The organism is Streptomyces sp. NPDC048001, from assembly GCF_043203115.1.
GTDB lineage: Bacteria > Actinomycetota > Actinomycetes > Streptomycetales > Streptomycetaceae > Streptomyces > Streptomyces sanyensis.
Window position 1 is genome coordinate 225,356 of record NZ_JBIDBN010000004.1, and the last position, 52,098, is coordinate 277,453.

The 52,098-nt window shown below is 74.3% G+C and carries 53 protein-coding genes (1 of these 53 running past the window's edge); 15 read left to right on the forward strand and 38 right to left on the reverse strand.

Annotated features, from left to right (window positions below; all coding sequences use genetic code 11):
• The 4 genes from ACGF15_RS09595 to infC form a co-directional block, all read right to left on the reverse strand.
• Positions 1-190, reverse strand: the beginning of a protein-coding gene (locus tag ACGF15_RS09595; protein ID WP_256524475.1) for an RNA methyltransferase. 650 nt of this gene lie to the left of the window's left edge; the window shows 190 of its 840 coding nt (coding positions 1-190); the start codon lies at positions 188-190; its stop codon lies off the left edge, out of view.
• A 203-nt stretch (positions 191-393) separates the two neighbouring features.
• Positions 394-777, reverse strand: a complete 384-nt coding sequence (gene rplT / locus ACGF15_RS09600) for a 50S ribosomal protein L20 (RefSeq protein WP_016642495.1) — start codon at positions 775-777, stop codon at positions 394-396.
• A 104-nt stretch (positions 778-881) separates the two neighbouring features.
• The gene (gene rpmI / locus ACGF15_RS09605; protein ID WP_018848956.1) at positions 882-1,076 is read right to left on the reverse strand and encodes a 50S ribosomal protein L35; all 195 of its coding nucleotides are present in this window, start codon (positions 1,074-1,076) and stop codon (positions 882-884) included.
• Positions 1,077-1,197: 121 nt separating this feature from the next.
• On the reverse strand, positions 1,198-1,821 hold the full coding sequence (infC, locus tag ACGF15_RS09610; protein WP_256524569.1) for a translation initiation factor IF-3: 624 nt from the start codon (positions 1,819-1,821) through the stop codon (positions 1,198-1,200).
• Positions 1,822-2,196: 375 nt separating this feature from the next.
• Between infC and ACGF15_RS09615 the strand changes: the two genes are divergently transcribed.
• Complete coding sequence (locus ACGF15_RS09615; protein ID WP_345616408.1) at positions 2,197-2,577, forward strand: DUF1844 domain-containing protein; 381 nt, start codon at positions 2,197-2,199, stop codon at positions 2,575-2,577.
• Positions 2,578-2,617: 40 nt separating this feature from the next.
• On the opposite strand, the gene ACGF15_RS09620 is transcribed toward ACGF15_RS09615, so the two are convergent.
• The 3 genes from ACGF15_RS09620 to ACGF15_RS09630 all read right to left on the reverse strand — a co-directional run bounded on the left by ACGF15_RS09620 (position 2,618) and on the right by ACGF15_RS09630 (position 5,368).
• A complete protein-coding gene (locus ACGF15_RS09620) occupies positions 2,618-3,352 on the reverse strand; it encodes an SseB family protein (RefSeq protein ID WP_345616407.1) in 735 nt (244 codons plus the stop codon).
• A gap of 76 nt (positions 3,353-3,428) precedes the next feature.
• On the reverse strand, positions 3,429-4,604 hold the full coding sequence (gene mycP, locus ACGF15_RS09625) for a type VII secretion-associated serine protease mycosin (protein WP_392797530.1): 1,176 nt from the start codon (positions 4,602-4,604) through the stop codon (positions 3,429-3,431).
• Positions 4,601-5,368 (reverse strand): hypothetical protein, encoded by a 768-nt coding sequence (locus ACGF15_RS09630; RefSeq protein WP_362612748.1) that lies wholly within the window; start codon positions 5,366-5,368, stop codon positions 4,601-4,603. Before ACGF15_RS09630 ends, mycP begins: the two co-directional genes overlap by 4 nt.
• A 1,176-nt stretch (positions 5,369-6,544) precedes the next feature.
• On the opposite strand from ACGF15_RS09630, the gene ACGF15_RS09635 reads away from it, so the two are divergent.
• Complete coding sequence (locus tag ACGF15_RS09635; RefSeq protein ID WP_392797532.1) at positions 6,545-7,747, forward strand: amino acid deaminase/aldolase; 1,203 nt, start codon at positions 6,545-6,547, stop codon at positions 7,745-7,747.
• 126 nt (positions 7,748-7,873) lie between these two features.
• On the opposite strand, the gene ACGF15_RS09640 is transcribed toward ACGF15_RS09635, so the two are convergent.
• Genes ACGF15_RS09640 through ACGF15_RS09650 form a run of 3 tightly spaced genes read right to left on the reverse strand, consistent with a single transcriptional unit; the run spans position 7,874 to position 11,403 of the window.
• Positions 7,874-8,656: a 3-oxoacyl-ACP reductase gene (locus tag ACGF15_RS09640; RefSeq protein WP_362615475.1), complete on the reverse strand. Its 783-nt coding sequence runs from the start codon at positions 8,654-8,656 to the stop codon at positions 7,874-7,876.
• 3 nt (positions 8,657-8,659) lie between these two features.
• Positions 8,660-10,030, reverse strand: a complete 1,371-nt coding sequence (locus ACGF15_RS09645; RefSeq protein ID WP_392797534.1) for an aldehyde dehydrogenase family protein — start codon at positions 10,028-10,030, stop codon at positions 8,660-8,662.
• Between the two features lie 8 nt (positions 10,031-10,038).
• Positions 10,039-11,403 (reverse strand): glutamine synthetase family protein, encoded by a 1,365-nt coding sequence (locus ACGF15_RS09650; RefSeq protein ID WP_392797536.1) that lies wholly within the window; start codon positions 11,401-11,403, stop codon positions 10,039-10,041.
• A 78-nt stretch (positions 11,404-11,481) separates the two neighbouring features.
• Here ACGF15_RS09650 and ACGF15_RS09655 point away from each other — a divergent pair, with 78 nt between their 5' ends.
• From ACGF15_RS09655 to ACGF15_RS09665, 3 genes are all read left to right on the forward strand, one after another.
• On the forward strand, positions 11,482-12,267 hold the full coding sequence (locus tag ACGF15_RS09655; protein ID WP_376428682.1) for a FadR/GntR family transcriptional regulator: 786 nt from the start codon (positions 11,482-11,484) through the stop codon (positions 12,265-12,267).
• Positions 12,268-12,413: 146 nt separating this feature from the next.
• Positions 12,414-13,889 (forward strand): ethanolamine permease, encoded by a 1,476-nt coding sequence (gene eat / locus ACGF15_RS09660; protein ID WP_345615547.1) that lies wholly within the window; start codon positions 12,414-12,416, stop codon positions 13,887-13,889.
• Between the two features lie 22 nt (positions 13,890-13,911).
• Positions 13,912-14,667, forward strand: a complete 756-nt coding sequence (locus ACGF15_RS09665) for a gamma-glutamyl-gamma-aminobutyrate hydrolase family protein (protein WP_392797539.1) — start codon at positions 13,912-13,914, stop codon at positions 14,665-14,667.
• Between the two features lie 84 nt (positions 14,668-14,751).
• On the opposite strand, the gene ACGF15_RS09670 is transcribed toward ACGF15_RS09665, so the two are convergent.
• Complete coding sequence (locus ACGF15_RS09670; protein ID WP_345615545.1) at positions 14,752-15,672, reverse strand: LysR family transcriptional regulator; 921 nt, start codon at positions 15,670-15,672, stop codon at positions 14,752-14,754.
• Positions 15,673-15,742: 70 nt separating this feature from the next.
• Between ACGF15_RS09670 and ACGF15_RS09675 the strand changes: the two genes are divergently transcribed.
• Positions 15,743-16,933, forward strand: coding sequence for a C4-dicarboxylate ABC transporter (locus tag ACGF15_RS09675; protein ID WP_392797541.1), 1,191 nt, complete (start codon positions 15,743-15,745; stop codon positions 16,931-16,933).
• Here the strand turns inward: ACGF15_RS09675 and ACGF15_RS09680 are convergent.
• Both ACGF15_RS09680 and ACGF15_RS09685 read right to left on the reverse strand, forming a co-directional pair.
• Entirely contained in the window at positions 16,842-17,597 is a 756-nt protein-coding gene (locus ACGF15_RS09680; protein ID WP_345615543.1) for a helical backbone metal receptor, read from the reverse strand. The two genes, ACGF15_RS09675 and ACGF15_RS09680, sit on opposite strands and share 92 nt — an antisense overlap.
• Before the next feature lies 1 nt (position 17,598).
• Positions 17,599-18,189 carry a helix-turn-helix domain-containing protein gene (locus ACGF15_RS09685; RefSeq protein ID WP_256524461.1) on the reverse strand — a complete coding sequence of 197 codons (591 nt, stop codon included), beginning with the start codon at positions 18,187-18,189 and terminating at the stop codon, positions 17,599-17,601.
• 244 nt (positions 18,190-18,433) lie between these two features.
• Between ACGF15_RS09685 and ACGF15_RS09690 the strand changes: the two genes are divergently transcribed.
• The 4 genes from ACGF15_RS09690 to ACGF15_RS09705 all read left to right on the forward strand — a co-directional run bounded on the left by ACGF15_RS09690 (position 18,434) and on the right by ACGF15_RS09705 (position 21,775).
• Positions 18,434-19,339 (forward strand): 5'-3' exonuclease, encoded by a 906-nt coding sequence (locus ACGF15_RS09690; protein ID WP_345615554.1) that lies wholly within the window; start codon positions 18,434-18,436, stop codon positions 19,337-19,339.
• Between the two features lie 105 nt (positions 19,340-19,444).
• On the forward strand, positions 19,445-20,287 hold the full coding sequence (locus ACGF15_RS09695) for a siderophore-interacting protein (protein WP_345615542.1): 843 nt from the start codon (positions 19,445-19,447) through the stop codon (positions 20,285-20,287).
• A 157-nt stretch (positions 20,288-20,444) separates the two neighbouring features.
• Positions 20,445-21,029, forward strand: coding sequence for a sigma-70 family RNA polymerase sigma factor (locus tag ACGF15_RS09700; protein ID WP_256524459.1), 585 nt, complete (start codon positions 20,445-20,447; stop codon positions 21,027-21,029).
• Positions 21,026-21,775, forward strand: a complete 750-nt coding sequence (locus tag ACGF15_RS09705) for an anti-sigma factor domain-containing protein (RefSeq protein ID WP_392797544.1) — start codon at positions 21,026-21,028, stop codon at positions 21,773-21,775. Before ACGF15_RS09700 ends, ACGF15_RS09705 begins: the two co-directional genes overlap by 4 nt.
• 58 nt (positions 21,776-21,833) lie before the next feature.
• Here the strand turns inward: ACGF15_RS09705 and ACGF15_RS09710 are convergent, their stop codons facing one another.
• Genes ACGF15_RS09710 through ACGF15_RS09730 form a run of 5 tightly spaced genes read right to left on the reverse strand, consistent with a single transcriptional unit; the run spans position 21,834 to position 27,217 of the window.
• A complete protein-coding gene (locus ACGF15_RS09710) occupies positions 21,834-22,658 on the reverse strand; it encodes a DUF1295 domain-containing protein (protein WP_392797546.1) in 825 nt (274 codons plus the stop codon).
• Positions 22,655-23,965: a class I SAM-dependent methyltransferase gene (locus tag ACGF15_RS09715; RefSeq protein WP_392797548.1), complete on the reverse strand. Its 1,311-nt coding sequence runs from the start codon at positions 23,963-23,965 to the stop codon at positions 22,655-22,657. Before ACGF15_RS09715 ends, ACGF15_RS09710 begins: the two co-directional genes overlap by 4 nt.
• The gene (locus ACGF15_RS09720) at positions 23,962-25,224 is read right to left on the reverse strand and encodes a class I SAM-dependent methyltransferase (RefSeq protein ID WP_345615538.1); all 1,263 of its coding nucleotides are present in this window, start codon (positions 25,222-25,224) and stop codon (positions 23,962-23,964) included. The genes ACGF15_RS09715 and ACGF15_RS09720 overlap by 4 nt, the downstream gene beginning before the upstream one ends.
• Positions 25,221-25,946 carry a DUF1365 domain-containing protein gene (locus ACGF15_RS09725; RefSeq protein ID WP_345615537.1) on the reverse strand — a complete coding sequence of 242 codons (726 nt, stop codon included), beginning with the start codon at positions 25,944-25,946 and terminating at the stop codon, positions 25,221-25,223. Before ACGF15_RS09725 ends, ACGF15_RS09720 begins: the two co-directional genes overlap by 4 nt.
• The gene (locus ACGF15_RS09730; RefSeq protein WP_362613209.1) at positions 25,943-27,217 is read right to left on the reverse strand and encodes an FAD-dependent oxidoreductase; all 1,275 of its coding nucleotides are present in this window, start codon (positions 27,215-27,217) and stop codon (positions 25,943-25,945) included. Before ACGF15_RS09730 ends, ACGF15_RS09725 begins: the two co-directional genes overlap by 4 nt.
• 244 nt (positions 27,218-27,461) lie before the next feature.
• Between ACGF15_RS09730 and ACGF15_RS09735 the strand changes: the two genes are divergently transcribed.
• The gene (locus ACGF15_RS09735; protein WP_345615535.1) at positions 27,462-27,857 is read left to right on the forward strand and encodes a nuclear transport factor 2 family protein; all 396 of its coding nucleotides are present in this window, start codon (positions 27,462-27,464) and stop codon (positions 27,855-27,857) included.
• A 159-nt stretch (positions 27,858-28,016) separates the two neighbouring features.
• Here the strand turns inward: ACGF15_RS09735 and ACGF15_RS09740 are convergent, their stop codons facing one another.
• The 11 genes from ACGF15_RS09740 to ACGF15_RS09790 form a co-directional block, all read right to left on the reverse strand.
• Positions 28,017-30,845, reverse strand: a complete 2,829-nt coding sequence (locus tag ACGF15_RS09740; RefSeq protein WP_345615534.1) for a DEAD/DEAH box helicase — start codon at positions 30,843-30,845, stop codon at positions 28,017-28,019.
• Between the two features lie 87 nt (positions 30,846-30,932).
• Entirely contained in the window at positions 30,933-31,820 is an 888-nt protein-coding gene (gene tatC / locus ACGF15_RS09745; RefSeq protein WP_392797552.1) for a twin-arginine translocase subunit TatC, read from the reverse strand.
• Between the two features lie 102 nt (positions 31,821-31,922).
• The gene (gene tatA / locus ACGF15_RS09750) at positions 31,923-32,216 is read right to left on the reverse strand and encodes a Sec-independent protein translocase subunit TatA (RefSeq protein WP_345615532.1); all 294 of its coding nucleotides are present in this window, start codon (positions 32,214-32,216) and stop codon (positions 31,923-31,925) included.
• Positions 32,217-32,471: 255 nt separating this feature from the next.
• Positions 32,472-32,669 carry a hypothetical protein gene (locus ACGF15_RS09755; protein ID WP_256524447.1) on the reverse strand — a complete coding sequence of 66 codons (198 nt, stop codon included), beginning with the start codon at positions 32,667-32,669 and terminating at the stop codon, positions 32,472-32,474.
• A 76-nt stretch (positions 32,670-32,745) separates the two neighbouring features.
• Complete coding sequence (locus ACGF15_RS09760; protein WP_345615530.1) at positions 32,746-33,006, reverse strand: hypothetical protein; 261 nt, start codon at positions 33,004-33,006, stop codon at positions 32,746-32,748.
• 15 nt (positions 33,007-33,021) lie between these two features.
• The gene (locus ACGF15_RS09765) at positions 33,022-33,990 is read right to left on the reverse strand and encodes a WYL domain-containing protein (RefSeq protein ID WP_362613217.1); all 969 of its coding nucleotides are present in this window, start codon (positions 33,988-33,990) and stop codon (positions 33,022-33,024) included.
• Between the two features lie 16 nt (positions 33,991-34,006).
• The gene (locus tag ACGF15_RS09770) at positions 34,007-34,963 is read right to left on the reverse strand and encodes a WYL domain-containing protein (protein WP_345615528.1); all 957 of its coding nucleotides are present in this window, start codon (positions 34,961-34,963) and stop codon (positions 34,007-34,009) included.
• A 156-nt stretch (positions 34,964-35,119) separates the two neighbouring features.
• Positions 35,120-35,491 carry an FKBP-type peptidyl-prolyl cis-trans isomerase gene (locus ACGF15_RS09775; RefSeq protein WP_256524443.1) on the reverse strand — a complete coding sequence of 124 codons (372 nt, stop codon included), beginning with the start codon at positions 35,489-35,491 and terminating at the stop codon, positions 35,120-35,122.
• A 185-nt stretch (positions 35,492-35,676) separates the two neighbouring features.
• Complete coding sequence (locus tag ACGF15_RS09780; RefSeq protein WP_345615526.1) at positions 35,677-36,615, reverse strand: FKBP-type peptidyl-prolyl cis-trans isomerase; 939 nt, start codon at positions 36,613-36,615, stop codon at positions 35,677-35,679.
• Positions 36,616-36,727: 112 nt separating this feature from the next.
• On the reverse strand, positions 36,728-38,089 hold the full coding sequence (gene pafA, locus ACGF15_RS09785) for a Pup--protein ligase (RefSeq protein ID WP_256524441.1): 1,362 nt from the start codon (positions 38,087-38,089) through the stop codon (positions 36,728-36,730).
• 9 nt (positions 38,090-38,098) lie between these two features.
• Complete coding sequence (locus ACGF15_RS09790; RefSeq protein WP_345615525.1) at positions 38,099-39,382, reverse strand: MFS transporter; 1,284 nt, start codon at positions 39,380-39,382, stop codon at positions 38,099-38,101.
• Between the two features lie 140 nt (positions 39,383-39,522).
• On the opposite strand from ACGF15_RS09790, the gene ACGF15_RS09795 reads away from it, so the two are divergent.
• The gene (locus ACGF15_RS09795; RefSeq protein WP_345615523.1) at positions 39,523-40,566 is read left to right on the forward strand and encodes a LacI family DNA-binding transcriptional regulator; all 1,044 of its coding nucleotides are present in this window, start codon (positions 39,523-39,525) and stop codon (positions 40,564-40,566) included.
• A gap of 96 nt (positions 40,567-40,662) precedes the next feature.
• Here the strand turns inward: ACGF15_RS09795 and prcA are convergent, their stop codons facing one another.
• The 6 genes from prcA to arc all read right to left on the reverse strand — a co-directional run bounded on the left by prcA (position 40,663) and on the right by arc (position 46,575).
• Positions 40,663-41,427, reverse strand: a complete 765-nt coding sequence (gene prcA, locus ACGF15_RS09800) for a proteasome subunit alpha (RefSeq protein ID WP_345615521.1) — start codon at positions 41,425-41,427, stop codon at positions 40,663-40,665.
• 35 nt (positions 41,428-41,462) lie between these two features.
• On the reverse strand, positions 41,463-42,308 hold the full coding sequence (gene prcB / locus ACGF15_RS09805) for a proteasome subunit beta (protein ID WP_256524437.1): 846 nt from the start codon (positions 42,306-42,308) through the stop codon (positions 41,463-41,465).
• Positions 42,260-42,436: an endonuclease domain-containing protein gene (locus ACGF15_RS09810; protein WP_308315010.1), complete on the reverse strand. Its 177-nt coding sequence runs from the start codon at positions 42,434-42,436 to the stop codon at positions 42,260-42,262. The genes prcB and ACGF15_RS09810 overlap by 49 nt, the downstream gene beginning before the upstream one ends.
• 228 nt (positions 42,437-42,664) lie before the next feature.
• Entirely contained in the window at positions 42,665-42,883 is a 219-nt protein-coding gene (locus tag ACGF15_RS09815) for a ubiquitin-like protein Pup (RefSeq protein WP_256524436.1), read from the reverse strand.
• Between the two features lie 148 nt (positions 42,884-43,031).
• Positions 43,032-44,543: a depupylase/deamidase Dop gene (gene dop / locus ACGF15_RS09820; protein ID WP_345615520.1), complete on the reverse strand. Its 1,512-nt coding sequence runs from the start codon at positions 44,541-44,543 to the stop codon at positions 43,032-43,034.
• 265 nt (positions 44,544-44,808) lie between these two features.
• Positions 44,809-46,575: a proteasome ATPase gene (gene arc / locus ACGF15_RS09825; RefSeq protein WP_345615519.1), complete on the reverse strand. Its 1,767-nt coding sequence runs from the start codon at positions 46,573-46,575 to the stop codon at positions 44,809-44,811.
• A gap of 263 nt (positions 46,576-46,838) precedes the next feature.
• On the opposite strand from arc, the gene ACGF15_RS09830 reads away from it, so the two are divergent.
• Positions 46,839-47,150 carry a ferredoxin gene (locus ACGF15_RS09830; protein WP_345615518.1) on the forward strand — a complete coding sequence of 104 codons (312 nt, stop codon included), beginning with the start codon at positions 46,839-46,841 and terminating at the stop codon, positions 47,148-47,150.
• 63 nt (positions 47,151-47,213) lie between these two features.
• On the opposite strand, the gene ACGF15_RS09835 is transcribed toward ACGF15_RS09830, so the two are convergent.
• The 3 genes from ACGF15_RS09835 to ACGF15_RS09845 all read right to left on the reverse strand — a co-directional run bounded on the left by ACGF15_RS09835 (position 47,214) and on the right by ACGF15_RS09845 (position 50,183).
• On the reverse strand, positions 47,214-47,798 hold the full coding sequence (locus tag ACGF15_RS09835) for a hypothetical protein (RefSeq protein WP_345615517.1): 585 nt from the start codon (positions 47,796-47,798) through the stop codon (positions 47,214-47,216).
• A 219-nt stretch (positions 47,799-48,017) separates the two neighbouring features.
• Positions 48,018-48,905: a tRNA (adenine-N1)-methyltransferase gene (locus ACGF15_RS09840; protein ID WP_256524431.1), complete on the reverse strand. Its 888-nt coding sequence runs from the start codon at positions 48,903-48,905 to the stop codon at positions 48,018-48,020.
• An 18-nt stretch (positions 48,906-48,923) separates the two neighbouring features.
• Positions 48,924-50,183: a site-2 protease family protein gene (locus ACGF15_RS09845; protein ID WP_345615516.1), complete on the reverse strand. Its 1,260-nt coding sequence runs from the start codon at positions 50,181-50,183 to the stop codon at positions 48,924-48,926.
• Positions 50,184-50,343: 160 nt separating this feature from the next.
• Here ACGF15_RS09845 and ACGF15_RS09850 point away from each other — a divergent pair, with 160 nt between their 5' ends.
• Complete coding sequence (locus tag ACGF15_RS09850) at positions 50,344-51,324, forward strand: RecB family exonuclease (protein WP_376429188.1); 981 nt, start codon at positions 50,344-50,346, stop codon at positions 51,322-51,324.
• A gap of 13 nt (positions 51,325-51,337) precedes the next feature.
• Entirely contained in the window at positions 51,338-52,009 is a 672-nt protein-coding gene (locus tag ACGF15_RS09855) for a response regulator transcription factor (protein ID WP_256524429.1), read from the forward strand.
• The last annotated feature ends 89 nt before the right edge of the window (positions 52,010-52,098 follow it).

Genomic DNA, 52,098 nt, shown 5'->3' on the forward strand with positions numbered 1-52,098 from the left:
CCTCCGCGGTGGTGAAGAGCTCCACGAGGGTGGGCTCCCCGGTGGGGCCGCGGTGGGCGACGGCCTCGCGGACGGCCTGCGGCCCCTCGGCGATGAACAGCCGCTCCTTGGTGCGGAAGTTCCGCTTGGCGAGGCGCCGGGCGGCGGTGACGCGCGGGGACCGCGGGGAGATCGGCTCGGGAGTGGGCATGTGCGCCTGTGGCTCTCTGACTCGGTCGGCCGGGCGGGCGGCTGCCGGGGGCCCGGTGCGCCGTCCGGGCGGACGGGCGCTGCGCGGGGGGCGCGGGGCCGGCGCCGGGGGCCGTCGGCCGGGGCGGGCGGCGGGTGGCGGCGGTGAAACGCGGCGGACCCGCAGGCCGTCGGGGCCTGCGGGTCCGGTCGGCTCGACGAGCGTCAGGCGGCCTTGGGGGCGTTGACGTCGCTCGGGAGGGCCTTCTGGGCGACCTCGACCAGGGCGGCGAACGCGTTGGCGTCGTTGACCGCGAGCTCGGCCAGGATCTTGCGGTCCACCTCGATGTTGGCGGCCTTCAGACCCTGGATGAAGCGGTTGTAGGTGATGCCGTTGGCGCGGGCAGCGGCGTTGATGCGCTGGATCCACAGCTGACGGAAGTCGCCCTTGCGCTTCTTGCGGTCGTTGTAGTTGTAGACCAGGGAGTGGGTGACCTGCTCCTTGGCCTTGCGGTACAGGCGCGAACGCTGACCGCGGTAGCCGCTGGCCTGCTCGAGGATCGCCCGGCGCTTCTTGTGGGCGTTGACTGCCCGCTTGACGCGTGCCACTTGTTAACTCCTTGTAGCGGGGCCGTGGTCGGTTGTCACACGGCCCGGAAACGAATGGGTCCCGGTCCCGGCGTCCCGTCCCCCGGTGCGGGGGACGGAGGACGTCACTTGCCGAGAAGCTTCTTGATCTTCGCGGCGTCGCCCGGGGCCATCTCGGCGTTGCCGGTCAGGCGGCGCGTCAGACGGGACGACTTGTGCTCGAGCAGGTGGCGCTTGCCGGCGCGCTCGCGGAGCACCTTGCCGGAGCCGGTGATCTTGAAGCGCTTCTTGGCACCGCTGTGCGTCTTGTTCTTCGGCATCGCGCCGTTATCTCCTCATCAGTGGCGCTCCCCCGGTGCGTGCACCGGACGGCGGGAGCGTCAGATCGTCTATGGGGTTCCGGGGCGGAACCGCGGGGCCGCCGGGGGCGACCCCCTCGGGTCACGCCTCGGAGCTGGTGTCGTCCGGGGCGTCGGTGCTCTGGTCCTGCGAGCCCTGACGCTCCGCCTTGCGTGCGGCCTGGGCCTCACGCGCCTCGGCCATGGCCTCGGTCTTCTTCTTGTGGGGGCCCAGAACCATGATCATGTTCCGGCCGTCCTGCTTCGGGTTCGACTCGATGAAGCCGAGGTCCTCGACGTCTGCCGCGAGACGCTGGAGCAGACGGAAGCCGAGTTCGGGGCGGGACTGCTCACGACCACGGAACATGATCGTGATCTTGACCTTGTCGCCCTGCTTGAGGAACCGGACGACGTGACCCTTCTTGGTGTCGTAGTCGTGCGGATCGATCTTGGGCCGGAGCTTCATCTCCTTGATGACCGTGTGCGCCTGGTTCTTGCGCGCCTCACGGGCCTTCATGGCCGACTCGTACTTGAACTTCCCGTAGTCCATGAGCTTGCACACGGGCGGGCGGGCGTTCGCCGCGACCTCGACGAGGTCGAGGTCGTACTCCTGCGCAAGCTCCAGGGCCTTGGCAAGCGGAACAATCCCGACCTGCTCGCCGCTGGGACCGACAAGTCGCACCTCGGGAACGCGAATCCGGTCGTTGATGCGGGGCTCGGCGCTGATGGATCCTCCTCAGTAGCACCACACGACAGCCTGGCAGACAGCCGCGTACGTCTGTTTCGTCAGACCAACCGCGCCGGAACACGAAAAATGCCCCGGACGGGACACAGGCGAATGCTCCGTCGGTACCGGAACACCGCCGCGGTCGCCGCGGGGCGTGCATCGGGCGGCGATCCATCGTCCGTACGGAACGATGGGCACCACCTGACCGGTGACCCGCCGCCCGGAGGGCGGCCAGGTGGGAGATCGGAGCCTCCACTTGTGGGCCGGACATGCAGATGTCCAGCCGGTCGTCACCCCAGGCTAGCAGCTCCCCGGGGAAGCTCCCAACCGGCGGCCGGGGGCGGCCGCCGGACCGCGGGGCCATATCGTGGCCCCATGAGCGACGCGACCTCCCCCAACGAATCCGCCGGATCCCCCGGGTCCCCCGACTTCGAGGCCATGGCCCGCGACATCGCGGAGGTCCCGGCCGTCGAGGTGATCGTCACGGTGGCGGTCAACCTGATGAGCGCCGCCGCGGTGAAGCTGGGCCTGACCGACGACGCCGAGGACCACAAGGACCTCGACGAGGCCCGCAAGCTGGTGCACGCGCTGGCCGGACTGCTGGACGCCAGCACCACGGAGATCAGCTCCTTCCACGCGGCCCCGCTGCGGGACGGGCTGAAGTCCCTGCAGCTGGCCTTCCGCGAGGCCTCGATCGTGCCGGACGAGCCGGGCCAGGGACCGGGCGAGAAGTACACCGGCCCGGTCTACGGCTGAGGTCCGTCCGCGGCGCGGCCGGGGCGGCGCCCCGGCCGCGTCACGGGCGTGCGAACAGCGCGGTGCCCGGCGCGGGCGTCCCCGGCGGCAGCAGGGCCAGGTCCAGGCCGCGCACCAGCCGGGCCCGCAGCACCTCGTGGGCGGCCAGCGCCCCGGCCACCCGGCGGCCTGCCTCCTCGGGCGCCGCGCCGTCGGCCAGCACGAGGGCGAGGGTGCCGTCCGCCTCCCGCGCGGGCACCAGATGGGCCCGCACCACGTCGGGCTCGGCCGCAAGGACCTCGCGCACGGCCCCGGTGACGGCCGGGTCGGCCAGCGGGTCGGTGCTGGTGCGCCCCTCCGCGAGTGCCAGCAGTGCGGGCCCGGTGAGCTGGTAGGCCACCGGGCCCGCCAGGTCGAGGAGGAGCGTGTCGGCCTTCTCGTGGGCGGCGGCGGCCAGAGCCTGGTGCAGCGGCACCGCCACGGGGCGCGCGGACGGGTCCCAGCGGGCCAGGGAGGCGAGCGAGGTGAACGCGGGCAGGGCGCGGCGGCCCTGGGCCGTCAGCGTCGGCACCGCCATGTCGCTGGTCTTCTCGCGGCGCAGCCCCTTGTCGTCCACCTCGACCTCGCCGAGCACGGCGACGACCGGGACCAGGAGCCGGGCGCCGCGGAGCGCGGCCAGCAGCCGCGGTTCGGCCGCCGGGTCCTCGGCCCAGGCGGCCAGCGCCGCCTCCAGGGCCGGATCGGCGGTGCCGTCGTCGTCGGGGAAACCGGGGTCCGGGATGTTCTTCAGCGCCACGCCACGAGCCTATCCCCCGGCCCCGGGCGTCCCGCACGCGCCCGCCCGGCCCGACGCCACCGGTGGGACGGGCGCCTCAGCCCGTCCGGCCGCTCCGCCAGAGCACCACGGCCGCGGCGAGCACGAGCACCCCGAGGGCGCCGGCGGCCGGGGCCAGCAGACGGCCCGGGTGGGCGTCCTCGCCCTCGGGGTCGGGGCCCGGGCCGAAGTACCGCTCGCGGTAGCCGGAGGGGGCGGCGGCGTTCCGGTCCCCGGGGCGGAGCGCGGCACCGGCCTCCAGGGCCGCGGCCGGGTCCACGAGGCCGTAGCCGTGGGCGTCGTCGCGTCCGCCCTCGGGGGCGTTGCGGGCGGTGTCCCTCAGCAGCGTCTTCACCTGCGCCGGGCTGAGGTCCGGGTACGCGGAGCGGACCAGGGCCGCGGCGCCGGACACGAAGGCGGCGGCGGCGCTGGTCCCCCATCCCTCGTAGTACTTGCCGTCCGGGTCGGCGATCACCACGTCCACCCCCGGTGCGCTGACGGTGGCGTACCAGCGGCGCGTGGAGAAGGGGGCACGGGTGCCGAAGCGGTCGACCGCGGTGACGGCGATGACCCCCGGATAGGCGGCCGGGTAGGAGACGCGGTCGCCCTTCTCCCCTCCGTTGCCCGCGGAGGCCACGACGACGGCCCCCTTGGCGAGCGCGTACTGCACGGCGGCGTCCTCGGCGGCCTCGGGGTGCGCGGACTCGCTGTCGTCGCCGAGGGAGAGGTTGATGATGTCCGCCCCCTGGTCGGCGGCCCACCGTATGCCCTCGGCGAGGGCGCTGCCGCGCGAGCTGCGGGCCCGGTCGCGGGCGTCGTCGGCGCCCTCAAGGATCACCCGCACGGGGAGGATCCTCGCCTCGGGGGCGATCCCCATGACACCGGAGGCCCCGTCGGGTCCGTGCCCGTGGGCCGCGATGATCCCGGCCATGGCGGTGCCGTGCCGTGCCCAGGCCCGGTCGCCCCGCTCGGCGCCGAAGCCGACGAAGTCCCTGCCCGGCAGTACGGAGCCGGCCAGGTCGGGGTGCTCGTCGTCGACACCGGTGTCCAGGACGGCCACGGTGACGCCCTCGCCGCGGGTGGTCTGCCAGGCGCGCTCGGTGTGCAGGGCCTCCAGGCTCCACTGCTGGGCGCGGACGGTGTCGGCGTGGGCGGGGGGCGCGGCCGGGAGCAGGGCGAAGGCGGCGGCCGCGAGCACCGCCGTGAGGCGCCGGGTGCGGGGGGCGGGAGTCATCCGTCCTTCTCCGTGGCCGGGGCGGTGGTGGCGGTGCGCAGCCGGCCGCCGATGCGTTCGGCGATGCCCTGGGCGTCGTGGCCGAGTCCGGCCTGGGCGGCGGTGCTGGTCGCACCGGCCTCGGTGGCCTCGGTCGCGGGCCGGGGGTCCTCGACCGTCCGTCCGTCGGCGAAGCCCGAGACGGCGAAGACGACGACGGGGGCGTCGGTCTCGATCCGGACCGTCCAGCTGGCGCGCTGCCCGCTTCCGAAGCCCTCGGCGACGGTGCCCTCGGCGGGCAGCGTGCGGGGCATCAGGTCGCGCCGCTTGCCGAGCCCCTCGGTGGTGAAGCGGTTGTGGAGCGCGAGCATGGCCTCGCCGTCCGCCTCGGTGAAGACCATGCCGACGGTCGTCACGCTGCTCGCGGTGGCGTCGCTGTAGGTGGCGCGGACCACCCGCTCGCAGCCGACCGGCCGCAGCGCGGTGGCGAGCAGCGGGTCGAGCGCGGCGGCGCAGTCGGTGTCGGGGGCGACGGCGATGCGGTTCCAGACCCGGTCGGCCCCGCCCGGGCCCGCGTCGTCGCCCTTGAGGGTGGGCGGGAAGAGCGTGTCCACCGGCCGGTTGTGCCACAGCTCGCGCACCCCGGCGTAGGCGTCCCGGCGGGCGGCCTCCGGTCCGGACTCGCCGGTCAGCCAGGTGCCGGCGGCCGCGCCGCCGAGCAGGCCGAGCCCGAGGACGACGCAGGCGACGGCGGCGGCCGTGCGGCCGGGGCGCCGGGAGGGCACGGGCCGCAGCCGGGTGGTCTGCTCCGCCGGGGTCTCGGGGGGAGGCCAGGCGTAGGTGGGCGGACGGGGGGCGCCGGGCCAGGGGGCCGGGTCCGCGGCCCCGGCGGGCCGGGGGGCCGGCTGGGGGTGCCCGGCGGGCGGGGCCCAGGGGGCGGGCGGGGGGTCCGCGGGCCGGGGCGCCGGAACGGGGGCGTGTCCCGGGGCCGGCGCGGCGGCGGGCGGGGCCCAGGGGGCCGGCGGGGCGGTGGCCGCGGCGGGCGGCGTGGTGCGCCGGGGCGGGGCGGCGGGCGGGGGCGGCGGGGACGCGGGCGCCGGGCCGGGGGGTCGCGGGCCGCACGGGGCGGCGGGGGCGGCCGGGCGCGAGGCCCCTGGGGCGGCCGGGCGCGGGGCCTCGGCGGGCCCGGCGGGGCGCGGGGCCTCGGCGGCGGAGGTCGGCGCTGCGGGCGCGGGCGGCACGCGCGTGGCGCCCGGGGAGGGCGCGGAGGACACGGGCACGGGCGCGGATGGGGGCGGCGCCGGGCGCGCGGCCCCGGAGGCGCCCGGGCCCCCGCGCGGGGCGTCGGCGGGCCCGGCGGGCTCCCGGGAGGGGGCGGGGAGCGCCGCCGCAGCGGTGCGGCTCTGTGCCGGGAGAGGACGCGGCACCGCGGTGCGGCGGCGCAGCGGAGTGGTGGGGGCGGAGCGGACGTCCCCCGCGCCCCCGGCAGGAGGCGGCGCGGACGGGCGGGGCGGGAGCGGCGCGGCGTCGGTTGCGGGGGCCGGGGGCTGCTCGCCCGAAGGGCGCTGCGCCTCCGTGCTCATGCCGCCCCCGTAGTCCTTCGCGTGCTCCCCGCCGCCGGACGACCGGTCGGCGCAGGCCCGTTCGCCAGCTCGTGCGGGTCACTCTAACGGGCTGCACCAGGGCGGTCGTCCATCCGGCCTGGTCCGGGCCGATCTGCCCCGAACGTCCCCACCCCGCATCCCCCGGGGCCCGTCCCGCACTCCCCCGCCGGGGCGCGAGGGGCGCGGTCCGGTGCACCGCGCGGCGTGGACCGCCGCCGTACCGGGCGCGTGCGGGCGGGCCGCCGCCGCAACGGGCGCGTGCGGGCGGGCCGCCTGACTGCCGGGCCGCCGCCGTGCACCCGAGGGATCGCGGGAGAGGCCTTACCCCCCGGTAACGGCGTCTGGCAAGCTCGGCCCATGACTCCCCGCTCCGCAGACCGGGCCCGCTACGACACGGCCACGGCGCACCTCGACGCCCCGCTCGCCCTCGTCGACCTCGACGCCTTCGACGCCAACGCCGCCGACCTCGTCCGGCGTGCCGGGGGGAAGCCGGTCCGGGTGGCGAGCAAGTCGGTGCGGTGCCGGGCGCTGCTGGAGCGGGTGCTGGCCCGGGAGGGCTTCGCCGGGGTGATGGCCTTCACCCTCGGCGAGTCCCTGTGGCTGGCGCGCGCCGGGTTCCGCGACGTCCTGCTGGCCTACCCCTCCGCGGACCGGGCCGGCTTCGCCGAGCTCGCCGGGGACGCGGAACTCGCCGCCGAGGTGACCGTGGTCGTCGACGACCCGGCGCAGCTCGACCTGATCGACGCCTCCCGGCAGGGCGGGCGGGCGGAGGTCCGGGTGTGCCTGGAACTGGACACCTCCCTGCACCTGCTGGGCGGACGGCTGCGGGTGGGCGCCCGGCGCTCCCCGCTGCGCGGCCCGGCCGAACTGGCCGGACTCGCCCGCGCGGTGGCCCGCAGGCCGGGTTTCCGGCTGGTGGGCCTGATGGCGTACGAGGGCCATGTGGCGGGCGTCGGCGACGCGGTGCCGGGGGCGCCGCTGCGCTCCCGCGCCGTGCGTGCCCTGCAGCGGGCGGCCCGCAGGGAGCTGGCGGAGCGGAGGGCCGCCGTGGTGGCCGCGCTCAGGGCGGTGGAACCGGGGCTGGAGTTCGTCAACGGAGGCGGCACGGGCAGTGTGCAGCACACGGCCGCCGAGGCGTGCGTGACGGAGGTCGCGGCCGGTTCGGGGCTGTTCCTCCCCCGGCTCTTCGACCACTACACGTCCTTCCGGGGCCGCCCGGCGGCCCTGTTCGCGCAGCCGGTGGTGCGCCGGCCCGGGGTGGGCGCGGTGACGGTGCTGGGCGGGGGCTACCCGGCGTCCGGCCCGGCGGGCGCGGACCGCTCGCCCGTCCCCTGGCTGCCGGAGGGACTGCGCTACGACACCCGGGAGGGTGCGGGCGAGGTGCAGACGCCGCTGCTGGGCCCGGCCGCCGACGACCTGCTGATCGGCGACCGGGTGTGGTTCCGGCACGCCAAGGCCGGGGAGCTGTGCGAGCGCTTCGAGACGCTCCACCTGGTGGAGGGCGACCGGGTGACGGGCAGCGTCCCCACCTACCGGGGCGAGGGGCGGACCTTCCTGTAGCGCCGCGGCACCACGGGGCCCCGGCCGTGCCGCGGCGCCACCGGGCCGCCGGGCAGCCCGGTGCGGCCCGGCGGCCGGGGTGGGCCGCCGGGCCCGGAGCCGGGCTGCGGGCCCGGCGGGGCGGTCCTACAGCGGGGTGACGTAGGCCCCGGAGATCCCGCCGTCGACCAGGAAGTCCGTGGCGTTCACGAACGAGGAGTCGTCGCTCGCCAGGAAGGCGACCGCGGCCGCGATCTCCTCCGCCTCGGCGAAGCGCCCGAGGGGGATGTGGACCAGTCTGCGGGCGGCCCGCTCGGGGTCCTTGGCGAACAGCTCCCGGAGCAGGGGGGTGTTGACCGGGCCCGGGCACAGGGCGTTGACGCGGATCCCCTCGCGGGCGAACTGCACCCCCAGCTCCCGGGACATCGCGAGGACCCCGCCCTTGGAGGCGGTGTAGGAGATCTGGGAGGTGGCGGCGCCCATCCGGGCCACGAAGGAGGCGGTGTTGATGATGGATCCGCGTCCCTGCCGGCGCATGTAGGGGATGGCGGCCTTGCAGCACAGGTACACCGAGGTCAGGTTGACCTCCTGCACCCGCTTCCACGCCTCCAGCCCGGTCTCCAGGATCGAGTCGTCGTCCGGGGGCGAGATGCCGGCGTTGTTGAAGGCCACGTCGACACTGCCGTAGGTCTCGTGGGCGGTACGGAACAGCGCCTCGACCTGTTCCGCGTCGGTGACGTCCACACGGGCGAACGTCCCGCCGACCTCGTCGGCCGCGGCCTTTCCGGCGGTCTCGTCGATGTCGCCGCACACGAGGTGCGCGCCCTCGGAGGCGAGCCGGCGCGCGGCGGCCAGGCCGATGCCGCTGCCGGCTCCGGTGACGACGGCGGTGCGGCCGACCAGGCGGCGGCAGAGGGGTGTCTCGGTCAAGGGTCAGTCCTCCGTGCTGATGAAGACGTTCTTGGTCTCGGTGAACGCGGCGAGGGCGCCGGGGCCCAGTTCCCGGCCGATGCCGGACTGCTTGAAGCCGCCGAAGGGGGTCCAGTAGCGGACGCTGGCATGGGAGTTGACGGAGAGGTTCCCGGCGGCGACGGCCCCGCTGACGCGCAGTGCGCGGCCGACGTCCCGGGTCCAGATCGAGCCGGAGAGGCCGTAGTCGGTGGCGTTGGCCAGGCGGACGGCGTCGGCCTCGTCCTCGAAGGGCAGGACGGCGGCGACGGGTCCGAAGACCTCCTCGCGGGCGGCGGGGGCGTCCGGTGCGAGGCCGGTGAGCACGGTCGGGGGGAACCAGAAGCCGGGGCCCGCCGGGGCGGTGCCGCGGATGGCCTCGGCGTCCTCGGGCACGTAGGAGCGGACCCGCTCCAGCTGGCTCTTGGAGATCAGCGGGCCCATGTCCGTGCGCTCGTCCAGCGGGTCGCCCACGGTCACCGAGGCGACGGCGGGCGCCAGCAGGTCCAGGAAGCGCTCGTAGACGGAGCGCTGCACCAGGATGCGGGTGCGGGCGCAGCAGTCCTGGCCGCTGTTGTCGAGGAAGGACATCGGGGCGGCGGCCGCGGCCTTCTCCAGGTCCGCGTCGGCGAAGACGATGTTGGGGTTCTTGCCGCCGAGTTCGAGGGTGACCCGCTTGGTCCGCTCGGCGCACAGCGCCATGATCCTCCGCCCGACGGCGGTGGAGCCGGTGAACACGATCTTGGCCACGCCCGGGTGGCGGACCAGCGCGTCGCCCGCGATGTCGCCGCGGCCGGGCAGCACCTGGAAGAGGTGCTCGGGCAGTCCGGCCTGGAGGGCCAGTTCCGCGAGCCGCTGCGCGGTCAGCGGGGTGGTCTCGGCGGGTTTGAGCAGCACGGCGTTCCCGGCCGCGAGGGCGGGGGCGGTGCCCCAGGCGGCGACGGGCATGGGGAAGTTCCAGGGCGCGATGACGCCCACCACGCCCAGGGGTTCGAGGAAGGTGACGTCGAGGCCGCCGGGGACCGGGATCTGGTGTCCGGTCAGGCGCTCGACACCGCCCGCGGAGTAGTCGAGCAGGTCGCGGACGTTGCCGGCCTCCCAGCGGGCGTTGCCGAGGGTGTGGCCGGCCTCGGAGACCTCCAGGCGGGCCAGTTCCTCGGTGTGCCCGTCGACCACGGCGGCGAAGCGGCGCAGCAGCCGGGCGCGGTCGGCCGGTGCCGCCGCGGCCCAGGTGCGCTGCGCGGCCGCGGCGCGGGTGACGGCGGCGTCCACGTCGGCGGCGGTGGCGCCGGGGACGGTGGCCACGAGTTCCTCGGTGGCCGGGTTGAGGACGTCGAGGGTGTAGGGCTGGGACACGGGCTGCCTCACATGCGTTCGAAGGAGCGGCGGAGCTCCCAGTCGGTGACGGCGGCGTCGAAGGCGTCGAGTTCGACGCGGGCCATGTTGCGGTAGTGGGCGACGACCTCGTCGCCGAAGGCGGCCTTGGCGACGGCGCTGGTCTCCCAGAGTTCGGCCGCCTCGCGCAGGGTGGTGGGGACGTGGGCGTGGTCCTGCGCGTAGGCGTTGCCGGTGCAGGGCTCGGGGAGCTCCAGGCGCTGCTCCACCCCGTGCAGGCCGGCGGCGACGAGACCGGCCACGGCGAGGTAGGGGTTGACGTCGCCGCCGGGGAGGCGGTTCTCGAAGCGCATCGAGCGGCCGTGGCCGACCACGCGGAGCGCGCAGGTGCGGTTGTCGTGCCCCCAGGCGGCCGCGGTCGGGGCGAAGGAACCCGGCTGGAAGCGCTTGTAGGAGTTGACGTGGGGGGCGTAGAGGAGGGTGAACTCCCGCAGGGCGGCGAGCTGTCCGGCGAGGAAGTGGCGCATCAGGGGCGACATCCCGCCGGGGCCGTCGCCCGCCATGGCGTTGCGGCCGTCGGCGTCCTGGAGCGAGAGGTGGATGTGGCAGGAGTTGCCCTCGCGCTCGTTGTACTTGGCCATGAAGGTGAGGGAGTAGCCCTCCTGCGCGGCGATCTCCTTGGCGCCGGTCTTGTAGACGGCGTGCTGGTCACAGGTGACCAGGGCCTCGTCGTACTTGAAGGCGATCTCGTGCTGGCCGGGGTTGCACTCGCCCTTGGCCGACTCCACGGTCAGCCCGGCACCCGTCATCTCGTTGCGGATGCGGCGCAGCAGCGGCTCGATGCGGCCGGTGCCGAGGACGGAGTAGTCGATGTTGTACTGGTTGGCCGGGGTGAGGTCGCGGTAGCCGCGGTCCCAGGCCTGTTCGTAGGTGTCCCGGAAGACGATGAACTCCAGCTCGGTGCCCACCTGGGCGGTGAGCCCCCGCCCGGCCAGCCGCTCCAGCTGGCGGCGCAGGATCTGGCGGGGGGCGGCCGCGACCGGGGCGCCGTCGTGCCAGGCGAGGTCCGCGACGACCAGGGCGGTGCCCTCGTGCCAGGGGGTGGGGCGCAGCGTGCCGAGGTCGGCGTGCATGGCGAAGTCGCCGTAGCCGCGCTCCCAGGAGGACATCGCGTAGCCGTCGACGGTGTTCATCTCGGCGTCGACGGCGAGGAGGTAGTTGCAGCCCTCCGTGCCGTGGTCGACGACCTCGTCGAGGAAGAAGCGCGCGGCGAACCGCTTGCCCTGGAGTCGGCCCTGCATGTCGGGGAAGGCGAGGACGACGGTGTCGACCTCCCCTCTGTCGACCCGGGCGCGGAGGTCGGATAGTGAGAGCGGTGGTGTGCGGTCTGCCACGGGGTGACGCCTCCTAGGGTCAGCCGGAGGTCATAAGGTATTGCGGAAGACCATTGATTGGGAAGGGGAACCGGCGAGGTGACCGAGAGCAGCGGAGCGGGTGCACCCGGCACGGGCGCGGAGGCGGCGGGCGGCGGCGCGGACGCCGCGCCCGACCGGCTCACCCCCGTACTGAGGCCGGTGCGCGCGGGCAACGGCTTCGAGGAGGCACTGGAGCAGATCCTGCAGCTGCTGCGCCTCGGCCTGGTCTCCGGCGGCGAGCGGCTGCCGGCCGAGCGGGAGCTGGCCGAGCGGATGGGGATCAGCCGGGTGACGCTGCGCGAGGTGCTGAAGGTCCTGGCGGAGGAGGGGCTGGTCGAGAGCCGCCGGGGGCGCTACGGCGGGACGTTCGTCCGGGAGCGGCCGGTGCGCCCCGGGGAGCAGGAGCTCCAGCGCCGGATGGCGGGGGTGGACGTGGAGGACACCCTGCGCTTCCGCGAGGTGCTGGAGGTCGGCGCGGCGGGGCTGTGCGCCGCGCACGGGCTGACGGACGCGCAGGCCGGGCGGCTGCGCGCGGCGCTCGCGGCCACCCACGACGCCCCGCTGGCCGACTACCGCAAGCAGGACACCCTGCTGCACCTGACGCTGGCCGAGCTGTCCGGTTCGGCCTCCCTGACGGCCGGGTACGCGGCGGTCCGCGCCTCCCTGAACGACCTGCTGGACTGCATACCCCTGCTGGTGCGGAACCTGGAGCACTCCCAGCACCAGCACACCGCGCTCGTGGACGCCGTGCTGGAGGGGGACGCGGACGCGGCGCGCGAGGTGATGCGGGAGCACTGCGAGGGGACGGCGGCGCTGCTGCGCGGCTTCCTGGGGCGCAGCTGAGCCGCCGTGCGCCCGGCCCGCGGCGGGCGGCTCCGGGCCGTACGGGAGCCGATCCGTAACGCCTCTTTTACGCAGGGGTCTTGCGCGGCCGCACCACGACCGCAATGGTGTCCGCACGAACCTTTGAGTTGAGCCAGGAGCGTCCCATGGCGGAAGGCACCACCTCACCCAGCGCACCCCCCTCCCCCTCGCCCGCCGGAGCCCCCGGACCGGAGGGGGACTCCTACCTCCGGCGGCGCGCCCTGCGCCGCGGCAGCGCCGGCTGGCTGCTGCTGACCGGTCTCGGCGTCGCCTACGTCGTCTCCGGCGACTTCTCCGGCTGGAACATCGGCCTGTCCAAGGGGGGCTTCGGCGGACTCGCCGTCGCGGCCCTGCTGATGGGCGCCATGTACGCCTGCCTCGTCTTCGCCCTCGCCGAGCTCTCGGCGATCCTGCCCACCGCGGGCGGCGGCTACGGCTTCGCCCGGCGCGCGCTCGGCCCCTGGGGCGGATTCCTCACGGGCACCGCGATCCTCATCGAGTACATCCTCGCGCCCGCCGCGATCTCCATCTTCATCGGCGACTACGTCGAGTCGCTGGGGCTGTTCGGGCTGGAGTCCGGCTGGCCGGTCTACCTGGCCTGCTTCGCGGTCTTCATCGGCATCCACCTGTGGGGCGTCGGCGAGGCCCTGCGCTTCAGCCTCGTGGTGACGGCCGTGGCCGTGGCGGCGCTGCTGATCTTCGCGGTGGGGGCCTTCACCGAGTTCGACGCCTCCGGCCTGAACGACATCCCCGCCGACCCGGACGCCTTCGGCTCCTCCTCCTGGCTGCCGTTCGGGCTGCTGGGCATCTGGGCCGCCTTCCCCTTCGGCATGTGGTTCTTCCTCGGCGTGGAGGGAGTCCCGCTCGCCGCCGAGGAGGCCAAGGACCCGGTGCGCTCCATGCCGCGGGCGCTGTCGATCTCGATGGGCGTGCTGGTGCTGCTCGCGGCCGTCACCTTCCTCGCGGCGAGCGGCGCCCGCGGCTCGGCCGCCATCCAGGAGGCGGGCAACCCGCTGGTGGTCGCGCTCCAGGGCGACGGGGGGCCGACGGCGCTCAGCCGCTTCGTGAACTACGCCGGTCTGGCGGGCCTGGTGGCCTCGTTCTTCTCGCTGATCTACGCCGGCTCCCGGCAGCTCTTCGCCCTCTCCCGGGCCGGCTACCTGCCCCGGTTCCTGTCGCTCACCAGCCGCCGCAGGGCGCCCTACCTGGGGCTGCTGATCCCCGGCGCGATCGGCTTCGCCCTCGCCGCAGGAACCGGCAACGGCGCCCGGATGCTGAACATCGCGGTCTTCGGCGCCACCATCAGCTACGCCCTGATGGCCCTCTCCCACATCGTGCTGCGGCGCCGCGAGCCGCAGCTGCACCGCCCCTACCGCACGCCCGGCGGGATCGCGACCTCCTCCACCGCCCTCGTCCTGGCCCTGTCGGCGCTGGTGGCGACCTTCCTGGTGGACAGGGAGGCGGCCTTCACCGCGCTCGCCGTCTACGCCGTCGCCCTGGCCTACTTCGCCTTCTACAGCCGGCACCGGCTCGTCGCCGGCGCCCCCGAGGAGGAGTTCGCGGCACTCGCCCGGGCCGAGGCGGAACTGGAACGCAGCTGACCCGCACCCGCAGGAGGATTTCGTGGACCGACCGCTGATCGGAATCAGCACCTACCTGGAGGCCTCCGCCCGCTGGGGCGTGTGGGACCTGCCCGCGGCGCTGCTGCCGGCCGCCTACCCGGCGCTCGTGGCGGCGGCGGGCGGACTGCCCGTGATGCTCCCGCCCGGGCCGCCGGGGACGGCGGCGGAGGTGGTGGCCCGGATGGACGGCGTCCTCGTCGCGGGCGGGCCGGACGTCGACCCGTCCTGCTACGGCGCCGCCCGCTCCCCCCGCACCGGGCCGCCCGCACCGGAGCGCGACGCCTGGGAGCTGGCGCTCGTCCGGGCCGCGCTGGAGCGCGGCACCCCCCTCCTCGGCGTCTGCCGCGGGATGCAGCTGCTGAACGTGGCCCTCGGCGGGACGCTGGTGCAGCACCTGGACGGGCATGCGGGCGGGCCGGACGGCTCCACGACGGGCGTGTTCGGGGAGCACACGGTCACCCCGGTGCCCGGCACCCGCTACGCCGGGCTGGTCCCGGAGCCCTTCGGGGTGCCGACCCACCACCACCAGTCCGTGGACCGCCTCGGCGAGGGCCTGCTGGCCTCCGCCCACGCAGAGGACGGCACGGTCGAGGCCCTGGAGCCGCCGCCCGGTTCCGGACGGGGCTGGGTGCTGGGCGTCCAGTGGCACCCGGAGATGGGCGGGGACACCCGGGTGGCGGCCGGGCTGGTCGCCGCGGCCCGCGGGGCGGCGGCCGCCGCCCCGCGTCCGCAGGCGCCCGTCGGCCCCCGCTGCTGACCGGCCCCGTCCCGTCCGCAGGTGCCCGGCGTGCCGCCCGGGCAGCTGCGGACGGCCCCCGCCCCGGCAGGGGGCGGCCGGCCGCTACCCGCGGGTCAGGCCCAGCAGGTCCCTCGCCGGGCCCGTCGGCCGGTGCCCGTGCGGCCACACCGCGCGCAGGTCGCGGTCCAGGCGGACCCCCTCCACGGGGATCCTGACCAGGCGGCGCGAGGCCCGCTCCTCGGCGACCGCCAGCTCGCTGAGGACCGCGGGCCCCGCCCCGCTGACCGCGGCGGCCTTCACGGCCGTCGTGGAGGCCAGTTCGAGCAGCGGTGCGGCAAGCCCCCCGTGGGAGGAGAGCGCCGAGTCCAGCACCTGCCGGGTCCCCGAGCCGCGCTCGCGCAGCACCAGCGGTGTGCCCGCCAGCTCCTCGGGGGTCAGCGGCGCCCGGCGCCTGCGCGCCCAGGGGTGGCCCGGCGCGGCCACGACGAGCAGCCGGTCGTGGCCGATGACGGTCCCGTCCAGCCCCTCCGGCACGGCGAGCCCCTCCACGAAGCCCAGGTCGGCCTCGCCCGCGAGCAGGCGCTCGGCGACCGCCGCGGAGTTGCCCGCCTGGAGCGAGACGGCCGTGTCGGGCCGCGCGGCGCGCAGGGCGATCAGCCAGCCGGGCAGCAGGTACTCGGCGATGGTCATGCTGGCGGCGACGCGCAGCCGGGAGTCGCGGCGCCCGCGCAGGGCCTGCGCCCCGGCGTCGAAGGCCTCCGCCGCCTCCACCACACGCCGCGCCCAGTCCGTGACGAGCGCCCCGGCCTCGGTGAGGCGGGAGCCCCGCGGGGAGCGCTCCACCAGCGCCACCCCGAGCTGGCGCTCCATCGAGCGGACGCGGCTGCTCGCCGCCGGCTGGGTGATGCCCACCTCGCGGGCCGCGCGCCCGAGGCTGCCGTGCCGGGCCACGGCGAGCAGCAGTTCCAGCGCCCCCAGGTCGGGTACGCGGTGGGCCAGCGGCACCCGCTCCTCTTCGCTCATAAGACCAGCTTATGAGGCGATAGCGGCGGAGTCCCTGGTGGGGGCCCCGTCCGCCCGCGACAGTGGCCGTATGACCGCCCTCGCACCCCCCTCCGCACGCCCGCTCCCCGCCCTGCCGAGGGCCTCCAGGGCGCCCTCGGTCCGCCACCTCAGCCCCCAGTGGTACGCCGCGGTGATGGGTACCGCGGCCGTGGCCGGGGCGGGTGCCGAGCTGCGGAGCGGGCTTTCCGGCGGCGGTTCCGTCCACGGGGTGCCGGTGGCGTCCGCCCTCCTCGGCGGGGTGTGGGGGCTCGCCGCGGCGGCGCTGTGCGTCCTGCTGGGCGCGCGGGCCGTGCACTGGGCGCTCCACCGGGACCGGGCCCGGGCGCATCTGCTCGACCCGGCCGTCGCCCCGTTCCACGGCTGCCTGGCGATGGCGCTGCTGGCCGTCGGGGCGGGCGCGCCCACGGCCGGGCGGGAGGTGCTGGGGCCGGCCGCGCTCCCGGTGGCGGCCGTGCTCTTCGCCACCGGGACGGCCGTCGCCCTGGTGGTCGCGGTCGCGGTGCCCTATCTGATGGTGGTACGGCACCGGGTGGCACCCGAGGACGCCTCTCCGGTGTGGCTGCTCCCGGTGGTGGCGCCGATGGTGGCGGCCTCGTGCGTACCGCTGCTGGTGCCCCACGCCCCGCCCGGGCAGGGGAGGGAGGCGCTGCTGCTCGCGGGGTACTCGCTGTTCGGGCTCAGCCTGCTCGCGACGGGGCTGATCCTTCCCGTGGTCTTCGCCCGCCTGCTGCACCACGGGCCCCCGGCGGCGGCCGCGGCGCCCTCGCTGTTCCTCGTCCTCGGACCGCTGGGGCAGTCGACCACCGCGGTGAACAAGCTGGCCGACGTGGCCCCGGGCGCCGTGGACGCCTCCCACGCCCGGGCGCTGGAGGCCCTGGCGGTCGTCTACGGCGTTCCCGTCACCGGCTTCGCGCTGCTGTGGCTGGGGCTGGCCACCGCCGTGGTGGTGCGCGCGGTCCGCGGGGGGATGCCGTTCACGCTGGGCTGGTGGGCGTTCACCTTCCCCGTGGGCACCTGTGTGACGGCGGCGTGGGCGCTGGCCGGGCACACCGGACTGGCGGCGTACCGGGGGCTGGCCGTGGCGCTGTACGGGGTACTGGTGGCGGCCTGGGCCGCGGCGGGTGCGCTCACCCTCCGGGCCCTGCTGCGGGGCGAGCTGCCCGCAGCGCCTCCCCCAGCACCCGGGGAGCCTGCACCAGCGACGGCCCGTACCAGGTGAGGGACCTGCCGTCGACCAGCGCGGCGGGCGTACCGGGGAACGCCTCGGGGCCGTCGCCGGGACCGAAGGCGTAGGGCTCGTCGGGCAGTACCACCAGCTCGGCACCGCAGGCGGCGAGCCGGTCCAGCGGCACCTTCGGATAGCGCTCGCCGTGGCCCGCGTAGACGTTGGCCGCGCCGAGCCGGGCGAGCAGGTCCCCGGCGAAGGTGTCCCGGCCCAGGACCATCCAGGGCCGCCGCCAGATCGGGACGACCACGGGGACGGCGGGGACGGCGGGAAGCGCGGACCAGGCGTCCTCGGCCCGGTCCAGCCAGGCGGGCCGGGCCAGCCCGCAGCCCTCGACCAGGACGCGCTCCAGTTCCCGGAACGCCTGCTCCAGGGTGCGGACCTCGGTGACCGCCACGCGCAGCCCGGCCGCGCGCAGGGCGTCGAGGTCCGCCGGGCGGTTCTCCTCCTCGTTGGCGACGACCAGGTCGGGGCGGAGCGCGGCGACGGCGCGCACGTCGGGGTTCTTGGTGCCCCCGACGCGGACGACGTCCAGGGCGGCGGGACGGGTGCACCAGTCGGTGGCGCCGACGAGCAGATCGGGGCCGCTGACGGCGACGGCCTCGGTCAGCGACGGGACGAGCGAGACGACCCTCGGGGCGGCGCCGGGGCGGGCCACGTCAGGTCCGGGGCGCCGGGGCGGCGGCGAGGTGCCCGGCGACGGCGACGACCAGGATGCGGGTGTCGGCCGTGGTGGCGCGCCAGCGGTGGCGGACGCCCCCGGACAGGAACAGGGTGTCGCCGGGGCCGAGGCGGTAGGCGCGGCCCTCGGCCTCCACCTCGGCGGCGCCGTCGGCGACGTAGAGCAGCTCGTCGTTGCGGTGCTGGAACTCGCCCTCGCTCTGGTGGTCGCCGGTGTACTCCACCGCGTTCAGCTGGTGGCGCCCGCGCACCAGGGAGCGGACGCCCGCGGGCCCGCCGGGGTGGGCGTCGTCGGGGGCGCGGACGAGGTCCACGGTGCGGGTGGTGTCCGAGGCGGCGAGCAGCACGGCGACCGTCGTGTCCAGGGCGGCGGCCACCCGCTGGAGGGAACGGTCGCTGGGGCGGGCGCGCTCGTTCTCGATCTGGCTGAGGAAGGGCACGGACAGGCCGCTGCGCGCGGAGACGGCGGCCAGTGTGAGCCGCAGCACCCTCCGGCGCTTGCGCACGGCCGCGCCCACCCGGAGAGGTTCCTCTCTCTCCTTGGTGTCCTTGCCGTCCTTGTCGTCCATGGCCGGGCTCCCCTCCCCTGGGTCCTGTCTCACCATACGCAGCATCCGCCCCCCGGCACTCGCCGAGAACGGAGCCGGATCGGCGGAGACGGGGGTGCGGGGGTCGCAGGGGGCGCACGGGCACCCGCGCGCCGGGGGCGCGGTGCTCCGGCGGACGGCCCCGGGACGGGCCTCCCCCGGCCGCGGGAGCACCCGCCGGGTGCCGGCGGGGTACGGCATCATCGTCCGTGTGACGCGACGCCTGATGCTCCTCGACACCGCCTCCCTGTACTTCCGCGCCTTCTACGGCGTCCCCGACTCGGTGCGCGCCCCCGACGGCACCCCCGTCAACGCGGTGCGCGGCCTGATGGACTTCATCGCCCGGCTGGTGCAGGACCACCGCCCCGACGACCTGGTGGCCTGCTGGGACAACGACTGGCGGCCGCAGTGGCGGGTGGACCTGATCCCCTCCTACAAGGCCCACCGGGTGGCCGAGGAGCAGCCGGGGGCCCCCGACGTGGAGGAGACGCCGGACGCCCTGGAGGCGCAGGTGCCGGTGATCCGGGAGGTGCTGGCGGCGGTCGGCATCGCCCGCGTCGGCGCCGACGGCTACGAGGCGGACGACGTCATCGGCACCCTCACGGCGCGGGCCGAGGGCCCGGTCGACATCGTCACCGGGGACCGGGACCTGTTCCAGCTGGTGGACGACGCGCGCCGGCGCCGGGTGCTGTACCCGCTCAAGGGCGTCGGCACCCTCCAGGTGACCGACGAGGAGTGGCTGCGGGCCCGGTACGGCGTCGACGGCAGCGGCTACGCGGACCTGGCCCTGCTGCGCGGCGACCCCAGCGACGGGCTGCCGGGCGTGCCGGGCATCGGGGAGAAGACGGCGGCGAAGCTGCTGGACGCCTACGGGGACCTGGCCGGGATCCTCGCGGCCGCCGGGGACCGCACCTCCGCGCTCACCCCGGCGCAGCGCAGGCGCCTGGAGGAGGCGCGCCCCTACCTGGCCGTGGCGCCGACCGTGGTCGGGGTGGCGCGCGACGTCCCGCTGCCGGAGTTCGACCCGGCCCTCCCCGCCGCGCCGCGCGACCCGGCCGCGCTGGAGGCGCTCGCCGCCCGGTGGGGGCTGGGCGGCGCCGTCGTGCGGCTGCTCTCCGCCCTGGCGGGGTGAGGCCGCGCGGCTCCCGGGCCGGGAGACGGGGCGGGGACGGCACCCGCCCCGGCGGAGTGCTAACTTAGGCAAGCCTAAGCAGCTGCGCACCAGGGGAGAGAGCACGTGGCAGATCAGCCGGCCCGCAAGGCACCGCAGGTCCACGAGGCGACGGTGCTGCGCACCGAGCGGCTCACCCCGCACATGGTCCGGGTGGTGCTGACGCTGCCCCCGGACACCGCCTTCGCCCTGGGCTCCTTCACCGACCACTACGTGAAGCTCGTCTTCGCGCCGGAGGGCGTGCGCTACCCCGAGCCCTTCGACCTGGACCGGATCCGCGCCGAGTTCCCCCGGGAGCAGTGGCCGGCCAACCGGACCTACACCGTCCGCTCGTGGGACGCAGCCCACCGGGAGCTGGCCGTCGACTTCGTCGTCCACGGCGACGAGGGGCTGGCCGGTCCCTGGGCGGCCCGGGCCCGCGCCGGGGAGACGGTCCGCCTCCTCGGTCCGGGCGGCGGCTACGCCCCGGACCCGGAGGCCGACTGGCATCTGCTCGCGGGCGACGAGAGCGCCCTGCCCGCCATCGCGGCCTCGCTGGAGCGGATGCCGGCCGGTGCGGTGGTGCACGCCTTCGTGGAGGTGGCGGGACCGCAGGAGGAGCAGAAGGTCGTCACCCCCGACGGTGTCGAGATCCGCTGGCTGCACCGCGGCGCCCGCCCGGTGGGCGAGGCCCTGGTGGCCGCGGTGACGGCCCTTGAGGCGCCGCCCGGCGAGGTCTCGGCCTTCGTCCACGGCGAGGCGGGCTTCGTCAAGGAGCTGCGGCGGCACCTGCGCCAGGAGCGGGGGATCCCGCGCGAGCGGCTGTCGATCTCCGGGTACTGGCGCCTGGGCCAGACCGACGAGGCGTGGCGGGCGGTCAAGCGCGAGTGGAACGAGCAGGTGGAGCGGGAGCAGGAGGCGGCCGGCTGAGCCGTACGCGCCGCCCGGCCGCCGGGCGCCGCTGCGGGGCCGGCGCGTGGCGTGCTCGTGACACCATGCGCGGCAGTGGACCAATCCGTTCGGGGTCCGGCTCCGAATACGGGGTGACTCATGTCCGCAGCCGTGCGCACCGTGGAGGAACGCCCGCGTGAACGAACCCGCCCCCATCGGCGGCCCCGCCCTGGCGGGGCCCGATCTCCAGGAGTTGCTCGCCCTGGTGGCCCGCGGCGACCAGGACGCCTTCGCCGAGCTCTACGACGCCGTGAGCGGCACGGTGCTCGGCCTGGTGCGCGCGGTGCTGCGGGACCCCGCGCAGTCGGAGGAGGTGACCCAGGAGGTGCTGGTCGAGGTGTGGCGCACCGCCGCGCGCTTCAAGCCCTCCCTGGGGTCCGCACGGACGTGGATCCTCACCCTGGCGCACCGGAGGGCGGTGGACCGGGTGCGTTCGGCGCAGGCGGCCACCGACCGGGAGCACCGGGCCGCGCTGCTGGAGCGGACGCCCGCCTACGACGAGGTGACCGAGCAGGTCGAGGCGCGCCTGGAGCGCGAGCAGGTGCGGCGCTGCCTCGGCGGCCTGACGGAGCTTCAGCGCCAGTCGGTGACCCTGGCCTACTACCGCGGGCTCGCCTACCGTGAGGTCGCCGAGCTGCTGGCGGTACCGCTCGGCACGGTCAAGACACGGCTGCGCGACGGGCTGATCCGGCTGCGCGACTGCCTTGGGGTGAGCGTGTGAACACGGCGGACCTGCACATGCTGACCGGGGCCTATGTGCTGCACGCGCTGTCCCCCGAGGAGCACGGGGAGTTCGAGCGGCACCTGCGCGCCTGCCCTTCCTGCGCCCAGGAGGTGCGCGAACTGGCCGCCACCGCCGGGAAGCTGGCCGCGGCGGTGGAGACGACCGCACCGGCCGAGCTCAAGCCGCGGGTCATGGCCCGGATCGCCGCCGAGCGGCAGGAGCCGCCGGTGGTGGCGCGCCAGGCGCGCCGGGTGAACCGCCTGGGGCGGCGGGCGGTGCCGCGCCTGGTGCTGGCCGCCTGCGTGGCCGCCGCCGCGGCCTTCGGCGGGATCGCCCTCTGGCAGCACCAGCAGGCCGAGGACGCCCGGGCGCAGGCGCAGCGGGCCGAGCAGCGGGCGGACGAGCTGACCGCGGTGCTGGCCGCTCCCGACGCGGTGGTCAGCGGAGGGGAGCTTGCGGACGGGGCCCGGGCCACGGTGGTGGTCTCCCGCAGCCGGAACCAGGCGGTGTTCGCCGCCTCGGGGATGCCCGAACCGCCGGCGGGCTCGGTGTACCAGCTCTGGTACGACGACGAGGGCGCCATGCGGCCCGCCGGGCTGATGGACCCCTCGCAGACGGCGCAGGTGCTGCTGATGGACGGTCCGCTCGACGGCGCCACGGGCATGGGGGTGACGGTCGAGCCCGCGGGAGGCTCGCCCCAGCCGACCTCGGCGCCCGTCGCGCTGATGTCCTTCCCCGCCTGACGGCTGCCGGGCCCCGGCCGGGGCAGGCCCCGCGGCCGCGCCGCGGGGCCCCCCGGGATCACCGGCGGGCGGGTCCGCCCGCGGTCCGCCGCGGAGGCAGCGGGAAGAAGCCGCTGGTCCGGGCGGCGTACGCGGCGTAGCCCGGCCGGTCGGCCATGTGCCGCTCCAGCAGCCGCTTGCCGCTCCCCCGGGTGAGCAGCAGGCTCATCACCACGGGGCTCACCAGGCAGGCGGCGGCCGCGGCGGGGGCGTCGGCCACGAAGAGGAACAGGCCCCACCAGAGGAGGAAGTCGCCGAAGTAGTTGGGGTGGCGCGTCCAGGACCACAGGCCGCGGTCCATGATCCTGCCCCGGTTCGCGGGGTCCGCCCTGAAGCGGGCGAGCTGGGCGTCGCCGACGGCCTCGAAGAGCAGGCCGGCCAGCCACAGCGCGCAGCCCGCCCACACGGCGGTCCCGGCCGGGCCCTGGACGTAGGAGGCCGCCTGCACCGGCAGGGAGACCAGCCACACCAGTCCGCCCTGGAGCAGGTACACCATCCGCAGCGCGTACAGGTTCCGGTTGCGCGGGGCGCGGGAGAGCAGCCGCTCGTAGCGCGGGTCCTCGCCGTGGCCCCTGCCCCGGCGGGCGATGTGCACCGCAAGGCGCAGGCCCCATACGCAGGTCAGGACCGTCACCAGCGCCCTGCGCAGGGGGTCCCCCTCGCCCGAGGAGGCGGCGAGGGAGACCAGTGCCACGGCGGCGAAGCCGATCCCCCAGGCGACGTCCACGATCCGGTGCAGCCCCCGGCGCACGGCGACGGCGAAGGTCGCCAGCATCACCGCCAGCGCGGCGGCGGCGCACGGTACGAGCCCCTGGGCGAAGGCCGCCCACGCGAAGCCGTTCACGGCGCGTACCACTCCCCCGGCGTCGGGGGCATCCCGGAGCCGCCGTCCTCCGCGGGCCGGACCGCCAGGATCTGGTCGACGCCCATCCGCCGCTCCTCGAAGGCCAGCCCGCCGCCGACGAGGTAGAGCCGCCAGACCCGGGCGGTCTCCTCGCCGACCAGCGCGGAGAACTCCCCCCAGCGCTCCTCCAGCGTGTCCCGCCAGGCGCCCACCGTGCGCGTGTAGTGCTCCCGCAGCGACTCCACCGAGCGCACCTCCAGCCCCGCGCCCTCCAGCAGCGAGACCGTGTCGCCGACCGGGCGCATGTGCATGTCGGGGGCGATGTACGACGCGATGAACGCCCCGCCGCCGGGTGCGCGAGCGCCCCGGGACATCTGCTGCACCAGCACGCGCCCGCCCGGCCGGAGCATCCGGTGGAGCAGGGAGGCGAAGGCGGGGTACTCGGCGTCGCCGACGTGCTCGCCCATCTCGATCGAGGAGACCGCGTCGTACCCGCCGCCGTCCAGGTCGCGGTAGTCGCGCAGACGGACGTCGACCAGCTCCCCCAGACCCCGTTCGCGGACCTGGGCGCGGACGTGCCCGGCCTGTTCCGCGGCGAGCGTCACCGCGGTGACGCGCACCTTGTACCGCTCGGCGGCGTACAGCGTGAGGGAACCCCAGCCGCAGCCGACGTCCAGCAGGCGGTCGCCGCCCTGCAGCCCGAGCTTGCGGCACACCAGCTCCAGCTTGGCGTGCTGCGCCCCGGCGAGCGTCTGCTCCGGTTCCGTCCCGGACCAGTAGGCGCAGGAGTAGGCCAGGGTCTCGTCGAGCAGCAGGGAGTAGAAGGCGTTGGACAGGTCGTAGTGGTGGCTGATCGCGGCACGGTCGCGGGCCCTGCTGTGCAGCGCCCCGGTGAGCCTGGCCTCCGCGGCGGGGACGGGCGGACGGGGACCGAGGGCGCCGAGGCGGGCGGCCGTCCGCAGGGCACGGGCGCGGTCGCCCGCGGAGAGCCGGGGCGGTGCGAGGGCGCGGTGCCGGGCGGCGGCCCACATCGTGCGCAGGGCCTCCGCCAGGTCGCCCTCGACATCGAGGTCCCCGGTGACATAGGCCCGGGCGAGGCCGAGTTCGTCGGGGCGCCACAGCAGGCGCCGCAGCGCCCTGCGGGAGCGGAGCACCACCACGGGGCCGCCGCCGGACCCCGCGGTGGAGCCGTCCCAGGCGCGCAGCCGCAGGGGCAGCCGGCCGCCCAGGAACTCCTCCACCAGGGGCAGCAGCCGCTGCGCGGCGCCCGGCCCGGTGCCCGCGCGCGCCGCGGTGGTCGCGGTCATGCCGTCTCTCCCTTCGTGAGCCGGATCTGCTGCACATCGAGGTAGCCGGAGCGGAACCCGGCCTCGGAGTAGGCGAGGTAGAAGGTCCACATCCGCCGGAAGGTCTCGTCGAAGCCGAGCTCCCCGACCTGCTCCGCCCGTTCCGTGAAGCACTCGCGCCACAGCCGCAGGGTCTCGGCGTAGTGGGCGCCGAAGCCATCGCGCCGGGTGGTGCGCAGGGCGGTGGCCCCGGTGCTCTGCTCGACGGCCTCGACCGAGGGGATCTGCCCGCCGGGGAAGATGTACTTCTGTATCCAGGTGTGGGTGTCCCGGGAGGCCAGCATCCGCTCGTGGGGCATCGTGATGGCCTGGAGGGCCGCCCTCCCTCCGGGCACGAGGAGGCGGTCCAGGGTGGCGAAGTACTCGGGCCAGAACTCCGCGCCGACGGCCTCGATCATCTCGACGCTGACGACGGCGTCGTAGACGCCGGCCACCTTGCGGTAGTCGCGCAGCAGGACGGTGGCCCGGTCCGCGAGACCGGCCTCGCGGAGGCGGCGCTGCGCCAGCCGCTGCTGCTCCGCGGAGAGGGTGACGGTGACGACGCGCGCACCGCGGGCGGCCGCCCTCAGGGCCAGCTCGCCCCAGCCGGTGCCGATCTCCAGCAGCCTGGTCCCCTCGCCCACCTCGGCCAGGTCCAGCAACCGGTCGATCTTGCGCCGCTGGGCCGCCGGGAGCAGCGCCGCCTCGGCGGGGAAGCCGCGGAAGAGCGCGGAGGAGTAGGTGAGGGTCTCGTCGAGGAAGAGCGCGAACAGCTCGTTCGACAGGTCGTAGTGGTGGCTGATGTTGGCCCGGGTGGCGTCCGCGGTGTTGCGGTGCCGGGCGGGCTGCTTCGGCGCCCAGGCGGCGCGCAGCCGCTGCAGCCGCGGGGGCACCAGGGTCCCGGCGTTCCCGGCGAGCACGGTGAGCGCCGCGACCAGGTCGGGGGCGTCCCACTCCCCGGCCATGTACGACTCGCCGAAGCCGATGAGACCGCCCGCACCGATGCGGCGGAAGAAGGCCTCGGGGTCGTGGACGTCGAGGAGCGGTCCGCCGAGGCCCAGCGGGCGGGAGCGGCCGGCCAGTCGCAGCCTCAGCGGCAGGGAGCGGACCGCATGGCGCACGATCCGCTCGGCGGCCGCCGTGCGCAGCCGGGACGCCTTCGGCAGCGCGGCGACGTCCGGCCACCGGGCCGCGTCGACGCGGTCGGTGCGCACGGGCGCGGGGACGACGGGAACGGTCACTGGACACCTTCCTGGGGCAGATGGCGGGGACGGGGCCTGACGGGCAGGCCGCGCAGGTACAGGCGTATGCCGTGGAAGCGGATGGCGGCGGACACGGCGAGGGTCGACAGCGGGCGGCGGAGAAGGCAGCGCAGCAGACCTGCGGCGGTACCCGGTGTCCTCCTGCCGCGCACGGTGGCGGTGAAGGGCCGCTCCGGCCCCTGCTCCAGACGCACCGTCAGCTGAAGTCGCTGCCCGGGCTCGGGCAGCCGCATGCGGTAGCGGCCGTCCACGTCGAAGAAGGGCGAGACGTAGAACTCCTTGTCCACCGAGGCCCGGTGGGCGCCGTCGGCACGGAGCAGGTAGCAGTGGCGCTCCCCGTAGGTGTTGTGCACCTCGGCGACCGTGCACAGCGGGGTGCCGTCGGCGCGGCGGCACCAGTACAGGGTCAGCGGGTTGAAAACGTGCCCGAGGACCCGGCCGTGGGCGAGCATCAGCACCCGGGCGTCGCCGAGTTCGACGCCGCGGGCGGCGAGGAAGGCGGCCAGTCCGGCGCGGATGGTCGGAGCGGTCCCGCCGAAGTGGTCCCGGGCCTCGAAGCGGGCGAAGGGGCGCAGCGGCGGCGGCAGCCGGGGAGGCTCGTCGGGGTCGAGCAGCCAGAGGTAGGTGCGGTGGCGCAGGGCGTAGCGGGTGGGGCCGGTGCGCACATGGGTGACCGTGCAGGGGTAGAGGGCGGCGCTCACCAGGTGACACCCAGGGCCCGGGCCGCCAGGACCCCCGAGCGGCAGCCGTCCTCGTGGAACCCCCAGCCGTGGTAGGCCCCGGCGAAGGCGGTCACCGGGCCGCTGAGTCCCGGCAGGTGGCGCTGCGCGGCGACCGACTCGGGGGTGAAGACGGGGTGCTCGTACTCCATGCGCGCCAGGACCCGGTCGGCGGGGACGCGGTCGGAGCCGTTGAGGGTGACCACATGGCGCTCGGCGGCGTCGATCCGCTGGAGCCGGTTCATGTCGTAGCTCACCCGGACGGCACCCGCTCCGGCGTCGCAGCCGGGCATCGAGAAGTTCCAGCCGGCCCGGGCGCCGGGGGTGCGGGGCAGCAGGGAGGCGTCCGTGTGGAGCACGGTGGTGTTCCGGGAGTAGGTGAACGCGCCGAGGGTGCGGCGCTCCTCCCCGCTCGCGTCGGCGAGCAGCCGCAGCGCCTGGTCGGGGTGGGTGGCGACGACCACGCCGTCGTAGGAGCGCGTGGCGCCGTCGCCGGTGGTGACCTCGGCGCCGCCGGGGTACCGGCGCAGGCTGCGCACGGGCGTACCGGTGCGCACGGCGGTCAGCTGCTTGGCGATCCGGTCCACGTACTCCCGTGAACCGCCGGTGACGGTGCGCCAGACCGGGGAGCCGGTGATGCCGAGCATCCCGTGGTGGTCGAGGAAGCGGAACAGGTGCAGGGCCGGGTAGCGCAGTGCGGTCTCGGCGTCGCAGGACCACACGCAGGAGACGACCGGGGCCATGAAGTGGGCCCGGAAGTAGCGGGAGAAGCCGGCGTCCTCGATGAACCGGCCCACCGTCAGGCCCTCGTCGCCGCCCTCGCCGTCGAGGAGGCGGCGGGCCCTCCGGTGGAAGCGCGGCACCTCGGTGAGCATCCTCAGGTAGCGGGGGCGCAGCGCCTGCCCGGGGCGGGCGAACAGCCCGGCGGGGCCGCGCGCTCCGGCGTACTCCAGCCCGCAGCCCTCGCAGCGCACGGACATGCTCATCTCCGCGTCCTGGGTGGCCACTCCGAGTTCGGCGAAGAGTCTCAGCAGCAGGGGGTAGGTGCGCTCGTTGTGGACGATGAACCCCGAGTCCACCCGGTGCAGCCGTCCGTCGGCGCCCGGCACCTCGTGGGTGTGGGCGTGCCCCCCGAGACGGTCGTCGGCCTCCAACAGGGTCACGTCGCAGGCGCGCTGGAGGATGTACGCCGCGGTCAGTCCGGCGACCCCTCCGCCCACCACGGCGACGCGCCGCCGCTGTGTCGCAGTCATTCCCGCTCCCTCCGGACGGCCGTCGGCCGCCGCTCTCCCCGTGTTCGGAGCGGGGCGGACGATCGGATTGGTCGGGAGGGGATCTTTTTGCGCACCGCGCGGGTCCGGACGGGGATCCCCGCCGGGTACGGGGGCGTCCCGCCGGCCTCCCGCCGAGGAGCGGGGCGTTCGTGGACAGCGTCCGGCGAGCGGCGGATGATGGAAGGAAACAGGACGAAGAGGAACGAAAGGCGCGTGTTCCGTGATGTCCGAACACCCTGACTGCGCCCTGGTCCGCCGGGGCTACGTAGCGTTCAGCGAAGGCGACATGGAGACGCTGAACTCACTGATGACCGCCGACGCCGTGTACCACGTGCCCGGTCACAACCCGCTCTCCGGGCACCACAAGGGCCGTGACGCGGTCCTCGACCTCTTCCGCCGCATGGGAGAGGAGACCAAGGGCACCCTGCAGATCCAGGTGGAGGCCGTCCTCACCGACGGGCGGGGCCATGTGATGGCCTTCCACACGGCCCGGGCCGACCGGGGCGACCGCGGGATCGAGGTCCGCGAGGGCCTGTTCTTCACGATCATGGGCGGCAAGGTCACCGACGTCGACCTCTGCACCGAGGACCTCGACCAGGTCGACGCCTTCTGGAGCTGAGCCCCGCCGCCGCCCGGGCCGCCAGGCTGCCGGGGTCGTCCCTCCGCCGTCCGCAGCCGCGGCCCGCGGGCGGCGGTGCGCCCGGCGGGGGCCGCGGCGGGCCCGGTGCGTCCGGCCCCGCGGCGGGTCTGGTGCGCCCGGGGGCCGCGGCGCCCCCGCTCAGCCCACCGAGCTGTAGGCGACCACACCGCGCAGCATGCCGTCCACGGCCCTGCGCGCGTTCTTCGCGACGGTCCCGCCGTCCGCGGGCGCGGCGGCGGCGATCTGGCCGAGCACGTCGATGACCTGCTTGCACCAGCGCACGAAGTCGCCCGCGGGCATCTCGGCCTCGCGCAGCACCTCGTCCAGACCCCGGCCGGAGGCCCACTGGTGCGCGGCCCAGGCGAACCCGAGGTCGGGCTCGCGCTGCCCGACCCCTTCGGCCTGGTTGATCCTGAACTCCTCCTCCAGCGCGTCCAGCCGGCCCCAGATGCGGACCATCTCGCCGAGCGCGGCCTTCGCCGCACCACCGGGGACCTTGGGCGCCACGGCGTCGTCCGCCTGACGCGACTCGTACACCAGCGCGGAGACGCAGGCGGCGAGTTCGGCGGGGCCGAGGCCCTCCCAGATCCCGTCGCGCAGGCACTCGCTGGCCAGCAGGTCCAGCTCGCCGTAGAGGCGGGCCAGGCGCCTGCCGTGCTCGGTGACCTCGTCCTCGCGCAGGTAGTCCAGCTCGGTCAGCAGGGCCACGATCCGGTCGAAGGTCCGGGCGATGGTGTTGGTCCGGCCCTCGATACGCCGTTCGAGCTGGCGGGTGTCGCGCTGGAGGCGGTGGTAGCGCTCGGCCCAGCGGGCGTGGTCCTCGCGCTCGTCGCAGCCGTGGCAGGGGTGGGCGCGCAGTTCGCTCCGCAGCCGGGCGATCTCCCGGTCGTCGGCCGCCGCCGCACGGCCCCTGCGATGGCGGTCCGGCACGATGTGGCCCGCCTTGGTCCGCAGCGCCGAGGCCAGATCGCGGCGGGACTGCGGCGAGCGGGCGTTGAAGGACCGGGGGATGCGCATCCGTTCCAGCGCCTCCACCGGCACCGGGAAGTCCATCGCGGCCAGGCGCTTGACCTGCCGCTCGGCCGTCAGCACCAGCGGGCGGGGGCCGTCGTGGTACTCGAAGCCGCGCTGGCCGCCCGTGCGCCCCGCGGGCAGGCCCGGATCGAGCACCAGGGCCAGGCCGGCGAACTTCCCGGTCGGCACGTGGATCACGTCGCCCGGGCGCAGCTTCTCCAGCGAGGCGGCCGCGGCCGCCCGGCGCTGGGCCGCCCCCTGGCGGGCCAGCTCGTTCTCCCGGTCCTTCAGCTCGCGGCGGAGGCGGGCGTACTCCTCGAAGTCGCCCAGGTGGCAGGTCATCCCCTCGCGGTAGCCGGACAGCCCCTCCTCGTTGCGCTGCACCTGGCGGGAGATGCCGACGACCGAGCGGTCCGCCTGGAACTGGGCGAAGGAGGTCTCCAGCAGCTCGCGCGAGCGGTGCCTCCCGAACTGGTGGACGAGGTTGACCGCCATGTTGTACGACGGGCGGAAGCTGGAGCGCAGCGGGTAGGTGCGGGTGCCCGCGAGGCCGGCGAGCGCCGCCGGGTCCATCGCCCGCTGCCACAGCACCACGGCATGGCCCTCGACGTCGATGCCGCGCCGCCCGGCGCGGCCGGTCAGCTGGGTGTACTCGCCGGGGGTGATGTCCGCGTGCTGCTCGCCGTTCCACTTCACGAGCTTCTCCAGGACCACCGAGCGGGCGGGCATGTTGATGCCCAGCGCCAGGGTCTCGGTGGCGAACACGGCCTTCACCAGGCCCCGCACGAACAGCTCCTCCACGACCTCCTTGAAGGTCGGGAGCATGCCCGCGTGGTGGGCGGCGATGCCGCGCTCCAGGCCCTCCAGCCACTCGTAGTACCCGAGGACGTGCAGGTCCTCGCCGGGTATGGCGGCGGTGCGCTCCTCGACGATCCGGCGGACCTCGGCGCGGGCGGCCTCGTCGTTGAGCCGCAGGCCGGAGTGGAGGCACTGCTGGACGGCGCTCTCGCAGCCGGCGCGGCTGAAGATGAAGGTGATCGCGGGCAGCAGACCCTCGGCGTCGAGGCGGTCGATGACCTCCGCCCTGCCCGGGGTCCAGATGCGGCTGCGGGCGCGCCGCTCGCGCTCCCGGTCGGCCTCGCGGACCGCCCTGCCCCGGCGGCGGTCGCGGGGGTTGTAGGAGCGCGAGTTCTCCATCCGGGCCAGGCGCACCAGATCGGGGTTCACCTCGCGGCGGCCGCGGCCGCGGCCGCCGTGGTCGGTGCTCTCCTCGAAGAGGTCGTACATCCGGCGGCCGGCCATGACGTGCTGCCACAGCGGGACGGGGCGCTCCTCGGAGACGATCACCTGGGTGTCGCCCCGGACGGTGTCCAGCCAGTCGCCGAACTCCTCGGCGTTGGACACGGTCGCCGAGAGCGACACCAGGGTCACCGAGTCGGGCAGGTGGATGATCACCTCCTCCCAGACCGCGCCGCGGAAGCGGTCGGAGAGGTAGTGCACCTCGTCCATGACCACGTACCCCAGGCCGCGCAGCGACTGGGAGCCCGCGTACAGCATGTTCCGCAGGACCTCGGTGGTCATCACGACGACGGGTGCCTCGGAGTTGACGCTGTTGTCGCCCGTGAGCAGTCCGACCTTCTCGGCGCCGTACCGCTTCACCAGGTCCGTGTACTTCTGGTTGGACAGGGCCTTGATCGGTGTGGTGTAGAAGCACTTGCGGCCCTGCGCGAGGGCGAGGTGGACGGCGAACTCGCCGACGATGGTCTTGCCCGAGCCGGTGGGCGCCGCCACGAGGACGCCCTTGCCGGACTCCAGGGCCTGGCACGCCTCGATCTGGAAGGGGTCGAGGTCGAAGTCGTACAGGGCGCGGAAGGGGGCCAGCGCGGTGGCCTCCTCCCGGGTACGGACGCGGGCGGCGGCGTAGCGCTCGGCGGGGGAGAGATCCTCGGTCATCTTGCTTCCGAGCCTACCCGCCCCCTCGGACACTCAGCGGATCTTTATCGGCGTCCCGGCCGCCCCGGAGGCGCCCGGGGCGTGCTCTCAGGTCACGTCGTCGTAGCCGGTGGAACGCCGCGGCCCGTCGCCCGGCTGCTCCGGCAGGGAGCGCTGCCCGGGCAGCGGCTCGGCCTCGCCGACGGACACCGGCGCAAGGTCCAGCTGGGACGCCTCGTCGTCGGAGAGGCCCGCGTCGGGGTCGCTGCGCTGCCGCCTGCGGTCGTTGAGCAGGGAGAACCCGACGGCGAAGAAGTAGAGCATGATGATCGGGCCGGAGAGGGCGATCATGCCGAGGGGATCGGTCGACGGGGTGGCAATGGCGCCGAAGACGAAGATGCCCATGACGGCGCCGCGCCACCAACCGAGCATGCGGCGTCCGGTCACGATGCCGGTCAGGTTCAGCATGATCAGCAGCAGCGGCAGCTCGAAGGAGAACCCGAAGATCAGCACCATGCGGACGGTGAAGTCGAGGATCTTGTCGACGCTCAGGAGGTTCTCGGCCGGCGCCGGGGTGATCGAGAGAAGCACCTTCATGCTGACCGGCATGATCAGGTAGGCGAACCAGACACCGGCGGCGAAGAGGGGCGCAGCCGCTGCGGCGAAGACGTAGGTGTACTTCTTCTCGTTGCGGTGCAGGCCCGGGGCGACGAACGCCCACAGCTGGTAGAGCCAGATCGGGCACGACACGATGATGCCCGCCATGAGCACCACCTTGACCGTCGTCGTGAAGGGCGACAGCAGGTCGGTGTAGACGATGGTGGCGCACACCCCGCCCTTGCGCGGGCCGTCGGCGCCGCAGGCCGGCACGGGGGACGTGAGGAAGTCCATCAGCTCCTGGCTGAAGGCCACGGCTGCGATCGACGCGATGACGATCGCCAGCATCGCCTTGGCGAGCCGGTTCCGGAGCTCACGCAGATGGTCCGCGAGCGGCATGCGGCCCTCGGGATCCTTCTCCGTCTGGTTCGAGCGGGCAGACTTGAGCAACCCACGTCCTCATCTCGTGCGGCAGGCCGTCCTGGAGGACAGCCCTGGTCGTCAGCGCTGGGGGGAGTCCGTGGGCTCGCTCACCGGGCGGGCACTGCTGACGTCTCCGGGGGCCGCCTGGATGGTGCGCGACGGGGCGGCCTGGCCCTGAGCCGGGTCCTGGGGCTCGCCCGGCGCGGTCGACTGCTGCTGCCCGTCGGACTTCATCGCCTTGGCCTCGCTCTTGAGGATCCGCGCGGACTTGCCGAGCGAACGCGCCATGTCGGGAAGCTTCTTCGCCCCGAACAGCAGCAGGATGAGGAGGGCGATGATGATGATCTCGGTGGGCCCGATCTGTCGGAACATATGGCTTCTACCTTCTCACCGAGGGCGGCTGTGGCTGATGGCTGCGCGTCGCGCCGGACAGGTGTCCGAGCCGACTCAGCGATCGTAACGCGCACGGGTAAACGCTCGGCAATCCCCGTACATACGAGCGTGAGCGGACGGCGCCTCTCACCGGGGCGCCACCAGCAGCCTACCCCCCGCCCACGCCGCCGAGGAGACCTCCTCCGGCCGGATCCGCGGGGCCCCGGGGGCGGAGGGGGCGGTCCCGCCGGAGGGTCAGCGCAGCGACTCGCCGGTGTGCGCGAGGTCCGTCGCGGCCCGCTCCAGGTCCTGCGCCGCGCGGTCGATGCGGGCGGCGGTCCGGGCGACCTCGTCGCCCAGGCGCCGGGCCTCGACGAAGACGCTGATACCGAGGACGCCGAGCACGGCGATCCCGAGGAAGCCGAGGGCGACGGCGAGCATGGGCCAGAACATGCGACGAGCCTAGACCCTGACCGTCACGGGCCGCGCAGGGCGCCGGACCGGGCGGGCCCGGTGGGGACGCGGGGGGTCAGCCCGTGTGGAGCCGGAGCGTCCGCACCCCGCCGCCCGTGAGCAGCTCGACTATCCGCTCCCCCGCCGGCTTGCGGACGGCCGCACCGCACTCGGGGCAGGTGAAGGAGTAGAAGGTGGTACGGCGGCTCCCGCCGATCGCCAGGCGCAGCGCCCCGGCGGACAGCTCGAAGCGCCCGCGGCAGTCCGGGCAGGCGGCCCTGAAGAGCACCGGGCCCACCGTCTGGGGCGCCTGGGCGGCACCGGGGACGAATGACATGCGCAGCGCAGCTCCTCAATCCCGGTCGTCGTACGCCGCCAGCGCCTCCCGCGCCGCGGCCCTGGCACTGGCCGCCAGCTCCGGCGGCGACACGATCCGGCCGTCCCGGCCGAGCCGCAGCGCCAGTCGTCGCAGCGAGGCGGGGGCCGGCGTGCGCAGAGTGATCCGCAGCCCGCCGTCGGGCAGCTCCTCGGCGCTGTCGTGCGGGTAGTACTCGGCGACCCAGCGGCCGCCGGGGCCGACCTCCACCACGACCTCCGGGTCCTCGGCCGAGGGCTGGACGAGCCCCTCGGACAGGTCCCGCAGCTCGATCTCGGGCGGTGCCGCCGCCTCCTCCAGCAGCCGGATCTCGGCGACCCGGTCGAGGCGGAAGGTGCGCCGCGCCTCGGACTGGCGGCACCACGCCTCCATGTAGGTGTGGCCCACCGCGAACAGCCGGATCGGGTCGACCTCGCGCTCGGTGAGCTCGTCCCGTGCCGGGGAGTAGTAGCGCAGCCACAGGCGGCGGCGCTCCGAGATCGCACGGTCGACCTCGGCGAAAACACCGCCCTCGGACTCGAAGGTCACCGAGAGCCGGGAGCTGGCGCCGGCCGCCTCGCCCGCAGCGCCCTCGATCTTGGCGGTGGCCCGCAGCAGGGCGTCGCGGTCGCCCTCGCGCAGGCCGGGCAGTGTGGCGACCGCGCGGGCGGCGACCAGCAGGGCGGTGGCCTCGTCGGCGGCCAGGCGCAGCGGCTCGGCGGTGGACTCCCCCGAGGCGTCGGGATTGCGCCACCAGATGCGCTCGCCGTCGGTGTCGATGTCGAGCAGGTCCCCGCCCCGGAAGCTGGTGCCGCACATGGGCAGCACGTCCAGGTCGGAGATGAGCTCGTCCTCGGTGATCCCGAACGCGCGCGCGACGTCGGCGATGTACGCTCCGGGGCGCTCGCGCAGATAGGTCACCAGCGAGAGCATCCGCCGGGTCTGGTCGATGGCGTTGGCGGCCACGTCGTACGCCTCCCTCTCAGCCCTTGGCCACGGCGCGCAGCCGGTCGACCACGTCGGCCCGCAGGTCCGCGGGTTCCAGTACGACGGCGTCGGGCCCGAACTCCACCAGCCAGGCGTCCAGCCCGTGCCCGTACGGAATCTCCAACTCGTCCCACCCGTCGCCGAGTTCCCGGACCTCGACGGCACGGGCGCGCAGCGGGTAGCCGCAGCCGGAGCGCAGCCGGATCAGCGCGGTGCGGGTGGCGGTCTCGCCGGCCCAGGTCGCCACCGTCTCGCGGACCGTGACGACGTCGGGCACGGGTGCGGTGTATCCGCCCGTGCGGGCGCGGACCCTGCCGGTGATCCGGGACAGCCGGAAGACGCGCTCCGCACCGCGGTCGCGGTCGTGACCGGCCAGGTACCAGTGGCCGCGCCAGCACTCCAGGGCCCAGGGCTCGACGGTGCGCTGCTCGGGGCGGGCGGCGTTGGCCTTGCGGTAGGCGAAGACGACCGGGCGGCGGTCGCGGCAGGCCAGCATCAGCGGCTCGAAGGCGGCCTCGTGGACGGGGATGCGGGGCTCCAGGGCACCGGGGCGTTCCTCGTAGGATTCCCCGGTCTCGGGCATTCCCGCGGCGCGGAGCTTCTGGAGGGCCCCGCTGGCCGCTCCGGCGAGCCGGGCCTGCTGCCACACCCTGGCGGCCAGGCCGAGCGCGGCGGCCTCCTCGGCGTCCAGGGTGATCGGGGGGAGGCGGTTGCTGTCGCCGCGGGCGACGTAGCCGATCTCCCCGTCGAGGGCCTCCACCGTCTCGATGACGAGGCCCAGCTCGCGCAGGTCGTCCTTGTCGCGCTCGAACATGCGGTTGAAGGAGTCGTCGGTGGACGCCTCCAGATACGCCTCGATGGAGCCCCGCAGCTCGCGCTTGCTGAGCGGGCGCCGGGTCCCCAGCAGGCACAGCGCCAGGTTCATCAGCCGCTCGGCCTTGGCAATGGCCATCGACGCCCGCCACCTCTTCCGCTCACGTCCCCTACGAGCGACGACCGTACCGTCCCGGCGTGTCCGGACCAAAGCGAGGGCCCACGCCTGGGGCGTGGGCCCTCGTCGCGGTGCGCCGACCCGCGCGACGGCCCGTCAGGGGCCCGTCGGCAGCGGTCAGACGGCGACCAGGTCGCAGACGAAGATCAGCGTCTCGCCGGGGGCGATGGCGCTGCCGGCGCCGCGGTCGCCGTAGGCCAGGTGCGCCGGGATGGTCAGCTGGCGCCGGCCGCCGACCTTCATGCCCTGGACGCCCCGGTCCCAGCCGGCGATGACCTGGCCGGTGCCGAGCTGGAAGCGCAGCGGGGTGCCGCGGTTCCAGGAGGCGTCGAACTCCTCGCCGGTGGAGAAGGCCACGCCCACGTAGTGGACCTGGACGACGTCGCCCTTCTTGGCCTCCGGGCCGTCGCCCTCCCAGATGTCCTTGATCTCCAGGTCCTTCGGCGGCTCGCCGCCCGGGAAGTCGATCTCGGGCTTGTCGATGCTCACGGGAATGGTGCTCCTTGTGTCTCTCAGTTGAGCAGGCCCGGTCAGTCTCTCAGAAGCGGACCGGTGGCGCGTTGCGGTGCGCGGGGGTGGCGCGGGCCCGGCCGTGCGCCCCCGCGGTGGTACGCGCAGGGCCACGGGGCCGGCGCGGCGCGGCGGGCGCGCGGCCGGGCCCGTGGCCCCGGGGTTCAGGAGGCGGCCAGGATGTCCACCGAGAACACCAGCGTGGAGCCGGCCGGGATGCCCTGCTGCTCCGCGTCGCCGTAGGCCTGGTCCGGCGGGATGACCAGCAGCACGCGGCTGCCGACCTTCTTGCCCTCCAGGCCGTCCTGCCAGCCGGGGATCACCTGGGAGAGCGGGAAGCTCACCGGCTCGTTGCCTCGGGCGTAGCTGCTGTCGAACTCCTTGCCGCCCTTCCAGAGCACGCCCTTGTAGGCCACGGCCAGGGTGTCGGACTTCTTCACCTCGGGGCCGTCGCCCTCGATGATGTAGGTGGAGACCAGCTCGGTCGGGGCGTCCTTGTCCGGGACGGTGATCGAGGGCGCCTTGCCGTCGGTGTTGGTGCCGACCTTGGGCAGGTCGATGTTGTCCTGGGCGACCTCGGTGCCCTCGGCGACCTTGGGGATGGTGGTGGCCTTCAGGATGTCGACGACGAAGACCAGGGTGGCGTTCGGCTTGATCTGCCCCTGCCCCTGCTCGCCGTAGCCGAGCTCCGGCGGGATGGCCAGCTCGACGCGGCTGCCCACCTTCTGGCCCTCCAGGCCCTGGTCCCAGCCCTTGATGACCTGGCCCGCGCCGACGGTCAGGTTGAAGGGCTCCCCGCGGTCGAAGCTGTTGTCGAAGGGCTCGTCGGAGTCCCAGGCCTGGCCGAGGTAGTTGACCTCGATCTGGTCGCCCTTCTTCACCTCGGCGCCGTCGCCCTCGCTGATGACCTCGGTCTTCAGCTCCTTGGGCGGGTCGCCCTCCCCCTTGGCGAGGGTCGGCTTCTCGCCGAACGCGGCACCGGCGGTGATGGCGGGCAGGCCGCCCGCGGGCGAGACGGAATCGGATCCCTTGCCTTCGCTGCCGCACGCCACTGCCGACAGCAGCAGCAACGGGGCGACGAGAAGGCCGGCTAGTCGGCGCACGTGTTCCTCAGATCTCAGACGGCACGGTCGGTCGGTCCGGGACACTCTAGGACGTGCCAGGGGCCCCGCACGAGAAACGTACGGGGCCCGGGTGACGTTCCGACCCTGCGTGCTACATCCCGGCGATCAGCTTCTCCACCCGGTCGTCGACCGAGCGGAAGGGGTCCTTGCACAGGACCGTGCGCTGGGCCTGGTCGTTCAGCTTGAGGTGGACCCAGTCGACGGTGAAGTCCCGCCGCTGCTCCTGGGCGCGGCGGATGAAGTCGCCGCGCAGCCGCGCCCGGGTGGTCTGCGGGGGCACCGACTTCCCCTCGAAGATCTTCAGGTCGTTGCAGATGCGGGCGGCCTGGCCCTTGCGCTCCAGGAGGTAGTACAGCCCGCGGCGCCGGTGGATGTCGTGGTACGCGAGGTCTATCTGCGCCACCCTCGGGTGCGACATGGTCATGTTGTGCTTGGCGCGGTAGCGCTCCAGCAGCTGGTACTTCATGACCCAGTCGATCTCGGTCCCGATGCGGTCCAGGTCCTCGGCCTCGATGGCGTCGAGGGTGCGGCCCCACAGCTCCAGGACCTGGGCCACCGTCCCGGTGCGGATGCCCCGGCGGTCGACGAAGTCCACCGCCTTCTCGTAGTACTCGCGCTGGACCTCCAGGGCGGAGGCCTCCCGGCCGGAGGCCAGGCGGACCTTGCGGCGGCCGGTGGTGTCGTGGCTCACCTCGCGGATCGCCCGGATGGGGTTCTCCAGGGTGAGGTCGCGCATCACGGTGCCGGCCTCGATCATGCGCAGCACCAGGTCGGTGGCGCCGACCTTGAGCAGCATGGTCGTCTCGGACATGTTGGAGTCGCCGACGATCACATGGAGGCGGCGGTACCGCTCGGCGTCGGCGTGCGGCTCGTCGCGGGTGTTGATGATCGGCCGCGAGCGGGTGGTGGCCGAGCTGACGCCTTCCCAGATGTGCTCGGCGCGCTGGCTGACGCAGTAGACCGCGCCCCGGGGGGTCTGGAGCACCTTGCCCGCGCCGCAGATCAGCTGCCTGGTGACCAGGAAGGGAATGAGGATGTCGGCCAGCCGGGAGAACTCCCCGTGCCGGGCCACCAGATAGTTCTCGTGGCAGCCGTAGGAGTTGCCCGCGGAATCGGTGTTGTTCTTGAAGAGATAGACGTCGCCCGCGATTCCCTCCTCGTGCAGGCGGCGCTCGGCGTCCACGAGCAGGCCTTCCAGAATGCGCTCGCCGGCCTTGTCGTGGGTGACCAGCTCGGTCACGTTGTCGCATTCCGGCGTTGCGTATTCCGGATGCGATCCCACGTCCAGGTACAGGCGGGCGCCGTTCCGCAGGAACACATTGCTGCTGCGGCCCCATGACACGACACGGCGGAAGAGGTAGCGCGCCACTTCGTCAGGTGACAGTCGGCGCTGTCCCCTGAACGTGCACGTGACGCCGTACTCGTTCTCCAGCCCGAAAATGCGGCGGTCCATGTCTGAACATTACGCCTCACGGCCGGAGCTGAAACCGGGTTGGACGGCCCCGTTCCGATCAATTTGCGCTGCACCTGTTCCGGCGGCCCCGTCCGGAGCGGGAAGGACGGCCTCCCGGGCCGGGGCGGCCAGTACGCCCTGAGTGGCCGTCAGCACGAGCAGGGCCGCGAATCCGCCCGCCGCGGCGACCGCGAAGCTCCACGGGGTGCCGCCGAGCTCGACCGCGGGCCCGGCGACGGCGGTGCCGAGCGCGGCGCCCACGCCGAAGGTGGTCACCAGCCAGGAGAAGGCCTCGGTGACCGTGCCGCGGGGCGCGTGCCGGTCCACGACGATGAAGGCGCAGGCGATGGCGGGGGCCAGGAACACCCCGGCGAGCGCCGCCAGCGCGGTCATGGCCGCCACGCCCGGGGTGAGGACCAGGGGCAGGTAGCCGAGCGCCAGCAGGGCGGTGATGATCCGCAGCCGGCGCTCCGGCGGGCCGGCCCACTGCCGTGCCCCGTAGAGCACGCCGCCGACCAGCGCGCCGAGCCCCAGGGCCGCCATCAGCCAGCCGTAGACGCTCTGGCGGCCGTGGTCGTCGGCGTAGGCGACGCCCGCGACGGTGATCGAGCCGAGCGCGAGCCCGACGAAGAGGAAGGCGGCGAGGAGGGCGAGCAGCCCGGGCGAGCGCAGGGCTCCCAGCCAGTGCGCCTCACGGGGCGCCGAGCGCCAGGTGCGGGAGGGCTCGGAGAGGACCACCGACAGGGCGCCCAGCAGGCCCAGTGCGTTGATGACCAGGAGGGCGGCCGCCGGCGACCAGAGCGAGACCAGCAGGGTGACCAGCAGGGGGCCGACCGTGAACATGACCTCCTGGGCGACGGCGTCCATGGCGTAGGCCCGGTGGACGCGGTCCTCGCGCCCCAGGATGCCCGGCCACAGCGCCCGCAGCCCGCCCTCCAGCGGAGGGGTGAACAGGCCGGCCACCGCGACGGCGGTGTAGGCGAGGAGGAGGGAGCCGGTGCCGACGGCGGCGAGCAGTGCCATGCCGCACGCGGAGACCAGGGCGGCGGGGAGCTGCACACGGGGCTGGCCGTGGAGGTCGACGGCCCGCCCGAGGAGCGGCTGGCCCACCGCGGTGGCCAGGCCGTAGACGGCCGCGAGGGCGCCGGCGAGGGTGTAGCTGCCGCCCTCGGCCCGGGTGAACAGCACGATCGCGATGTGCCCGGTGGCGTTGGGCAGGCGGCCCAGCAGCGTGCCCGCCAGCAGGCGCGCCGCGTGCGGCGCCCTGAGTATGTCCGCGTACCCGGCGGCCATCGGTCCTGCCCTTCTCCCCCGGACCACGCCGGAGTTTTACGTATAACGCGTTCCTTCATACGTACCATGACCCCAGTCCGCGGGTCCACTGCGCCGCCGCCCCGGACGAGCCGATCCCGTGCGGCCGAGGACGGGCACCCATGGCAGACTCCACCGGCCGCCCCCCTGCCGCCGGAGCGCCCGCACGCCCCACCAGCAAGGACGTGGCGCGGGCCGCCGGGGTCTCGCAGGCCACCGTCTCCCTGGTACTGGGCGAGAAGTGGCGGGGCCGGGTCTCCGAGCGGACCGCCGGGCTGGTGCGGGCCGCCGCCCGGGACATCGGCTACCGGCCCAACCTGGCCGCACGCAATCTGCGCCTCGGCCGCACCCGGACCGCGCTGCTCGTGGTGCCCGCGCTGACCAACGAGTTCTTCGCCCGCGTCTACACCGGGGCCGCGGCCGTCGCGGCGCGCCACGGCTTCGGGGTGGTCCTCTACCCCTCGCCCCAGGGCGTCGGCCCGGCCCGGGACCCCTTCGCCTCGGCTCGGGCGGCTCTGGACGGGGTGATCGCCTCCTCCATGGCCGCCGACGCCCTCAGCGCCATCCGCGGCACCGACCTGCCCCTGGTGATGCTGGACAGCGCCCCCGGAGCCGCCGGTGCGGCCGCGCACGTCAACCTCGACGTCGCCGACGGCATGCGCCGGATCGCCGGGCACCTCCTCGGGCTCGGCCACCGGCGGATCGTGCACCTCGCCTCCGCCGTGCCCTCCTGGACCTTCGACGTCCGGGCCGACGCCCTGCGCGCGGCGCTGGAGCGCGTCCCCGGCACCTCGCTCGGCACCGTCCGGGCGCCGCTCGAGGTCGACTCCGGCCGCCGGGCGGCGGAGCAGGCCCTGACCTCCCCGGGAACGCGGCCCACGGCTCTCGTCTGCGACGACGACATCCTCGCGGCGGGTGCGTGCAAGGCCGCCCGGCGGCTCGGGCTGCGGGTGCCCCACGACCTGTCGGTGACCGGCTTCGACGACGTGGCGCTCGCCCGCGCCCTGGAACCGGAGCTCACCACCGTGCGACTGCCCGCCGAGGAGGTCGGGGAGCACGGCATGACGGCCCTCCTGGACGTCCTGGAGGGCCGTCCCCCCGCCCTGGACCAGCTGCCGGTGAGCCTGGTCCCGCGGGGCTCCACGGCGCCGCCCCCGGCCCGCTGAGAGCCCCGCGGCCCCGGAAGGCCCGCACCGGATGCGCGTGTGCCCCGGGCCCCGTGCGTACGGGGCCCGGGGCACACGCGCATCCGGTGGCCGGCCCTACCGGGCCGGCTCCCCCTCGTCCGGGTCGTCGGAGGGCGCGTCCGTCGGGGTCGTGGCCGCCTCCTCGGCCGCCAGCAGACGCTCCAGCTGCCGGCCGACGATGCGCCTGAACTTCCGCTGCTGCGGCCGGGTGCGGTCCAGCACCGCGACCTCCAGGCGCTCCGCGGGGATCTCCCGGTCGCTGCCGTTGGCCTGGCTGGACAGCGCCTGGACCGCCAGCCTCAGCGCCTCCGCAAGGGACATCCCTTCGCGGTGGCGCTGGTCCAGGAAGCCGCTGATCTGCTCGGCGTTGCCGCCGACGGCGACCGAGCCGTGCTCGTCCACGATGGAGCCGTCGTGGGGCAGCCGGTAGATCTGGTCGCCCTCGGGTGCGTCGCCGACCTCGGCGACCACCAGCTCCACCTCGTAGGGCTTCTCCCCCGCGCTGGAGAAGATGGTGCCCAGGGTCTGCGCGTAGACGTTCGCCAGGCCGCGGGCCGTCACGTCGTCTCGGTCGTAGGTGTAGCCCCGCAGGTCGGCGTAGCGGACGCCGCCGATCCGCAGGTTCTCGTACTCGTTGTACTTGCCCGCGGCGGCGAAGCCGATGCGGTCGTAGATCTCACTGAACTTGTGCAGGGCACGGGACGGGTTCTCGCCGACGAACACGATGCCGTCGGCGTATTGCAGCACCACGAGGCTGCGACCGCGCGCGATGCCCTTGCGGGCGTACTCCGCCCGGTCGGCCATCGCCTGCTGAGGCGAGACATAGAACGGTGTCGACACCGGCTATCCGTCCCTTTCTGTCGAAGGCGAAAACATCAGAGCAGCGCGGCGCGGGGGCCGTCGGGGTGTGCGAGGCGGCCGTCGAGGACGGCGCGCGCGAGGTCCGACGTCTCCGCGTCCGCCAGCCGGCGGTAGCCCTCGTCGGTGATCACGGTGACGATGGGGTAGATCCGCCGGGCCATGTCCGGCCCACCGGTCGCCGAGTCGTCGTCCGCGGCGTCGTAGAGCGCCTGGACGACCAGCGTCGTCGCCTCCTGCTCGGTCAGGTCGTCGCGGAAGAGCTTCTTCATCGAGCCGCGGGCGAACAGGGAGCCGGAACCGGTCGCCGCGTATCCCTGCTCCTCGGAGCGGCCGCCCGTGACGTCGTAGGAGAAGATCCGCCCGCGCTGCCGGTCGAGGTCCCAGCCGGCGAAGAGCGGCACCACGGCCAGGCCCTGCATCGCCATCCCGAGGTTGCTGCGGATCATCGTCGACAGCCGGTTCGCCTTGCCCTCCAGGGACAGCTGCGCCCCCTCGACCTTCTCGAAGTGCTCCAGCTCCAGCTGGAAGAGCTTGACCATCTCCACGGCCAGGCCCGCCGTGCCGGCGATGCCCACCGCCGCGTACTCGTCGGCGGGGAAGACCTTCTCGATGTCGCGCTGCGCGATCATGTTGCCCATCGTGGCGCGGCGGTCGCCCGCGAGCACCACGCCCCCCGGGAAGGTGGCGGCCACGATCGTGGTCCCGTGCGGGGCCTCGATGGCGCCCTGCACCGGCGGCAGCACCCGCCTGCCGGGAAGCAGCTCGGGCGAGTGCTCGCCCAGGAAGTCCATGAAGGACGACGAGCCGGGCGTCAGGAAGGCAGCCGGTAGACGCCCGGTGCTACGAGTGTTGGCTTCCACGCGTTTCCCTCCAGGTGTGCGATGGCCCGCCGCAGGGCGCCGGGGTCGTCCCCCCACGTGCCGCCGGCCGGATTGCAGTCGATGCACCGTATGCCACGGACCCTACCCGCCCCGTGGCGGTGATCCACATGTTCGGACGAAGCCGCAGGAAGCGGTCCGCGGACGGTGCCGAAACGGTTCGGGGACCGGGCGTGACCGATCGGACCGGCGCCGGGAAGCGGTCCGGATCCGACACGGCCCGGGAGCCCGCCGCACGCGGTGCGGCCCGGGGGTGCGGATACGCCGCGCGGCCTGGACCCGCCAGGCCGCGCGCCGGGTACCGCACCCGTGGAGGAGCCGCCCGGAGGCGCCCTCCGCTACTCGCCGCCCTTCTGCACGAAGGAGCGCACGAAGTCCTCGGCGTTCTCCTCCAGGACGTCGTCGATCTCGTCGAGGACCGAGTCCACGTCGTCCGAGAGCTTCTCCTGGCGCTCCTGGAGGTCGCCCGCCGCCTGCGCCTCCTGCGCCTGCTCGTCGGTCTCCTCGGTGGAACGCGTGGCCTTCTGCTGTCCGCCGCCGGTGTCCTTGGTCGCCATGTCCCTCACCCCGCTCGTTTCGCCCTGACGTGGGTTCGTTCGGTCAAGATCAGACCCTACAAGCCGGGCCCGGTGCCGGCCCCGCGCTTCACTCAACGTCCGGGGACCACCATGGTCATTCCCGGTCCTGAGCGTCTTCAGCCCCGGATCAGCTGCCCGAGAGGACCTTCACCAGGTCCTCGGCCGTGCGGCAGCGGTCCAGGAGGTCCTTCACATGGTCGCGGGTGCCGCGCAGCGGCTCCAGCGTGGGGACCCGCTGGAGCGAGTCCCGCCCCGGCAGGTCGAAGATCACGGAGTCCCAGGAGGCCGCGGCCACGTCGTCGGCGTACTGCTCCAGGCAGCGGCCCCGGAAGTAGGCGCGGGTGTCCTCCGGCGGGCTGCTCTCGGCCCGCCGGACCTCGGGCTCGTCGAGCAGCCGCTTCATCCGCCCCCGGGCGGCCAGCCGGTTGTACAGGCCCTTCTCCGGGCGCACGTCCGCGTACTGGAGGTCGACCAGGTGGAGGCGGGCGGCGTCCCAGTCGAGGCCGTCCCGGCGCCGGTAGCCCTCCATCAGCTCCCGCTTGGCCACCCAGTCCAGCTCGCCGGCGAGGCTCATGGGGTCGCTCTCCAGCCGGTTGAGGGTGTCCTCCCAGCGGGTGAGCACGTCCATGGTCTGCTCGTCGGCGTCGGCCCCGTAGCGCTCCTCCACGTACTTGCGCGCGAGCTCGAAGTACTCCATCTGGAGCTGCACCGCGGTCAGCATCCGGCCGCTGCGGAGCGTGACCAGGTGCTGGAGGTCCGGGTCGTGGGAGACCTGGTGCAGCGTGCGCACCGGCTGCTCCACGGCCAGGTCGACGGTGACGAAGCCGTCCTCGATCATGGACAGCACCAGTGCCGTGGTGCCCAGCTTGAGGTAGGTGGAGATCTCCGAGAGGTTGGCGTCGCCGATGATCACATGGAGGCGCCGGTACTTCTCCGCGTCGGAGTGCGGCTCGTCGCGGGTGTTGATGATCGGCCGCTTCAGCGTCGTCTCCAGCCCCACCTCGACCTCGAAGTAGTCGGCGCGCTGGCTGATCTGGAAGCCGTGCTCGTGGCCGTCCTGGCCGATACCGACCCGTCCCGCGCCGGTGACGACCTGCCGGGAGACGAAGAAGGGCGTCAGGTGGCGCACGATGTCCGAGAAGGGCGTCTCCCTCTTCATCAGGTAGTTCTCGTGCGTGCCGTAGGAGGCGCCCTTGTTGTCGGTGTTGTTCTTGTAGAGGTGGATCGGCTGGGCACCGGGCAGCTGGGCGGCCCGCTCGGCCGCCTCCGCCATGATCCGCTCCCCCGCCTTGTCCCAGAGCACGGCGTCGCGCGGGTTGGTCACCTCGGGCGAGCTGTACTCCGGGTGGGCGTGGTCGACGTAGAGGCGGGCGCCGTTGGTGAGGATCACGTTGGCCAGGCCGATGTCCTCGTCGGTCAGCTGGCTGGAGTCGGCCGCCTCCCGGGCGAGGTCGAAGCCGCGGGCGTCCCGCAGCGGGTTCTCCTCCTCGAAGTCCCAGCGGGCTCGCCGCGCCCGGTGCATCGCCGCCGCGTAGGCGTTGACGATCTGGGACGAGGTGAGCATGGCATTGGCGTTCGGGTGGCCGGGGACGGAGATCCCGTACTCCGTCTCGATGCCCATTACTCGCCGTACGGTCATGCGGCCCTCCTTGCCCGGCGGCGCCCCCTTCGCGGGGTGACGCTCAGATACCGCTGCTCTCCGGTGCGCGTGCGGAACTCTTCCCCGCCGCGCCGCTCGGCGATACCGGAGAGCCTATTGCGCCGCTGCACGGGAGGGGAGATCGATTGCGTCATTGCTGGTGGTACGGGGGCACCTGGCCGGAAAGCGGCCGGCTGCGGATGCTGGGAGTCCTCCCGCCCCCGCGAGCGGGGACGGGGGACGGGCATCCGCAGCCGCCGTCTCCCTACAGGTACTGGCCGGTGTTGGCCACCGTGTCGATGGACCGGCCGGTGTCGGCGCCCTGCTTCCCGGTGACCAGGGTGCGGATGAAGACGATCCGCTCGCCCTTCTTTCCGGAGATGCGGGCCCAGTCGTCGGGGTTGGTGGTGTTGGGCAGGTCCTCGTTCTCCTTGAACTCGTCCACACACGCCTGGAGCAGGTGCGCGACGCGGATGCCCTTCTGGTCGTGGTCGAGGAACGCCTTGATCGCCATCTTCTTGGCCCGGTCCACGATGTTCTGGATCATCGCACCGGAATTGAAGTCCTTGAAATAGAGGACTTCCTTGTCACCGTTGGCGTAGGTGACCTCCAGGAAGCGGTTCTCCTCGGATTCCGCGTACATCTGCTCCACGACCGACTGGATCATGGCGCCGGCGGCCGCCTCCCGGGACCCGCTGTGCTCGCCGAGGTCGTCGGCGTGGAGCGGGAGGCCCGGGGTGAGGTACTTGGCGAAGATGTCCCTGGCGGCCTCCGCGTCCGGACGCTCGATCTTGATCTTCACGTCGAGCCGGCCGGGGCGCAGGATCGCGGGGTCGATCATGTCCTCGCGGTTGGAGGCGCCGATCACGATCACGTTCTCCAGCCCCTCGACGCCGTCGATCTCGGCGAGGAGCTGGGGGACGATGGTGTTCTCGACGTCCGAGCTGACGCCCGAGCCGCGGGTGCGGAAGAGGGACTCCATCTCGTCGAAGAAGACGATGACGGGCGTGCCCTCGCTCGCCTTCTCCCTGGCCCGCTGGAAGACCAGGCGGATGTGCCGCTCGGTCTCGCCGACGTACTTGTTGAGCAGCTCGGGGCCCTTGATGTTCAGGAAGTAGCTCTTGCCCGCGGGCTGTCCGGTGACCTCGGCGACCTTCTTGGCAAGGGAGTTGGCCACGGCCTTGGCGATGAGCGTCTTGCCGCAGCCGGGCGGGCCGTAGAGCAGGATGCCCTTGGGCGGCCGCAGCTCGTGCTCCTTGAACAGGTCGGGGTGGAGATAGGGGAGCTCGACCGCGTCCCGGATCATCTCGATCTGGCCGCCGAGGCCGCCGATCCGGTCGTAGTCGACGTCGGGGACCTCCTCGAGGACCAGCTCCTCGACCTCGCTCTTGGGGATGACCTCGTAGACGTATCCCGAGCGCGGCTCCAGCAGCAGGGCGTCGCCGGGGCGGATGGTGGTGTCCAGCAGCGGCTCGGCGAGCCTGACCACCCGCTCCTCGTCGGTGTGCCCGATCACCAGGGCGCGCTCGCCGTCCTCCAGGATCTCCTTGAGGGTGACGATGTCGCCGGCGCGCTCGAACTCCATGGCCTCGACCACGTTGAGCGCCTCGTTGAGCATCAGCTCCTGGCCGCGCCGGAGCTCGTCGAGCTCCACCCCGGGGCTGACGTTCACCCGGAGCTTGCGGCCCCCGGTGAAGATGTCGCACGTGCCGTCCTCGTTGGCCTGGAGGAAGACGCCGAAGCCCGCGGGAGGCTGTGCGAGGCGGTCCACCTCCTCCTTGAGGGCCACGATCTGGTCACGGGCCTCACGGAGCGTGTTGGCGAGCCGCTCGTTCTGCGCGGACACGCCGGCCAGGTTGGTCTGCAGCTCGACGATCCGCTCCTCGAGAATCCTCGTATGACGCGGAGAGTCGGCGAGCTTGCGGCGCAGGACGGCGATTTCCTGCTCGAGATAGGCAACCTGACCGGCGGGGTCCTCGGACCCGCGACCGGGCCGGATGCCGCGGTTGATGTCATCGTCGTGGGCTGCCACGGTCCTCACCTCCTCCAAGGGGAGCTGGACGCTTCCTGACCCTACCTGTGTGGGTGGTGATTGAAACCCCTAGATCACAAAGACGGAAGGGGTGTGTCCGATCTTCACCCTTGCGCTCTCCCCGTGTCAGGGGGAATACCCAGGAGATACCCACCCCGCACCACCGGAAAGCCGTCGGTTGTATGGTCGAAGCGTTCAACACCCGTCAGGGCTGGCGCGACTTGCTTCGTTTCGCCGCACCGACGAAGGAAACGGCAGGAGAGATGACCGTGCAGCACGAGGTTCCCACCGACGGCGCCCAGGAGGCGCTGGAGGTCTGGATCGACCAGGACCTGTGCACCGGGGACGGAATCTGCGCGCAGTACGCGCCCGAGGTCTTCGAGCTGGACATCGACGGGTTGGCCTATGTGAAGTCCGCCGACGACGAGCTGCTCCAGGCCCCCGGGGCCACGACGCCCGTCCCGCTCCCGCTGCTCACGGACGTGGTGGACTCGGCCAAGGAGTGCCCGGGCGACTGCATCCATGTGCGCCGGGTTTCGGACAGGGTCGAGGTCTACGGCCCCGACGCCGACTGAGGTCCGGAGCGGAACCGGGCACCGGCCCGTCATCACGCAGAGGGCGTCACTCCGTGTGACCGCTCAGACGCCGAGCGCCGCGGGCCCGGCGGCGCGTATGAACGTCCCGCCCCGCCAGCTCCATTCCGCCTCCTCGCGTATGTCCGGGCAGCAGCCGGGCACGGACGCCGAGGAGTAGCCGAGCAGGGTCGCGGTGACCGATCCGCCGTCGACCGCGAGCGCGTCGACGCTGAACTTGTCGGTCGGCGGCACCAGGGTGGCCACGGTCCGGGGGGTGCCGTCCCGGGTGGCGGCGAGGACGTACAGGCCGTGCGGCGGCGTGCCGGAGCCCGCGTCGCAGCGGGCCGCCACGACCGTCTCCGGCCGTCCGTCCCCGTCCAGGTCCCCGGCGGCCCGCGCGGTCACCACACTGCCCAGGTCCCCGCAGACGAGCGGCAGCTCGACGGCGTCCGGGTCGGGTGCGGCCGGGGCCGCGGCGCCGGGCGCGGTCCCCGCGGCGGCCGCGAGGGGCTCCGGGGAGGCGGTGGCGGCGTGGGGCTGGAGCAGCCCCGCGGCCGCCACGACCGCGGCCATGGCCGTCGCCGTGAGGAGCCAGTGCGCCGGGCGGGCGTGGGTGTGCGCGAGGTCCGGGACGACGGGGGTCTGCACGCCGGGAGTCTCCTGGGGAGTCGTGCCGAGGGGGTGGCCAGCATCGTGCCACACGTCACACGCCCGCGGAACAGGGGGGTCCGTGCCCGTTCGGAAGGCCGCGGCGCCGCCCCCGGTCCGGCGGCGGCGGTCAAGACGGCGGCGCCGCCGCCGAGTTCCCCCGTTTCGGGCGGAACCCGGCGGCGGCGCCGGGGTGTTGTGTGTCGGTCTGCGGGGGCGTCAGCCCTTGTTCGGCCCCTCGTAGTCCTCGCCGTAGGCGCCCTTGGCCGGGCGGCGGCGGCGCATCGGCGGCTCCACGCCGTCGGCGAGGCGGCGGGCGGTCACCAGGAACCCGGTGTGCCCGATCATCCGGTGGTCCGGCCGCACGGCCAGGCCCTCGACGTGCCAGTTGCGGACCATCGACTCCCAGGGCTGCGGCTCGGCGAAGCAGCCGATCTCCCGGATGGACTCCACGGTGCGCGCCAGCTGGGTCGTGGTGGCCACGTAGCAGCAGAGGATGCCGCCGGGCACCAGGGCCTTGGAGACGGCCTCCAGGCACTCCCAGGGGGCGAGCATGTCCAGGATGACCCGGTCGACGTCGGCGTCGCTGAGGTTGTCCTGGAGGTCGCCGACCGTGAGCTGCCACGCGGGGTGCGGACCCCCGAAGTAGCGCTCCACGTTCTGCTGCGCGATCTCGGCGAAGTCGGCACGGCGCTCGTAGGAGTGGAGCATGCCGTGGTCGCCGATGGCGCGCAGCAGGAAGGCGCTCAGCGAGCCGGAGCCGACACCGGCCTCCACGACGCGCGCGCCGGGGAAGATGTCGGCGAAGGCCAGGATCTGCCCCGCGTCCTTGGGGTAGACCACGGCGGCGCCGCGGGGCATGGACAGGACATAGTCGGGGAGCAGGGGGCGCAGCGCGAGGTAGGCCACGTTTCCCGTGGTACGGACGACACTGCCCTCGGGAGCGCCGATCAGCTCGTCGTGCGGGAAGGAACCCTTGTGGGTGTGGAAGTTCTTCCCGGCTTCGAGCGTGAACGTGTAGTGGCGTCCCTTGGGGTCGGTGAGCTGGACCTGGTCCCCGACCTTGAAGGGCCCGCGACGGCGGGCGGCACCGGTCGGTTCGGACATGTGACCAGAGTACCGGGGTCAGGACGAGGGTCGTGCCATGGCCTGGACGAAGGCCCGCTCGACGTCCGCGGTGGACAGCACCCCGTAGATGGCCCCGTCCTCCTCCACGACCAGGTACTCGGTGGCCGGGGTCGCGCGCAGGTGGTCCAGGAGGGCCTCGCCCGCGAGGCCGGCGGGCACCCGCATGCCCTCGGCGAGGTCCTGGGCGAGGGTCCCGGCGGCCACCCACGGGCGCCGGTGCTCGGGAACGCCCACGATGCCCGACTCGCGCACGATGCCGGTGGCCTCGCCCTGGCCGTCGACCACCACCAGGGCCCGCGCCCCGGCCTCGTTGGCGCGGCGCAGCGCCTCGGACAGGGGCGTGCCCGTCTCCACGGGCACGGCACGGCGGGTGAGCGCGCGGGCGGCCAGCTCGGGCAGGTGCTCGCGCAGCCGCGCCATGCGCAGGCTGTTCCCGGCCCCGGTCCAGATGATCGCGGCCAGGATCGCGGCGAGCAGGGCGTCGGTGACGGTCTCCATGCCGCCGACCTCCTGCCCGCCCCCGAAGGCCCCGGTGTGGGTGACCAGGGGCAGCCCGACGAGCACGGCGACGGCGAGCGCCCGGCCGACCCAGGCGGCGGCGACGGTGCCCGCCATGGGCTTCCCGGTGATCTTCCACACCACGGCGCGCAGCATCCGGCCCCCGTCCAGCGGGAGGCCGGGGAGCAGGTTGAAGGCGGCGACGATCAGGTTGGAGATCATCAGCCCGGCGAGCAGGACCCCGGGGACGGTGCCGGGCTCCACGGCGGCCATGGCGAGGTAGAAGACCCCGGCCAGGACCAGGGAGAGCAGCGGCCCGACGAAGGCGAGGACGAACTCGCGCCCCGGTGTCTCGGTCTCCTTCTCGATCTCGGAGACGCCCCCGAAGAACTGGAGCTGGATCCGGCGGACGGGCAGCTTGAAGCGCAGCGCGGCGACGGTGTGCGCGAGTTCGTGGACGAGGACCGAGGCGTAGAAGGCGACGGCGAAGAAGAGCGAGACGAGGTAGCGGGCGCCCCCGAGCTCGGGGAGCACGCGGTCGAGCTGGCCGCCGAAGACCCAGGTGATCAGTGCCGCGACGACGAACCAGCTGGGGGCCACGTACACGGGCACGCCGAAGGGGCGGCCCATGAGGATGCCTCCTCCGGGGGCCGCCCGGCGCTTGGCGCCGCCGTCCGGTGCCGCGCCGCCCTCGCCGCTCGCGGCGCCCGACCGGGCCCGCGGCCGCTCGCGCTCGCCGCCGGTGTCGTCCTGTTTCACGGGGTCCCTTCGTCGGTGGTGCTGATCGCCGGGTCGGTGGTGCCCGCCGCCGGTCGCCGCCGCTGCGGCCGGGTCTGCTCCGTCGAGCATGCCCGGGCGAAGGGCCTGTCATCGATGGTATGCCGATCGCTGTCGTCGGCGGGCCGTAGGGTCTTACCCCATGAGTACGAGTCAGCCGTCCACCGGGGGTCTCCCCGCGGCGGGCGGGGAGCAGGAGCAGCAGGCCGGGCCGCCGCCGGTCCCGGCGCAGGGGGGCGGCGGCCCCGCCCCGGCGGCCCCCGGCCGGGCCCCGGCCGGGCCGACGTCGCTCTCACCGTCGCGGGCGAACGACTTCATGCAGTGCCCGCTGCTCTACCGGTTCCGGGTCATCGACCGGCTCCCGGAGCAACCGAGCGAGGCCGCGACCCGCGGCACGCTGGTGCACGCGGTCCTTGAGCGGCTGTTCGACGATCCGGCGGCGGAGCGGACGGCGGAGCGGGCGCGGGCGATGGTTCCGGGCCAGTGGGACCGGCTGCTGGCCTCCCGGCCGGAGCTGGCCGGGCTCTTCGCCGAGGACGCGGGGGGCGAGCGGCTCGCGCGCTGGCTGGGCGAGGCCGAGCGGCTGGTGGAGCGCTGGTTCTCGCTGGAGGACCCGACGCGGCTGGAGCCGGCGGAGCGGGAGCTGTTCCTGGAGGCGGAGCTGGACTCCGGCCTGCGGCTGCGCGGGGTGATCGACCGGGTCGACGTGGCGCCGACCGGCGAGGTGCGCATCGTGGACTACAAGACCGGCAAGGCGCCGCGCCCGGAGTACAGCGAGGGCGCGATGTTCCAGATGACCTTCTACGCGCTGGTCGTCTGGCGCCTCAAGGGGGTGCTGCCGCGCCGGCTCCAGCTGGTCTACCTGGGCAGCGGCGACGTGCTGACGTACGACCCGGTCATGGCCGACCTGGAGCGGCTGGAGCGCAGGCTGCTGGCGCTGTGGGAGGCGATCCGGGAGGCCACCCGGACGGGCGACTGGCGGCCCCGGCGGACGAAGCTGTGCGGCTGGTGCGACCACCAGGCGTTCTGTCCCGAGTTCGGCGGGACTCCCCCGGTCTATCCGCTGGCCGTCTCCCCGGCCGGATCGGACCGGGACGGTGAGGGCAGAATGGGCCCGGTCTAGAGAAGGAGTTCCCGTGGCGATCCGCGTCCTGCTGGTGGACGACCAGCCGCTGCTGCGCACCGGCTTCCGCATGATCCTGGAGGCGGAGCCGGACCTCGCGGTGGTCGGCGAGGCCGGTGACGGCCTGCAGGCCCTCGACCAGGTGCGGGCGCTCCAGCCCGACGTGGTGCTGATGGACATCCGGATGCCCCGGATGGACGGGGTGGAGGCGACGCGCCAGATCACCGGGCCCGGCCGGGACGGCCCGGCGAAGGTGCTGGTGCTGACCACCTTCGACCTCGACGAGTACGTGGTGGAGGCGCTGCGCGCCGGTGCCAGCGGGTTCCTGCTGAAGGACGCCCCGGCCAACGAGCTGGTGCAGGCGATCCGGGTGGTCGCCGCGGGCGAGGCGATGCTGGCGCCCAGCATCACCCGGCGGCTGCTCGACAAGTACGCGGACCACCTGCCCTCGGGCGAGGAGGCCGTGCCGGACACGCTGAACACGCTGACCGACCGCGAGGTGGAGGTGCTGAAGCTGGTGGCGCGGGGCCTGTCGAACGCGGAGATCGCGGCGGACCTCTTCGTCAGCGAGACCACGGTCAAGACGCACGTCGGGCATGTGCTGACCAAGCTCGGCCTGCGCGACCGGGTGCAGGCGGCGGTCTACGCGTACGAGAGCGGGCTGGTGCGTCCCGGGGCCCAGTGAGGGTGCGGGCAGGAGGAGGGCCGGGGCCCGGCGGGGAGGGGTCCGGCCCCGCGGGCCCCGGGCCGGGTGGGAGGGGGCGTCGGCGACTT

Bases quoted from the DNA above. Each gene is read 5' to 3' on its own strand.
- rpmI (WP_018848956.1), bottom strand. From the start codon at position 1,076: ATGCCGAAGAACAAGACGCACAGCGGTGCCAAGAAGCGCTTCAAGATC.
- ACGF15_RS09615 (WP_345616408.1), top strand. From the start codon at position 2,197: ATGAGCGACGCGACCTCCCCCAACGAATCCGCCGGATCCCCCGGGTCC.
- mycP (WP_392797530.1), bottom strand. From the start codon at position 4,604: ATGACTCCCGCCCCCCGCACCCGGCGCCTCACGGCGGTGCTCGCGGCC.
- ACGF15_RS09635 (WP_392797532.1), top strand. From the start codon at position 6,545: ATGACTCCCCGCTCCGCAGACCGGGCCCGCTACGACACGGCCACGGCG.
- eat (WP_345615547.1), top strand. From the start codon at position 12,414: ATGGCGGAAGGCACCACCTCACCCAGCGCACCCCCCTCCCCCTCGCCC.
- ACGF15_RS09670 (WP_345615545.1), bottom strand. From the start codon at position 15,672: ATGAGCGAAGAGGAGCGGGTGCCGCTGGCCCACCGCGTACCCGACCTG.
- ACGF15_RS09675 (WP_392797541.1), top strand. From the start codon at position 15,743: ATGACCGCCCTCGCACCCCCCTCCGCACGCCCGCTCCCCGCCCTGCCG.
- ACGF15_RS09685 (WP_256524461.1), bottom strand. From the start codon at position 18,189: ATGGACGACAAGGACGGCAAGGACACCAAGGAGAGAGAGGAACCTCTC.
- ACGF15_RS09690 (WP_345615554.1), top strand. From the start codon at position 18,434: ATGCTCCTCGACACCGCCTCCCTGTACTTCCGCGCCTTCTACGGCGTC.
- ACGF15_RS09715 (WP_392797548.1), bottom strand. From the start codon at position 23,965: ATGACCGCGACCACCGCGGCGCGCGCGGGCACCGGGCCGGGCGCCGCG.
- ACGF15_RS09730 (WP_362613209.1), bottom strand. From the start codon at position 27,217: ATGACTGCGACACAGCGGCGGCGCGTCGCCGTGGTGGGCGGAGGGGTC.
- ACGF15_RS09735 (WP_345615535.1), top strand. From the start codon at position 27,462: ATGTCCGAACACCCTGACTGCGCCCTGGTCCGCCGGGGCTACGTAGCG.
- ACGF15_RS09740 (WP_345615534.1), bottom strand. From the start codon at position 30,845: ATGACCGAGGATCTCTCCCCCGCCGAGCGCTACGCCGCCGCCCGCGTC.
- tatC (WP_392797552.1), bottom strand. From the start codon at position 31,820: ATGCCGCTCGCGGACCATCTGCGTGAGCTCCGGAACCGGCTCGCCAAG.
- tatA (WP_345615532.1), bottom strand. From the start codon at position 32,216: ATGTTCCGACAGATCGGGCCCACCGAGATCATCATCATCGCCCTCCTC.
- ACGF15_RS09755 (WP_256524447.1), bottom strand. From the start codon at position 32,669: ATGTTCTGGCCCATGCTCGCCGTCGCCCTCGGCTTCCTCGGGATCGCC.
- ACGF15_RS09760 (WP_345615530.1), bottom strand. From the start codon at position 33,006: ATGTCATTCGTCCCCGGTGCCGCCCAGGCGCCCCAGACGGTGGGCCCG.
- ACGF15_RS09770 (WP_345615528.1), bottom strand. From the start codon at position 34,963: ATGGCCATTGCCAAGGCCGAGCGGCTGATGAACCTGGCGCTGTGCCTG.
- pafA (WP_256524441.1), bottom strand. From the start codon at position 38,089: ATGGACCGCCGCATTTTCGGGCTGGAGAACGAGTACGGCGTCACGTGC.
- ACGF15_RS09790 (WP_345615525.1), bottom strand. From the start codon at position 39,382: ATGGCCGCCGGGTACGCGGACATACTCAGGGCGCCGCACGCGGCGCGC.
- ACGF15_RS09795 (WP_345615523.1), top strand. From the start codon at position 39,523: ATGGCAGACTCCACCGGCCGCCCCCCTGCCGCCGGAGCGCCCGCACGC.
- ACGF15_RS09815 (WP_256524436.1), bottom strand. From the start codon at position 42,883: ATGGCGACCAAGGACACCGGCGGCGGACAGCAGAAGGCCACGCGTTCC.
- dop (WP_345615520.1), bottom strand. From the start codon at position 44,543: ATGACCGTACGGCGAGTAATGGGCATCGAGACGGAGTACGGGATCTCC.
- ACGF15_RS09830 (WP_345615518.1), top strand. From the start codon at position 46,839: ATGACCGTGCAGCACGAGGTTCCCACCGACGGCGCCCAGGAGGCGCTG.
- ACGF15_RS09840 (WP_256524431.1), bottom strand. From the start codon at position 48,905: ATGTCCGAACCGACCGGTGCCGCCCGCCGTCGCGGGCCCTTCAAGGTC.
- ACGF15_RS09850 (WP_376429188.1), top strand. From the start codon at position 50,344: ATGAGTACGAGTCAGCCGTCCACCGGGGGTCTCCCCGCGGCGGGCGGG.